This window comes from Serratia sp. KH_031 (genome assembly GCF_057839655.1).
The window spans coordinates 2,363,948-2,421,618 of the sequence record NZ_CM174496.1; the positions used below are offsets into that span (position 1 = coordinate 2,363,948).

A 57,671-nucleotide genomic window follows, 5' to 3' on the forward strand; every position below is an offset into this window, starting at 1 on the left:
AGAAAGCTGACGAAAACTAAAGGCGCATTCCCTAACGAAAACAGTCTGTTGAAGCTGCTTTATCTGGGGTTAATGAATGCGCAGGAAAAATGGACAATGCCGATCCAGAGCTGGAATTTGACATTGTCCCAGTTGGCGATTTATTTTGAAGGTCGCCTCGATAAAGTGATTACGTTGTAATGATCTTTTAACGTGACACAGAATTCTGAACGCTCTCTTTCATCAGCGTAGCCACTGAGATCTGCAATAGTTTCACCGATGACGTCAACGGAAACACTCGATAACTCGGTTGTCATCAGTCGGTGATTTTCGCCGTTGATGAGGACCAGAGGAAACAACGTTTTATTCACTTTCTCTGACAAATGGTGTGATGCTATGAACGGGATGACCATGCGCCGGCCTGTTGTCTCTACAATGTCACTTTGCACATCTACCAACATTTTGTAATGGCTAGCTCGCTTGTATTGATAAACGATGAATTGCATGATCACCAGTTCCTGTTTTCATCAGCGAAAGAACCATTTTGTGCGATAAATTGAGCAACTTCCTCCATCCCTTCACGGTTATTTTTCTTCCATTCATCAGCCTTGATACGGCGGGCTTCTTTGCCTATGGCCTCATTAACAAGACCAGAAATATTGATCCCGGCACTACTCAGAACCTGATAATTGTCTTTGTCCACGGTAACGCTGACGCGGTGTTTCATGATTAGGCTCCTTTTTTGTGTGTGTTGTAAGTATATACTTCGAGTAATTACTCAGCAATCAACTATTTGTCGGTAGTAACTGCTTGATGTAGAACATGTCATTAAAACGTAAAGATGTTTTTAAGCAGCACACATTGATTTCATGTGCTGCCTTACTTCCTTCAAATTTCCTGTCGCACAGAGCTGACCTAAATCGCTACTGACAAACAACAGTGCCGGTTTTCCCTTCGATCCCTTCTTTGGCTTTATTCAATACGGTAATCAATGTTTCACGTCCCGCACGGCTGGCGGAGAAAGAGACGGCAGCTTCAACTTTAGGCAGCATTGAGCCCGGTGCAAAGTGCCCTTCAGCGATAAAGCGCTCGGCATCTCTAAGGCTCAAACGCTCTAACCATTGCTCGCCCGGTTTGCCGTAGTTGATGGCAACTTTCTCCACCGCCGTGAGAATAATCAGCATATCGGCGTCGATCATTTCTGCCAGTTTGGCGCTTGCCCAATCTTTGTCGATCACCGCGCTGGCTCCACGCAGATGATTGCCTTCGCGGATCACCGGGATGCCACCACCACCGACGGTAATCACCAATTGTCCGGCGTCCAACAGTGCTTTTACTGTGTCTTTCTCGATGATGTCGATAGGTTTTGGTGAGGCCACTACACGTCGCCAGCCGCGACCCGCATCTTCGATCATATTGTGACCGTTGGCGATCAGCGTTTGTGCTTCTTCTTTACTGAAGAAAGAGCCGATAGGCTTGGTTGGGTTGAGGAACGCCGGATCTTTGGCATCCACTTCGACTTGGGTAATCAGCGTGGCGACCGGTACTGACAGGCCACGGTTAACCAATTCTTCGCGCAGTGCGTTTTGCAAATCATAGCCGATGTAGCCCTGACTGAGCGCCACGCATACCGACATCGGTAACATCGGGGTATGGGCTTCGGTTTTGGCGGCGGCTTCAAATGCTCGATTGATCATGCCCACTTGTGGGCCGTTACCGTGCGTCAACACCACTTTATGCCCTTGTTCGATCAAATCGACGATGGCTTTCGCGGTAGTTTTTACCGCGACCATTTGCTCGGCTAGCCCATCGCCTAACGCATTGCCCCCTAGAGCCAGTACGATTTTCTTTTTCATCCTTACCTCACTCACAGATTATTGATATTACGGCGAAATGTGCCATCTTGATGTCAAAGTTAGAGCTGTTGAAAGGGTTGACGCTTCAGGAAGCGTCCACGACCAGCGGTGCCGGTAAATTGCCCTTGGCTAAAAATCAGCTCGCCGCGCGATAGGGTGTGACGTATTTCACCCTGACAGGTCATCCCCTCATAGGGGCTGTAATCCACGTTGTCGTGGAGTTGGCTGTGGCGAATGGTGCTGGTGACGTTCGGATCGATAATGACGATATCGGCATCGGAACCGGGGGCAATGCAGCCTTTTTGTGGCCAGATACCAAATAGCTGCGCTGGCATGGCGCTGGTCAAAGAAACGAAACGCTCTGGCGAAATACGTTTGCTGATCACACCGGCAGAAAATAGCAGCAACATGCGGTTTTCTACCCCCGGCAGCCCGTTCGGGCAGTGGCTGAAATCACCGTGCGAGAGCTCAACGCGCTGTTGATAAGGGAAGGTACAATGGTCGGTCGCAACAACATCAATGGAACCGTCGCTGATGCCACACCATAATGCGTCTTGGTCACGAATATCCCGTAGCGGTGGGCTAAGAATGAATTTCAGCGCGTCGGGGCGCAGGTAAAGACGCTCGTCCAGCATTAAATATTGCGGACAAGTTTCCACCCATACCGGTTGATTGCGTACTTTTGCCAGCCGCAGATAGTCTAGGCCAAGGCCATTGGAAAGATGCACGATGTACAGTGGCGCATTGCCGGAAAGCCTAGCTAGATTGATCATGCGAGCGATGGCTTCGGCTTCACATTCTGGCGGGCGGCTACGGGCATGGTACAGCGGGGCGGTTAACCCGGCGGCCAAGAAATCGGTGCGTCGCTGGGCGATCACTGCGTCGTTCTCTGGGTGCACGGTGGTTAATGCACCAGCCTCATTCAGCCGCTGTAGTGCCCGTAACACATCGCTATCGTTCAGCTTATACAGATAGGTCAGGTAGAGTTTAAAACTGCTGATACCTTCATCGACCATCAAGGGAATTTCATCGATGATCGCGTCATCAATATGTTGGATCACGCCGTGGAAACTGTAGTCGATAACCGCTTTTCCTTGGGCATAACCATGATAAACCTCTAACTGGTGGTGCAGGCTGCATCCGGCTGGGCCGAATCCCATATGGTCAATGATGGTTGTTGTACCGCCACAGGCTGCTGCACGGGTACCGGTAAAAAAATCATCACAACTACGAGCAAGACCGACATCAATATTAAAGTGAGTATGAACGTCCACTCCGCCGGGCATGACGTAACAACCTTCGGCGTCAATCACTTCGCAATCTTCTGGCGGGATGATTTCGGCGGCGATTCGTTGGATAACACCGTTTTCGATCAACACATCGCTTTGTGACTGACTATCAGCATTGACGACGCAGCCTCGGGTAATCAGCACTTTCATGGAGAACTCCATAGCGGCTCCGCTGGGTACCCAACGAAGCCGTATTGGTGGTCGGTTATTTCTTCAGTTCTGATAAATAAGCCAGCGGGATCGCCGCATACATTGCCGCGCAAGTCACCAGATGTTCCTTCCAGGTTTTCTCATTAGGCGCGTGGGCTTCTGGCTCCTTACCTGGGCCAAAACCAATCACTGGAATACCGTGACGCCCCATGATCGAAACGCCGTTGGTAGAGAACGTCCATTTATCGACGACCGGATCGGTGCGGAACAGCCCTTGGTAGGCTTTGCTGAGGGTTTTGACCGTGATGTGATCTTCTTCCACTTTCCAGGTAGGGAAGTAGCATTCGGTCGGATAAACCAGTCCGGTCCATGATGGGCGGTCATATTCGTACATCGAAACAGTGGCTTTGGCGTTTTTCACCGCAGGCAGGGCGCGGATCTCTTCCAGTGCACCTTCCCACGATTCGCCCCAAGTTAAGCGGCGGTCAATGGACACCGCGCAGCTATCGGCGACCGCACAACGGCTTGGCGAGGTGAAGAAGATTTCTGAAACTGTCAGCGTGCCTTTGCCGAGGAATTCGTCATTACCGAGACGAGTGGCCAACTGCTGTAGCTCACCGAGGATCGGCCCCATTTTGAAAATAGCGTTATCACCACGCTCTGGCGCAGAACCGTGGCAACTCACCCCTTGAACGTCAATGCGGATTTCCATCCGACCCCGTTGCCCACGGTAGATTTGGCAATCGGTCGGTTCGGTACTGACCACAAACTCAGGGCGAATGCCGGATTGCTCAATAATGTACTGCCAGCACAGGCCGTCGCAGTCTTCTTCTTGCACGGTACCGGTGACTAACAGGGTGTATTGATCTTCCAGCCCGAGATCTTTAATGATCTTACCGGCGTAGACCATCGAGGCCATGCCGCCTTCTTGATCCGACGCACCACGGCCGCCGATCAGTTCTTCGGTTTCCATGCCTTCATAAGGATCAAAGGTCCAGTTTTTCATGTTGCCGATACCAACGGTGTCGATATGGGCATCCATTGCGATCAGGTGCGGGCCGTGGCCGATATAGCCGAGAACGTTGCCCATCGGGTCGATTTCTACTTTATCGAAACCGACTTTTTCCATCTCTTCTTTAATACGATGCACCACGCGCTTTTCGTCGCAGCTTTCGCTTGGAATGGCGATCATATCGCGTAGGAAACGGGTCATGTCTTGTTTGTAGTGTTGGGCTTTTTCCACCACTTTTTCGAATGGAATGGGTTTACTCATGGTTCATTACTCCTTTTATGAAGCCTCTATTTGGCAGAGGCTACAAAATCAATTTATTACGCTTGTGTCGGGTGTTTACCTTCCCAGACCACTTCGCGATAGTGCTTAACGTCGGTGTCGCCTTCGGTGTTAATCACCAGCACCACGGAATCGCGGTTAAGCCCCAATTTTTCCATTAGCGCTTTACGTTGTGGGTGGTAATGCACTGCGGCGAGAACGCCTAGACCGACGGCACCGGATTCACCGGAAATAATGCGTGGGTCTTTACCCAGTGGATTGCCGAGCACCCGCATACCCAATGCGGCGACGCTGTCTTGGCAGGAAATGAATTGTGTTGCGCAGTTGCGCAGGACCTCCCAACCCAGCGGGTTCGGCTCACCACAGGCCAAACCGGCCATGATGGTTGGCATGTCGCCGCCAACGTTGACGATGTCACCTTTGACGCCAGAACGATAAATACAGTCGGCGAGTTCAGGCTCAACCACCATTGAGTGCAGGCGTTTAGCCCCATACACGTCGGCCAGATAACCCAACACGCCGCCAGCCATAGCACCGACTCCGGCTTGCAACAGAACGTGAGTAGGGCGCTCGACGCCCATCTGCTTCATTTGTTCGACGGATTCGTCCGCTAGCGTGGCGTAGCCTTGCATAATCCAGGTTGGGATTTTGGTGTAGCCTTCCCAAGCCGTGTCCTGTACCACTTCCCAGCCGCGTGCTTTTGCCGTCTGCATGGTCATGCGTACGGTGTCGTCATAGTTCATCTCGGTAACGATGCATTCAGCGCCAAGGTTTAGAATGTGATCAACACGTTCTTGCGCCGAGCCTTTCGGCATGTAAACCACCGCATGTTGACCCAGTTGGCGAGCCGCCCAAGCGACGCCACGGCCGTGGTTGCCGTCGGTAGTGGTGGCGAAGGTCATTTTTTCTGTAATGGTTTTTTTGATTTTTTCGAATGAAAACTCATTGATATCAATATGATATTTTTTGCAAAGTAGTTGAGCGATAGCGTAAGTGCCGCCCAACATTTTGAAAGCATTAAGACCAAAGCGCTGTGATTCATCTTTGACTAGGATCTTGCCGACGCCAAACAGGGCTGATAATTCATCAAGGGCGTACAGCGGGGTCGGTTGATAACCGGTGATTTTTTTATGGAAAGCGCGAGCTTTACGCGTCTGTTCACCGGAAAACAGCGGAGAAATTTCACCGTTAAAGAAGCGGTTTTGTTCAATATCTAACTTCAATGAGAACACTGACATAGCCAACCTCATCTTGCAGAATTAAAGGTTCCGACCCCAAGGGCCGGAGACCAGCTTACTTGACACGTTTTGCAGCGTTTTTAAGCAGTTGTTCTAAGATCTGACCCGGTTTGGCATATTTGCGCGACAGGATCATGGCGGCGATGATGTAAGGCTTCCAGCTGGCTTCTTTGTAGGTTTCGATACGGAATTTTTCGAACACCCCCTCAGTGACTTCGCCTTCTTTACAGGACACACCGGTGATGTCGGCTGGCAAGCAGTGCATGTACAGTGCTTCGCCAGCGCGAGTCAACTTCATCATCTCTTCGGTACAGTGCCAGTTCTTGTGGTTGGCGTTTTGTGCCAGACATTGTTGTTCCAGCGTTTTCAAGCCTTCATGGTCATTGGCTCGCAGCAGGGTGGTACGCTGTTCCATGACTTTGTACGGCGCCCAAGATTTTGGATAAACGATATCCGCATCTTTAAAGGCTTCTTCCATTGAGTTGACTTGGCGGAAGCTACCGCCGGAGGATTTGGCGTTATTTTTCGCAACTTCCACCACATCAGGAATTAACTCGTAACCGTCTGGATGCGCCAAAGTGACGTCCATCCCAAAGCGGGTCATCAATCCAATAATGCCTTGTGGTACTGACAGCGGTTTGCCGTAGCTCGGTGAATAAGCCCACGTCATGGCAATTTTTTTGCCTTTGAGGTTTTCCAGCGAACCGAAATGCTCACGCAACCAAGCGAGGTCTGCCATTGATTGGGTTGGGTGGTCGATGTCGCACTGGAGGTTTACCAGCGCCGGGCGCTGTGGCAGAACGCCTTGTTCGTAACCTTCATCTAATGCGGCACCGACTTCGCGCATATAGGCGTTACCTGCACCGAGGAACATATCGTCACGAATACCAATGGCATCGGCGCAGAAGGAGATCATGTTGGCGGTTTCACGCACGGTTTCACCGTGGGCAATTTGTGACTTACCTTCGTCCAGATCCTGCTGTGCCAAACCCAACATATTCAGCGCAGAAGCATAAGAAAAACGCGTGCGAGTCGAGTTATCGCGGAAGACAGAGACGCCTATCCCGTTGGTAAATACGTTGGTCGCAATGTTGTCTGCACGCATAGATTTCAGCGCAGCAGCAACGTCCAGCACTTGCTTCAATTCATCTGGGCTTTGTTCCCAAGTAAGCAGAAAGTCCTTTTGATGGAGGTTGGCGTTAAGCTTGCTGAGGTCCTTGATCAAGTCGTTAATTGTTTTCATCGTCACACCCTAATTTTGTAATGGCTGAGCATATAACCGCTGCATTGCGCAGAAATAACCCATCAATCTGAATGAGCTACATACTGATTAACAATAACCATGCCAGAACGGGTAAATAGGCCGATGAAATACCTCTATGCAGCTTAATATGGGATGTGGTTCACAAAAAATCGATTATTTAAGAGGTGGTAAACGTTTGCGTTCTAATGAGGTTAAACGGTGTTGGAAGGGATATTTAAAAATAATTAATGAGTCTGGGGGATTATCAAAAATCACTTGTCGATATTGATAACCCCCTGAGGGTAATTATCAATTTGATAATCAAGTGTGATGTCTTTTGCATATTTTATTTTCAACTGATGAAAATGCATTAATAGCTCATTAATATTCTTGTTTACTGGGTTAGAATCATGACTTCTGAAGGTGCCTCGAAGAAATATTGCCATGCCGTCAGTCATTACCATGAGTAAAAGGGAAGCCGATTATGATTACCATAAATACTCAGTCTATTTTGATGCAAATACAGCCGACGGTCATGCGCTTCGCCAAGATGCTGTCCAGTGTGTTACAGCTGGAAGTGGAGATCGTTGACGACGCCATGACCCGCGTGGCCGGAACGGGGCCCTACGGCAAACTTCTTGGTCAAAAACTTGACCATAACTCAAGAATTTTAAACCACATACTGGAAACCAGGCAAGAAAAGATAGTGACGCGGTCACGTTTTGATCCGCTCTGTGATGGCTGTACGGACAAACAACAGTGCAAAGAAAAAGCCTTTCTTGGCACACCGATCATGTTTCAGAATGCTTGTGTCGGTGTGATCAGTTTGGTGGCATTTACCCAAGAACAACAAGAACGGATTAGCCATAATTTGCGCGAGTTTTCTGATTATGTGCAACATATTTCTAGCATATTTATCACCAAGCTTTTAGACGATCAAAATAGTGAAGACAGTACCCGTGGGATATTGATGAACCTGATCGACAATATGGATCAAGGGGTGTTGATCTTGGATAAGAATAATCAGTTAAAATTTGCCAACCCGACGGCGTTAAAATTATTGAATGTATCGCACGAAAAAATTAACGGGAAGATTTTCTCTGTACGTGCATTAACCTTCCAAAAAAGTTTTTCCAGTGGGCACTTACAACATATTATTTCTTTTGATGAACGCAGCGAGATAATTATTGGTCAACTGCATGACGTGCAGGAACATCAAGTTTTTTTGATGGCTTTTCATCAGTCGCATACGCCAATTAATAGTGAACCCTATGCTGACGATCCGCAGATTGAGCATCTTATTGGCGAATGCCAACCGATGCGGGTACTCAAACGGTTAATCGGTCGCATTGCTCCTGGCCCATCAAGTGTGATGATTGCGGGAGAGAGTGGAACCGGTAAAGAAGTGGTGGCATGGGCAATCCACAAACTCAGTCACCGTAACGATAAGGCCTTCATTGCCATTAACTGCGCCGCTATTCCTGAGCAATTGCTGGAGAGCGAGCTGTTCGGTTATGTTAAAGGGGCTTTCACTGGCGCATCAACCAATGGCAAACAGGGGCTGATGCAGGCGGCTCATCAAGGAACGCTGTTTTTAGATGAAATCGGTGACATGCCACTGATTATTCAGGCTAAGCTGTTGCGCGCCATTGAAGCGCGTGAGGTTCAGCCGATTGGCTCCAGCAGGCCGATCCCGGTTGATATTCGCATTATCTGTGCGACTAACCAGAATCTTGAAAAGTTTGTTACCGAAGGCAAATTCCGCGAAGATCTCTATTACCGTTTAAACGTTATTCCCGTCACTTTACCGCCGTTGCGTGAGCGACACGGCGATTTGGAACTGCTGATCCACTATTTCCTCAACCTCCATACCAAACGGATTGGTTTGGTCTATCCCGGTATTGCGCCAGAAGTGATGACGCTGCTCAAAACATACCACTGGCCCGGTAATTTGCGCGAACTGAGTAACCTTATGGAGTACTTAGTGAACGTGGTGCCGAGCGGTGAGATCATTAATAGTTCGCTATTACCGCCTAACTTGGTTAATCAACATCGGCTGATAGTTCCGTTTACTAGCCCCGCGGAGGTCGTGCCTGATATTGAAAATGAGATGAACGATCAAAGCGATGGCGCTAATGCTTTGGAAGAGATGGAAAAACAACTGATTGGCGAAGCTCTGGCGCGTTACGGTAATAAGAAACAGGCGGCGAAAGAACTCGGGATCGGTATTGCGACGCTGTATCGGAAAATAAAGAAGTATGAACTGGCCTCGGTATGAGGCCAACCCATTATTTTGAGGATATATCAGCGTGTTGAACTGCGTTAACGATGGATTGATAGCCGGTACAGCGGCATAGATTACCGGCCAACCCTTGGCGGATCTGATAGACGGTCAAGGGTTGGTTACGTGGTTTCGCCAGTAATGCGGTGGTGGTCATGATCAAACCCGGCGTACAGAAGCCGCATTGTACGGCACCTTGCTCTGCATAGGCTTGTTGAACCGGTGTGAGTTTGCCATTGACGCTTTCCCCCTCCAAGGTACGCAACATTTTACCCTGCGCCCAAACAGCCAAATAAAGGCAACTGTCGATGGCAACGCCGTCAACCAATACGGTGCAAGCGCCACATTCACCCACGCAACACCCTTGTTTCACACTGAGAAAACCCTGTTCACGCAGCGCATCGGATAAGGGCATTGCGGGGGAAATATTGAGTTGGTAAGCCATTCCGTTGATATGGCAATTGATGCTGATACAGTTTTTATGACTCATGCGATTTTTCCTCCCGCGTTGTTCACCGCCTGTTCGATCACTCGCTTCGCTAAAGTGCGGATCAGGTGTAAACGAAACGCCTTTTCCGCCCGCCATGAGGTTCTGGGTGACACATCGCTAGCAACGGCTTCGGCAACGGCGGCTAGCGTTCGCTGGGTTAGCGGTTGTCCTTCTGCGGCTTGTTCTGCGTGTGGGCAGCGAATTGGCGTCGGTGCCGCGACGCCAAAGGCCAGTTTGAGTTCTTTGAATCGACCGTCTGCAATCTCACAAAGAGCCGAACAACCAATGGTGGAAATATCCATCGCGTCACGCATGGCATATTTGAAACTGGCTGAGCCTTTGCCGCGATAATTTTCCGCTTTGAAATGGAAAGCGACTAACAGTTCGCCTGCCGCTAATGACACTTTGCCCGGTCCGGTGTGAAAACCGTTGATCGAGGTAAAACGCAGCCCTTGTGGTGTCGCAATCTCCAATTCGGCTTCGTAAATCAGGGAAGGGCACGCGGAATCGGCGCTGGTGGCTCCGTTGCAAATATTGCCGCCGTAGGTGGCGACATTACGGATTTGCGGCCCGGCGATCACGGAGGCAGAAGCAGCCAGCGCGGGAAGGTGCGTTTGTATCAGTGGATGCTCAATCAGTTCGGTGAAGGTGGTTCCTGAGCCGATGCGAATATGGCCTTCTTTATCGCAAGTGATACCGCGTAATCCCGGTAAATCATGAATATCGACAATGTGACGGAAACGTGGGTTGAGATGATGAAGCTGAATCAACACATCGGTTCCCCCTGCAAGCAGGCGGGATTGCGGATGGTCGGCGAGTAACTCTACCGCGTGCGCCACGCTGTCGGCGCGATGATAACTTTCAATATCGTACATAGCGCTATCCTTCGATCAAACCAGCCTGGACAAACTCCCGAAACAACCGCTTCGGCGTGAGAGGGAGCGTATTGATGGCAATACCGGTCGCCATGCGTACCGCATTACGAATAGCCACTGCCGGTGAAATAATCGGCGGCTCACCCAGCGCCTTGTGACCATAGGCAGACTGTGGTTCATAAGTTTCGACAAAGGCGCAATCCAGTGCGGGGAGATCCAACATGGTGGGCATTTTGTAATCCAGCAGATTAGGGTTGCGCACAACGCCGCTAACCTCATCGACTATCAGTTCTTCGAATAGCGCCCAACCAATCGCCATGCCCATTCCGCCATGAACTTGGCCTTCAGCTAGCTGCGGGTTTAGGATGCGACCGGAGTCATGCAAATTCAGGATGTGATTGATGGTGACTTTGCACAGCGGAATATCGACCGTGACATCGACAAAGGTGCAGCCGAACGTCGGCGGGTTGGTCGTGGTTTTGAACGATGACTCTGCTGAAAGCTGCCCGCCTTCGGTCGGGTGGTAGAAGCTGTCCATCGCGACGTCTGCTACGTTGAGTAGAATTCTATCCGGGCGTGATGCTAAGGCGATATTACCGTTGTGAATGGTGAGGTTCATCTCTGGCAGTTGCAACATCAAAGCGGCGTGATGCAGGATCTTCTGCCGCAATACCAACGCGGCTTCACGCAGAGCGGGGGCGGTAACGTAGCTTTGGCGTGAAGCGAAAGCGCCGGGATCGAAAGGTGTGACGTCGGTATCTTGGGTGGAAATGATGTGGATCATGTTGATCGGCATACCCAGCGTTTCTGCCACCATTTGAGCAAAGACGGTATCGGAGCCTTGCCCTAATTCAGTAGCGCCGGTTTGCACGTTAACCACGCCATCCTGATTCAATACCAAGCGCGCGCCAGCAATTTCGACACCCACTGGCCAAGTATTGGAGGCATAGCTAAAACAGGCCACGCCGACACCACGGCGAACATCGCCCTGAGTTTGCTGGCAGGTGGCTTTTCGCTCGTCCCAGTTGAAGAGTTTACGGCCTTTTTGCAGGCATTCGGTTAATCCTGCGCTGTAGATCTCTTTGTTGTTGACGGCATTAATATCTCCTTCACGAGCGGCATTAAGTAAGCGTATATCAACCGGATCGATCCCCAGAGCGGCGGCCGCATCATCCAGCAACGATTCGAGAGCAAACACCACCTGCGGCGCGCCGTAACCGCGCATAGCGCCAGCAGAAGGTAAATTGGTATAAGCGGTGGTGGCGCGATAACCAAATGCACTACGCGGATAAAGCCAAGAGATCTTGCTGCCTCCAGCAGAGGCGATGGAGTGTCCATGAGAAGCGTAAGCGCCGGTGTTGGAAAGGACATCCAGCTGATAGCCTTTCAGCTCACCTTGTGCGGTGATACCTAGTTGGGCATCAATATGGAAAGCGTGTCGTGTGCGGGAAGCAAAGAAACACTCCTCACGGCTGATGAGCACTTTTACCGGTATGCCGCCCAGTTTTAGCGTCAGGAACGCCGCCATCGGTTCTTCGAGCACGTCTTGCTTATTACCGAATCCACCACCGATGTAGGGCTTGATCACGCGAACTTTCGACCAGGATAAATCCAACGCTTGAGCCACGATACGCCGCACAATATGGGGGATTTGGGTGCTGGAAATGATCGTGATGCGATCGGGTTGTTCCATCCAAGCGAAACAAGTCACGCCTTCCATATGGCAATGTTGCACAATCGGCGTTTCGAAGTAGCCGGAAAATTGGTGTTCAGCGCCTTCGATGGCGGCCTGTGGATCGTTAATACTGACTTCGCTGCGTTTTATCACATTGCCAGTTTCGTGGATGGCGACAGCGTCTGGTGCGATTGCCGCTTCAGGCGTAGTGATCACTGGTAGCTCTTGATAAGTGACCTTGACTGACTCAGCCGCTTTTTCCGCGGTGAGTTCGTCACGTGCGACAACAATCGCCACCGCATCGCCGAAATGACGGACGTGACGTGTTAACAACAGGCGATCGGCAACGTCACGTTTTGTTGGCTCCAACGTCCAAGCGTGACCAGCGGTGGCGAAGGGAATTTCTGGCACATCTTTCCAGGTGAAAATCGCCACTACACCGGGTAATAGCAGTGCTTCGCGGGTGTCGATACTGTCGACATAACCATGCGCGATAGGGCTACGAACGTATTTGGCAAAGTGCATGCCCGCCATCGGTATATCGTCGGTATACCGCGCCTGTCCTGTCACTTTGGCCTGGGCATCCAGCCGCAAACAGGATAAGCCTAATGGCGTATCTTCCATCCCTTTTGACATAGTAATTTCTCCGGAATAAGGAAAAGATAACGCTTCAGTAGAAACACAGAAACCAAGCAAGATGCGCGCCAGTGCGGGTGATGCGGGATTTAGATGGTTAAATCTGTGATGGTGATGGCAATAACTGGGGGATTAAACAGGGGAAAGGAATAATGAGCGGTGTTTGATTTTCTCACAATGAGAAGAAAAGGCTCATTTTGATAGCATTAGGAAAGTGGGATTTGCGTTTCTTCATGTGGTTCTAAATTTTTATGTCATTTTTTATTCCTATAAACTGGATTTAAACACCATCATAACCTAAGTTTTTTTAATGCTTATCCTCGAAGAAAGTTGGGTTACACCATGAAATCATCTGAATTCAAGGCGGTTGGTAAAGATTTACGTTGTTGTAATCAGAAGGAAAGCATAACAAATTCTTATTTATATGATGTATTACCACTCAAAGCGGTTTATACCCATGATGATATAAATGGGATAAAACACATGTACACATTACCAGGTATGCCGCCGTATGTTCGGGGGCCAAATGCCACAATGTACAGTGTCAAACCCTGGACTATTCGCCAATATGCCGGTTTTTCTACTTGCCAGGAATCCAATATATTTTACCGCAAGGCGATAGCTGGGGGTGTCCAGGGAATTTCAGTGGCCTTTGATCTCGCTACCCATAGGGGATATGACTCGGATCACCCGGGCGTCATAGGGGATGTAGGCAACGCTGGTGTAGCGATAGACTCTGTCGAAGATATGAAAGTGCTGTTCGACCAGATCCCACTCGGCAATATGTCGGTGTCAATGACCATGAACGGTGCAGTGTTACCTATTTTGGCCGCTTATATTGTAGCGGCACAAGAGCAGGGCGTGTCTCCTGAACAACTTAAGGGCACTATTCAAAATGATATTTTGAAAGAGTTTATGGTGCGTAATACCTATATTTATCCACCAGCTCCTTCAATGCGTATTGTCGCCGATATTATTGCTTATACCTCCAAAATTATGCCGAAGTTTAATTCAGTTTCAATTTCCGGCTATCACATGAAAGAAGCGGGAGCTAGTGATGTGCTGGAGCTGGCGCTAACGTTGGCCAATGGCAAAGAGTATGTACAGGCAGCGGTGGAGCAGGGACTGAACGTTGATGATTTTGCTGGTCGCTTGAGTTTTTTCTTTGGCATTGGAATGGAGTTTTATCAAGGGATTGCTAAGCTACGGGCTGCCCGCCTGCTTTGGTATAAAACCATGCAAACCTTTCACCCACAACGTTCAGCTTCATTGATTTTACGTACTCACTGTCAGACGTCGGGTTGGTCGTTAGCCGTGCAAGATCCCTATAACAATATGGCGCGAACAACGATTGAAGCGATGGCGGCAATATTTGGTGGCACACAATCTCTACATACCAATGCTTTTGACGAGGCTATCGGTTTGCCAACGGATAACTCTGCCCGTTTGGCACGCAATATTCAGTTGATCCTTCAGGAAGAAACCGAGATTTGTGCGGTCGTTGATCCATGGGCCGGTTCATACATGATGGAGAAACTCACCGATGAAATGGCGGTTGGCGCGTGCAAGTTATTGGAAGAAATCGAGGCGATGGGTGGGATGTTAAAAGCCCTAGAATCTGGCTGGGTAAGGCAACAAATTGACGCTTGCGCGGTGCGGACTCAAGCCAAGATAGATACGGGAACACGGGTGGTGGTTGGAGTGAATAAATACCCATTACCAGGAGAAAGAGTGGTCGATTATCGTGAGGTAGATAATTGTGCAGTGCGTAATGCACAAATTATCCGTCTGAAAGCATTGCGTGAGGCGCGTAACACACCTGCGGTTGATCAGGCTCTGGCAGCTTTAAGGTGTTGTGCCGAGTCTGGAGTGGGAAACCTGCTGGAGCTGAGTGTGCAAGCGATGCGCGCTAGGGCTACAGTGGGTGAGGTTTCTGCTGCATTGGCGGATGTTTGGGGGCGTTACCAAGTGAAACCACAGGTAGTGCAGAGTCTCTACGGCGAATCGTTAGAAAGTCATGCCCAGTGGCAGGACTTACGGCAAAAGATAACGGCTTTTCTTCACCGGCAGGGCAGAAAACCTAAAATTATGATCGTCAAATTGGGACAGGACGGACATGATCGTGGGGCTAAAGTGGTGGCATCAGGCTTTGGTGATCTGGGTTTTGATGTCGAATTGGGCGAATTGTTCATGACGCCGGAAGAAGTGGTGATGCGGGCGCTGGATTCTGGTTGTGATGCCATTGGCGTGTCATCATTAGCTGCTGGGCATAAAACACTGGTGCCTGAATTAATTAAACAGCTAAATACAAAAAATATGAGTAATACTCTTGTTTTTGTTGGGGGAGTGATTCCTCAACAAGATCACGAATTTCTTTATCAGTGTGGTGTGGCCGATATATTTGGACCCGGTACGCCATTGCTGGTTTCTGCTGGTCGAGTGTTTGAACACATTGAACGCCTCGAACCTATTGAACCTATTGAAACAAGTTCCGAACACTCGGTTTATACTAAATGAAAGTTAAAGTAAAACATTTAATATCTTAGTGGTTATTTTCCCTAATAATTATCCCTGGCGGCGAATGAATTTTCGTCTGTATATAGTCGTTATGATTCAAACGGCATATTAACTTAACTTGAATGGGTAAACTATGAGTGTAAAACAGCAAGGTTGTCATTTTCATTACAAAATAGCGGGATTGTCTACGGTCATTGGTAATGTATTAAGCATGGATGAATGGGCCGATGATTTTAAAATTCCCAATCGTAAAAAACCAGGAAAATTTTTATCAGGTAAAGATATTCAAAATATTATTGGGCCAGTAGCATCTAAAAGTTGGGATCCTGATTTCTTTCGCAATTTTAACCGTATTGTTGAGGTTGCTCGTGCGGCCATGGATAGCGCTAGTCTGACGGCACAAGAGATTGATATCGTGATGATCGCCACCAGTACGCCATATGAGGTGCAACTGGATTACGACTCCTTTAACTTGTTACGTGCGTTGGAAATTCCTGACCATATTCCCCCGTTACAGCTCGCGGCTGGCTGTGCGGGTATGGCACGAGCATTGTCATTGGCAGCCAAGTTGAACGCAAAAAATATTTTGATCGTCACTTATGAAGTGTCCAGTTTATATATGGTTTCGCCGATTTATCGCTACAACACACACCATCCATTGAACAGCGTTCTGTGGGCGTCACCTGCACTATTTTCAGATGGTGCAGCGGCCATTGTTCTGCGACATAACCCTTCGGCTAATGGGTATAGTCTATATAGCCGTGACTCACTGAGTTTTGGTGATGAGGCGGGATTTGACGATCCACTGATCCATTATCCCGGTGGTGGTGCGTTGAATCCGCCGGGTATAGAACAGAATGAGCAACTGTCCTGCTATGCCATGGCGGGAGATAAAACTAAACGTTATTACTCACAAGGAATGCAACTCAATCACCGGGGGTTGGAAGCTCATCGGCAAAACTATTTTCATGAGGTTGAGCGGATCTACACTCATCAGGCTAGCCCCAATATGGTGGATGGATTTATCAAAATGTACAGCGAAGAGACAGGGGTTGAACAGGCTAAGTTCAGTACCAACGTGCGAAAGTACGGCAATTTAGTTATTCCCAGTACACTTAAAATGATCCATGACGATATCGAGTCTAAAAAACTCAAGCGTGGTGATGAAGTCGCAGTCATGGTGGTGGGGGCAGGTCCTGAACGTGGTGCATTTTTAATTGAATTGGAATAAAGGAATAAAGGGTGCCGAAGCACCCTCATTATCGATATTACCCGCGCACTTTATCGCGTAAATTCTGTTTTTCCTTATCACTAAGGAACGCCATTTTCAGGCCGTTTTCCTGAGCGGTGTGGATCTCTTCCGGCGTTAATCCAGCTTGTGGCGCGGCAACGAGGTATTCGTTTTTAATTTCGATGCCTTGAACCGCGGGATCGTCGGTGTTGATCGAAGCCATTACGCCGTGACGCAGGAACGTTGCCAGCGGGTGCTGCGCCAGAGATGCCACGGTGCTGGTCTGAATATTGGAGGTCAGGCAAGATTCGATACCAATACCGTGCTTGGCGAGATAATCCATTAATTTGGTATCTTCGACGGCTTTCACCCCGTGACCGATGCGCTCGGCACCCAGTTCACGAATGGCCTGCCAGATGCTTTCTGGCCCAGCCGCTTCACCTGCGTGAACGGTAATATGCCAACCTGCGTCACGGCCACGGTTGAAGTGAGTGAGGAAACGATCCCCCGGGAAGCCCAATTCATCACCCGCTAGATCCAGCGCGGTAATTTTACTGCGATGTGCCAATAGACCTTCTAACTCTTCCATACAGGCTTGTTCGCCAAAGGTGCGGCTCAGAATACCAATCAGGCGGATATCAATATCATGATCGCGACAGCCAGAACGAATCCCGCCGATCACCGCTTCCACCACGCCAGCGACTGGCAGGTTATGTTTCATCGCCATGTAATACGGGGAGAAACGCAGCTCGGCATAGTGCAGGCCAGCATTCACTGCGTCCTCGACGTTTTCATAGGCTACGCGATAACAAGAATCCAGATCGCCCAGTACCGCGACGCCCCAGTCCAGTTTCTGCAAGAAGCTGACCAAATCAGGCTCGGCATGGGTGATTTGCACGTGTGGACGCAGCGCTTCCAATTCGTCGGCAGGTAAGGCGAGGTTAAATTTGCGACCCAAGTCAAGGATGGTTTGAGCGCGGATATTACCGTCGAGATGACGGTGAATGTCAGTCAGAGGTAGGCGAGAATCGATCATGATTTGCACTCGTTGTTGTTAATGTCGTTGTTGATCAAGTGCGGATCAGTATAAAAACAAATGACTGCAAATAGCTATCGAGTTGCAATATAAAGTGACGATACTCACATTAAATGCGGCATGCGTCGCAATTTTGTACAAAAGCGGAAGAAAGACTCCCGCTTTACTTTATTCGATCAGCCATATGTGTGCTGTTCAACTGGATAGCCGTACCTTGCCAACCAATCCGTCAGGGCGTCCATCTTCAATGGTTGTGGCTGTTCCACCTTGAACACCGGGCCGAGTGCCATTGGTTTGGCATCGGTTGCCAAGGTACGTAATTCCACCAGATATTCAGCACCAGGGTGACCGGGAAGCCGATCATCAAGGCGTTTGGCGTAGCGCTCTGCTGCCAGCTCGCCGGAGATCTGGTTCCATACCTCGAACACCTGAACCACCCCGGAATGATGTAGATATTGGCTCAATGCTTCTTTAGATTGAAAACCAAACCAAGCATCGACGACATAAGTACAACCCGCTGGCGCCATCCCGACAATCGACCAGATAGCTTGGTAAGCCGCACAACCCAGCAAACGGTTTAATCCACGATCCACATTGTTCATGTTGAGCATAAAAGGTTCTTTGATGCTGTCCAACGCCAGATAAGGCAGTGTGAGACGCTGCGCCAGGCTATGTGCGACGGTGCTTTTACCCGAGGCCGGTACTCCGTTTACTAATATCACCGTTTTACCTATTGGTGCTGTCATATAATAACCATAGCCTCCATTAATTGAACCTGATGGTTTTGCGGATAATATTACGCAACTCATCCATCTTGGTGAAAATAATATCGATATGTTGGTGGTAGTGTTTATTTTTGGCGAAAATCTTTATTGCGCGGTTATATTCAAGCATTAATTGCTTGTGAATTTCACTCGCACTTGAGTTCTGTGCCAGTTGGTTTTCCAACTGTTCTATTTTTTTTAATATTTTATCTGCTTGTGGATCATTGGCTTCTTCCTCTGGCCTTTCTTTTGCTGACTTTTTCAAGAAATTGAACATAAGTGTCTCCAGCCACGACGAATGCTGTGGCAGTTAATTAAAAGGGCGACCTATTGAAATATACCCGTCATACTTGAAGCTGCATCTTTGTTGGCTACGTTCGCGCACCCGAATCACTTACTGGCGTAAGCTCATCGGGATTTACTCACTTGCCGCGTTACTCGGCTACGCCTCGCCCTGTTAGGGCCAGCGCAAGCGCTGTTCAAAAAGGCTGGAGCCTTTTTGTGATGCAACTCCAATTATTTTGGGTATAGACGTTACTTAAATAGATTAATTTTTTCGATTAATACATTGGTAACCGCATTATTGGCCGGAATAAGGAATTTACGCACGCTGTCGTTCACTTTGCCTTTTTCAAATGTCTGTTTGCAGTGACCCACCCATTGCACATTCATTTCTGTGCCGACATTCACCTTTTCAATACCACTGGCCACCGCGCGGTGCATATCTTCGTCGCTGACGCCGGTACCACCATGCAACACCAAGGGGATATGAGTGGCGGCGGTAATTTCTGCCAGGCGCTGGTGCTGAATATGCGCTTTGCCGGTGTAAAGACCATGTACGGTGCCGATGGATATCGCCAGCATGTCAACACCAGTGGCGGCAACAAACTGTTTAGCGTCTTCCACGCTGGTGAAACAGATCTCTGCTTCTGCGACCATTTTACCATCTTCAGAACCGCCAATGGCACCTAGCTCGGCCTCTACCGTGACGTTATGAGGCCGCGCTAGTTCGATTGCTTTACACGTATTGGCGATGTTTTCTTCTATGTTCAGGTGTGAACCGTCGTACATTACCGAACTAAAACCGGCATCAATCGCGGTTTTTATCGCCGTTAGGTCTGAACAGTGATCAAGATGCAGACAGGTTGGTACATTTTGGCTGGCGGCCAGTGAACGCACGGCATCAACGAGTAGCGCGTAACCCAGATATTCTGCGGTGCCGGTTGAGATCTGGATCATCAGCGGGCTATTAGTTTCTTTTGCGGCACCAAAGTAGGCCGGTAGCATCTCCAGACAATGCAAATTGAATGAGCCGATAGCCTTGAAACCACGCTGTTTCGCAATGGTTTGTAACTGATTGAAGTTATACAGTTTCATGAGTTTTTTCTCCTTGGTGTTTGGTCGATTTACCGTTGACGAACCATGCGATGAGCGCCACGAAGACAACGAAAGCGAGGACGAACAGCCAATCACCTTGGAAGGCATGGCCGAGTACCAATCCGCTGCTGATGACGTCGGAATCACTGAATGTCAGGCCGACAAAACCGTAACTCTCCAGCATAGGCACCAGAATGGCCGGTAGGAAAGTGATGAACAGCCCATGTACGACGCCGCCAATCATCGCTCCGCGGCGACCACCAAGCGCATTGCCGAAAATGCCTGCGGTGCCACCGGCAAAGAAGTTGGTGAGTAGGCCAGGCAAGATCATCGCCAGGCCGAACATTGGGAACACCAACATGCCGATTACTGATCCCAGCGTAGTGGCCAGAAAACCGACGATGACCGCGTTGGGGGCATAAGGGAACAGTACCGGGCAATCCAAGGCTGGTTTGGCGTCAGGCACAATACGCATCGCAATGCCACGAAATGCAGGCACCAATTCGTTAAGTAGCAGGCGCACGCCGCTGTAAAGAATGAACACCCCGGCAACAAACTGAATGGCCTGCATGAGCGAATACATCAGGTAGTTCATACCACCAGAAAATTGCGCAATGTAGGTAGGGCCGGCGGCGAAGGCGGGGATCAAATACATCGGGATCATCACCACCGCCATGGAAAGATAGGTATCTTGCAGAAACTTGAAATTATCTGGCAGCTCAAGATCTTCCGTTGAACGCGAACCTTTGCCTACCACCTTAGCGACGGCAGCCTGTACCAGATAACCAATGGTGCAAAAATGCCCTAGAGCGACATCGTCAGACTGAGTAATTCTGCGCACTATCGGTTGTGCCAGAGCTGGCATCACTACCGCCATGATCCCGCCGAAAACGCCCCCAGTGAGGATTAACGGCAATCCGGTCAAACCGGCCTTATAACCAATCACCGCGCCAATAGTCGCCATCCACAGCAACGCTTGACCGGTGAGAAAAATATATTTGAATGGGGTTAAGCGGGCGATCAGAATATTGACGGCAAAAATCACCAATAGCGTCAATGCCACCTCAGAACCCAGTTCACGGTTAGCCACACCTGCAATGGCGGCAACATCGGTAATATAGCCGTGCATCCCGAAACCGTGGGTAAAGATACTGTTCAGATAGGTGAGGGTGGCGACGATGATATTGATACCTGCCATCATTATCAAAAAACCAAGCAGCGTTTTAAACGTGCCTTCCGCGACTTTGCCCGTCGATTTTTTTTGCAGCAATAAACCCAGCATAGCAATCAAGGCAATTAATATCGATGCCTGCCCGAGTAGATCCTTTACAATAAAGTTAATCACACTATTCATGATTGACTTCCTTTAAGTTACGTTCATTCAAAAAGGCCATGATCTTCTGTTCGATTTCTGTTTTGTCTGTCAGTCGATGTAAAATAATAACGCGTTTTTTTTCTTCCTCACTGGCATCGGCATTTAATATATCGGCAAAGGTTTTTTGCGTAAGAATAATATCGAACTTAAATGCACTGGCTTCTGAAATCGTGGTGTGGTCGATCTCAGCTTCTATTCCAAGTTTTTTCAGCACCGCGTTTGCGCTCATTTCAATAGCAAAACTGGAGCCGAGGCCACAGCCACATACGCACAAAATTTTAAGCATGGGACATCTCCTCAGATTATATTTAACTGCTTGGCGAGTTTGTAATGTGGTCCTTCTGTATCAACCAGTCGTTTTTGCATACTGATTAAATCAATGGGAATGGCTTGATTACTGCCGTTAATAATGATGGCTTTATTACGCATTCCTGCATCAATGCAGCGCACCACTTCATTGGCAATTATTGTGCCTTGGTAGATCTCTTCACCGGTAGGATCGCCGCTACGCAAACCATAGCCAATAATGGTTTTACGAATACGCACGCCAATCTGCGGTTCCAGTTGTTTGATCAGGGTGTCGATCGCTCCTTGAAATCCGGGGGAATATTCTTTGGTGTAGCCCTCAGAACACAACAGAATGACGCTATTTTGCTGCAACAGCCGAGCTGTGATCTTTGTTGCCAGCAAGGGTAACGGCTGCTGACACTCTGGGATCAAGGCAAAATCGGCATTGGATTTAAGCGCTGATTGCAGCGTCAACTCGCCACAATAACCGCCCAGCAGTTCAACCATAAACACGCGGCCTGGTAGTGCGCGCCCGGTATTGCGCAATTTGGCGACTTCTTTGACCACCTGTTCACAGGCGGTCGAAAAACCAATGGTGTAGTGACTCCCATAAACATCGTTATCGATGGTCATGCCTACACCGAAGCAATTAATACCGAACTCACTTAACCTATGTAAAAATTGCAGTGAGCCATCACCCCCGGCCATAATTAATACGTGAATATGTAATGCTTTAAGCTGCTTGCTGATGGTTTCATATTCATGACGCAGCAAGCGTTTTTCAGTACGGCCAGAAGTTATCATCGGCATGGCCGAAATAGAGAAATCAGCTAGCTCACGCATAGTTATTTCTGCATGACAATTGGATAATATCCCCGAAATACCACCATGGAATAAAATAATATCTGCCCGAGCTTGTTTGGCGATGTGATAAATAAAATTATTGATTCCTGCACCATCGCCACCACTGATTACCACTCCGATTCGCATAACAACCTCCATTTCGAATGCTATGGCAGCATTGTTAATATTAATCCGATGTAAATTTGCAACGAATGTCACAAAATGGCGAAGGAATATTTTGTCTATGGTATTGACATGATCTTTGATGAACTAGTGTTTGAGATAAAGGTCACAACTATTTTGTTAAATGACAAAGTTTTGCTTTTTATAAATTAATTTAAATCAAAAGCTTGTGATTGTTATATTTAAACGTGTTAGCTGAACGAATTACGTGGAATTTATCGAGGAAGGGGAATAATGGATTTGTGATGTTTCTCGCATTACTTAGATAGAGAAAATAACCGAATGAGCCGATTGCGGAGAAAAGACGTTATTGAAATAATTAATAAGAAAAGCCATCTAATAATCAAATGGCTTTGATGTCGTGGTGATGTATTCAGGCTGAAGCCAAAAGGAACTCCAGCCCGCGAATCAGTTTATCGACACCCGCTTCCACTTTGCTACGTGGACAACCGACGTTTAGACGCAAGAAACCGCGACCTTCTTCACCGTAGGTAAAGCCGGGCATAATCGCGACTTTTTCACGTTCGATCAGCACCTGTTGCAGTTCTTGATCGTCAATGCCTAACGGACGTAGATCGATCCAGGCTAAATACGTCGCCTGCGGAGGTTGCCAATTTAACGCTGGAAATGCTTGGTTCAACCGCTGTGCCACGTATTTCAGGTTGTCTTGCAGATAAGCGCGCAATTCGTCTAGCCAAGCCTCGCCGTGACGATAGGCGGCGATGTGCGCCACAATCGCCAATACCGCCGGGGAAGAGAGGCCGTCGCGACTTTTCAATTGCAACATATAGGCCTCGCGTGCGGCGGGCTCGCTGATAAAACCATAAGCGCCGGTCAGAGCAGGGATGTTAAAGCTCTTGGTGCCGGAGGTCAGCAGCGCCCAAGGGCTGGTTGCTACTTGGCTCCATGGGGTATGACGTTGCTCGCCCCAGACCATATCCATATGGATCTCATCGCTGATCACCTTGACCCCGTGACGCTCACACAATTCGGCCATCTGGGCCAATTCCTGTTGGCTCCACACTTTACCGGTCGGGTTATGTGGGCTGCACAGCAGCAGGATCTTGGTCTGTGGGCGCGCTAATAATGCTTCCAGATGCGCCATATCACAGTGCCAATCGTTCTCGACCTTATTCAATGGACAAGCTAATACCTGACGTTGATTACCGAGGATCGTCTTGTAGAACGCGTCGTAAGCCGGGGTGTGAGTCACGACATAATCGCCCGGCGCAGACCAGATGCGGATCAACTGCGCCACCATATAGATCACCGAAGGGCCATACACCGCCATATCGGTATCCATTGGCGCATTAAAGCGTTGTTGATACCAATGGCGTACCGCACCGAGAAAATCCTCATGTTGCCAGCGGCTATAACCCAAGACGCCGTGTTGCAAGCGCTGCTGGAGCGCCTCCAGAATGCAAGGCGCAGTAGCAAAATCCATATCAGAAATGGTGAACGGCAGCAGATCGGCAGTACCAAAACGATCGGCGATGTAATCCCATTGGGTACACCAAGTACCGTGCCGATCGACTGGGGTAGAGAAATCAAACATTAGCGGCTCCGTTCAGCGCGACATCAGGTTGTGCATCAGCTATTAGTGAGTCTAATTCATCTTTCACCGATTGCACCTGCGGACCAATCACCACTTGTAGGTTGTGCTCGTTGAGATGCACCACACCAATGGCGCGGTTGGCTTTCAGCACCGCATCGTCAACTTTGCTCATATCGTTAACCGATAGACGCAGACGGGTGATGCAGTTATCCAGCGAGATGATGTTATCGCGGCCACCCAACGCGGCCAGAATAGCGGGCACGTTGTAACCGGATTTACCGACAGCACCCACTGGCGCACTTTGGCTGCTGGTGGTTTCAGTTTCACGACCCGGTGTTTTGATGTTAAAACGCTGGATAGAGAAGCGGAAAATAGCGTAGTAGGCAGCAAACCAGATCGCCGCAACCAGCGGTACCAGATACCACTTAGTAGCAGTGCCATGCAGGATACCGAACACCACAAAATCGATGATATTGCCGTCGGTGTTACCGATAGTGACACCCAGCAGCGCCATCACGGTGAAGCCCAAACCGGTCAGGATGGCGTGAATTAGATACAAGAATGGTGCCACGAACAAGAACAGGAATTCGATCGGTTCAGTCGTTCCACCCACCACGCAAGCGACGACACCTGAAATCAACAGCCCTTTGATCTTATGACGGTTCTCTGGTTTAGCGCAGTGATACATCGCTAAAGCTGCCCCTGGCAGACCGCCGAGGAAGGCAGGCATCTTACCTTGTGACAGGAAACGCGTTGCGCTTTCGGCAAAACCGGTGGTGGTTGGGCAGGAGAGTTGCGCTTGGAAGATGGTTAATGCGCCGCTAACGCTATGGCCGCAAACGTCCAGCGTACCGCCCGCTTCGGTAAAGCGGATCAGCGCGACCAGAATGTGGTGCAAACCGAATGGTAGTAACAGACGCTCACCGGTACCGAAAATCATCGGACCGAAAGCGCCCGCTTCGTCGATCACTTTACCCAGACCATTAATACCGGCAGCAAACCATGGCCAGATCAAGGGGATCACTAAACCACACAGACCGAGTACCACGGTGGTGACGATAGGGACAAAACGAGTACCGCCGAAGAAGGCCAAAGCATCTGGCAGGCGAATGGTGTTGAAGCGCTCATGCAGCAGATAAACGATGATCCCGACGATCACCGCACCGAGAATACCGGTATCAATCGACTGAATACCCAAGATATTTTGGATATTATTGGCTTTCAGTACCAGCGGGTCGGTAGTTGGCAACACACCGTTGGTGGTGAGATAGAAGTTGGTCGCCAAGTTTAATACAGCAAAACCGACAAAGCCGGAGAACGCCGCGACGCCTTTGTTCTCACGCGCCATGCCCAGCGGGATGGCAATCGCGAACATCACTGGCAGGAAACTGAAAGCAAAGGAACCTACCTTACTCATCCAAGTGAAGATCAATTGGAAGATCGGATGGCCGATGAACGGCAACAGGGTGATGACATCTCGGCTACTCAGCGAACTGCCGATCCCCAGCATGATGCCGCAGAAAGAAAGGAGCGCCACCGGCAACATAAAGGTTTTACCGAGGCTTTGGAAAAACTCCCAAAGAGTGATTTTTTGTCTTTTAGACGCTGACATACCGATGGCTCCTGGTGAAAAAGCGTGCAAATGTTGTTTGTATTCTGTTTAGATAAAATAAGATAAAACGTTTTACCTAACAAAAATGCGCCATTAATCACAATTACGTTGCTGCGTTTGCGGCGACAATACATCCGTAGGTAAAACGTTTTACTGTTCAAAGCTTTTCGGTATACCCTTGACGACAAAGATTCAGGACGTTAGCGACGTTATGACGATAAAAAAGATCACCATCACCGAAGTTGCCCAACAGGCTGGCGTTTCCGTCACGACCGTTTCGTTAGTGTTGAGCGGGAAGGGGCGTATTTCACCCACCACTGCGGCGCGGGTAAATCAGGCGATCGAACAACTGGGTTATGTGCGCAATCGACAAGCGGCGACATTGCGTGGTGGCGAATCGGGGGTGATCGGCCTGATCCTGCGTGATATTTGTGAACCCTTTTATGCTGAAATGACCGCCGGTCTGAGTGAGGTTTTGGATGCTCACGATAAAGTCCTGTTCCTGACGCAAAGCGGGAATGAGGGTAAAGGCCTAGCGCGTTGCTTCGATACCTTATTGGCACATGGTGTGGATGGCATGGTGTTGGCGGGGGGATTACGTTCGATCGGTGACTTGCAGCAAAAAGCCGCCGAACATGGCGTACCCTTGGTTTGTGCTGCGCGCTCGAACGAGCTAGAAGGCATCGATGTGGTTCGCCCTGATAACATGCAAGCGGCGAAAATGGCGGTGGAGTTGCTGATCAAACGCGGTCATAGTCAGATTGCTTATCTTGGTGGCTTGAGTGATTCCCTGACCCGAGCTGAACGGCTGGGCGGATTCTGCGCCACGCTAGTGCAAAACGGTTTACCATTCCGCTCCGATTGGATTGTTGAATGTGATTACCGCCAACATGCGGCGGCGGATGCCACCGAAGCGTTATTGCGTAAGAATCCTAATATCACAGCATTAGTCTGCCACAAGGCCTCGATCGCCATGGGCGCCTATTTCGGTATCATTCGCAGCGGACGTGGCATTGGTTCAGAAGGGATGGACAGTTTTTATGGTCAACAAGTGGCGTTAGTCGGTTTTGGCGATGTGCCAGAGGCTGAACTGACCGAGCCGCCACTGACTATTATCTCCAGCGCCGCGCGTGAAGTCGGCCGCAGCGCCGCCGCTCGTTTGCTGCAACGCATCGGTGATGCAGATTTACCCACGCAAGACGTGATCTTGCCACCGGTCATGATTAAGCGTGGTTCGACCTAATAAAAAAGGGTCACCGTAGTGACCCTTGTGCAGTAATTTGCATAAATTATTGCTGTGGCGCAGGAGCCGGAACAGGCGCTTCTTCTTCCGGTTGCGGCGCACCAAACAACCCAAACATGCCGACGAACTCTTGCAGTGACATTTTGTTGCCGTTCAGCGTCACTTGGTTATCGGCATAGTTGAAGCTGGTGCCAATAACATCGTCTTTCAGCGTGGTGAGTTTGAACATTTGTCCCATTGCCGCCAGACTTTGCACCTGCTGCTGCGCGGCTTTTTGTGCATCTTCGGCGCTATAACCTTGCAACTGGGCGGCTTGAGTGGTGACTTCAGTCGCCATTGGCACTGGAATGCTCAGGTTGGCATCCAGCTTTTTCACTGTACGGGCGATCATCTGATCAAGAGATTCCGCAGGGGAACCGGTTTGATTCGGATCGGTCAGATCCAAATTCAGCGTGAAGGTACTTTCGCCTTTGCTGTTTTTCCAACTCAGTGGGGCGATGCTGAGGGTCGGATTACCTTTCAACAACAGCGGTAGATTTTGCAGCGCAATATCCGTGGTCTGTTGTTGATAATCTTCAGGGTTCAGTGAAGTCCCTTGTTGAACCATCGCCATCACTTGTTGGTTGTAACGATCGGCAAACTCTTTCAGTGCTTTAGCATCTAATTTATCGAGCTTTAACGCTAACTTAGCTGAACCGAAGTCTTTACCTTCAACTTTCAGTGCATCCATGCGGTAATCGATTTGGCCGTTCAGGTTGCTGTCTTTCTCACCAAATTGACTGGCCAGATTGAAACCGTCCAGCGTCATGGCTTCTTTGCCATCAACCACAATTTTCAACTGCTTCACAGCCATTGTTTGATTACCCAAGCTCAGATCAAACTGACCGGCGTGGGTATTGGTGTTCAACGACATTCCTTGCAGGGAGACTTGCTCGGTCTGACCGTATTGGTTTGGACCGTTGATCACCAAATTATCGCTAGTCGCATCCAGCTTGATGGCTTTCATATCGCGTGCGATATCGGCGTCAATTTTAGCGCCACTGAATTTCAGTGAGTTTTTATCTTTCTGATAATCAACCGGAATGATGTCAATTGCCGAAGAGGTATCACCGGTATAGGAGATACGTGAATCGGCGGTAAATAACGATTTACCTTTGGTGATATCAAACAGGGCTTTCACCGCTGGCGTGTTTTCCATTTCGGTATGTACCGACGCCATGCTCGGGATCAGGTTGAATTTCTTTAACTGAGCGAACGGGAATGGACCGTGATCGATAGTTTCCATAAAGGCAACTTCATCACCTGCTTTCAACGCGGCGTCATCGGTAGTGATGGTTCCGTCGGAACGCAATACGTAACGCACTTTACTGCTGAATAGGCCACGCTGGTATTGCTCATAGCTCAGTTTGACACCGGCTTTCGGCAAATAGGTTTTGATCTGGCTGTTGGCGTTATCAACCACTTCACCCATCCGTTGTTCGATGAGCTTGCCGGTATACCAGGAAGCCCCAGTCCATGCTGCGCCAAGAACCACAATGACGCTGACAGCGACTAACGATTTTTTCATAGCTCTGTTCATCCTTTTATACGGATAGAAAAATTGGGCAAAATGGGATCATAAAAAACGCCCGCAGGCGTTTAATTGTGGGGCTAAGCCAGTGTTTAATCAACAATATTACGACAACAGATTATAAACACGTGCAATACGTCCGTGACCGCTGACGTTAACCGGCGATTCATAAGCCGCAATAAAGCAGGATTCACCCGGTTTCAACGTGACTTTCTGACCGGATTTTTCCAACACCGTTTCACCCGCCACGCAGAACACGATGGCCGCGCTTTGTTGCGAGAGTGCTTGTGGCGCCGCGGAAAGATTGTGCAATGAGAAAGCAAAATCATCGACTGGGATCGGGAAGAACAGCTCATCGCCACGCTTTTCTGGCTGAGTCAGTAGGCCAGATGCGGGTTGTGGACGAAATTGCAGATTGGCCAACAATTCTGGAATATCAATGAACTTCGGTGTTAAACCGGCACGCAAGACGTTATCTGAGTTGGCCATCACCTCCAGCGCTACACCATTCAAATAGGCGTGAGGCGTTTCGGCATACAGAAACATCGCTTCGCCAGGTTTCAGTTTCACCACGTTCAGCAGTAACGGAGAGAACAAACCGCTATCTTCAGGATAGAAGTTGGCGATAAAGCGGATGGTGTCCCAAGGTTCGCCTTGTTGATGGTTTAGGGCTGATTTCAGTACGCCGAGAGCCAAGGCTTTCTGCTCGCCACTCATCGCTAACAGACTGGCAAATAGGGTAGATAGATGTGTGATGTCTGGCTGTTGCAGGAAAGCGGCGATATCGTGGTGCGCAGCAGACAACGGTTTCAGCAGCGTTTCGATGTCCGACAATTCACGAAAACCATTCATCGCCAAGAAATCGGTCAAAGCAAACACCAGCTCTGGCTTATGGTTCGGATCTTTATAATTGCGTTCAGCCGCGTCCAGTGGAATACCTGCGGCATTTTCTTTGGAAAAACCGACTTCGGCAGCGCTTTTACTTGGGTGAACTTGAATCGACAGCGGTTGATCGGCGCACAGCACTTTGAATAAGAACGGCAACTCGCCAAAGCGTTTAGCCACTTCGGCACCTAACTGTTTCGGTTGATCGTCATCGATCACCGCACGTAGGGAACGCAATGAGCCATCGGCGACAGCAATCTGAGAAGGGCTTTTCGGATGCGCCCCCATCCACAGTTCCGCCATTGGTTTGTTTTCAGGGTTAGCGATGCCATACAGCTCGGTGAGCGCGTTATGGCTGCCCCATGCGTAGTTTTGTACCGCATTGGTCATTTTTTGCATCATTACTACCTGTGCTTAATAGAAAAATTACCGCTAAGTAAACTATGCACCCACAGTGCTTGCAAGGAAATACAGCGAAAAATGCGCTTGTGACAGTATGTTAATGCGAATAATTATTATCTATCTATACTCAAAGTGACCATTTAATAAGGAGACCATGATGGCAGCCGTACGTATAGAAAAAGACTCTATGGGGCCGATTGAAGTCCCAGCCGATAAGCTATGGGGCGCTCAAACCCAACGCTCTCTCGAACATTTCCGTATATCCTGCGAAAAAATGCCCCCGGCGCTGATAGACGCGTTGGCGCTGACCAAACGCGCCGCCGCCAAAGTGAATATGGATCTGGGGCTGTTACCTACCGATCGCGGTAATGCCATTATTCAGGCTGCGGATGAAGTGCTGGCCGGTCAGCATCCTAACGAGTTCCCACTGGCGATTTGGCAAACCGGCTCTGGCACTCAAACCAACATGAATATGAACGAGGTGCTGGCCAACCGCGCCAGTGAACTGTTGGGCGGAGAGCGGGGCGAAGGACGAAAGGTTCACCCTAATGACGACGTCAATAAAAGCCAAAGCTCCAACGATGTTTTCCCTACTGCGATGCATGTGGCGGCAGTGATTGCGCTACGCGAGCATTTGATCCCTGAACTGAAAGTGCTGCAAAAGACGTTGAATGCCAAAGCCGAAGCCTTCAAAGACATCGTGAAAATTGGCCGCACGCACTTGCAAGACGCCACACCGCTGACGTTGGGGCAAGAGATTTCCGGTTGGGCGGCGATGCTGGCCTACAACCTCAAACATATCGAAAACAGTATTCCGCACATTGGTGAGCTGGCGCTGGGGGGGACGGCGGTGGGAACGGGGCTGAATACCCATCCAGAATATGCGGTGCGCGTTGCCAAAGAACTGGCGGAATTGACCAAACAACCGTTCATTACTGCGCCGAATAAATTCGAAGCCTTGGCGACTTGCGATGCCTTAGTGCATGGGCATGGCGCATTGAAAGGGCTCGCGGCCTCGTTGATGAAGATCGCTAACGACGTACGCTGGCTGGCTTCGGGGCCGCGTTGCGGTATTGGCGAAATTGCGATCCCGGAAAATGAACCGGGTAGCTCGATCATGCCGGGTAAGGTCAACCCGACCCAATGTGAATCCATGACCATGTTATGTGCTCAGGTGATGGGTAACGATGTGGCGGTGAATATTGGTGGTGCCTCCGGCAACTTCGAACTGAATGTGTTCCGCCCGATGGTGATCCATAATTATCTGCAATCGATTCGTCTACTGGCTGATGGTATGAATAGTTTCAACGAACATTGTGCCGTAGGTATCGAACCGAATCGTGAGCGAATCAGTCAGTTACTGAATGAATCGCTGATGCTGGTGACGGCGTTAAACACCCATATTGGTTACGACAAAGCGGCTGAAATCGCCAAGAAAGCGCATAAAGAAGGGCTGACGCTGAAAGGCGCGGCGCTGAAACTGGGTTATCTCACCGAGGCTCAGTTTGATGAATGGGTACGTCCGGAAGATATGGTTGGGAGTATGAAGCACTAATCCATTGATTTATCTTCTTCTCTAGGGCTTATTGGATAAGCCCTTTTTTATGGAGAAAACCCATGTCACGCAGCCAACGCTTACTCGATCTGATGCAAATTCTACGTTGCCACCGTTACCCGGTTGCGGGGCACGTGTTAGCGCAGGAGTTAGGGATCAGTATGCGCACGTTATATCGTGACATTGTCACCTTACAGCAACAAGGAGCGGATATTACGGGAGAAGCCGGGGTGGGTTATGTGCTGAAACCTGGCTTTATGTTACCTCCACTCATGTTTTCTCAACCAGAGATTGAAGCATTGGTATTGGGAATGCGTTGGGTGAAGCGACACGGTGACAGTCAATTAGCCTCGGCGGCCAATAATGCGTTGGCAAAAATTGCCGATATATTGCCAAGCGAACTACGTGATGAGTTGGAAGCTAACACACTATTGATTGGCCCGGTCGATACGGTGCAGGTAGCCGATGAGATACTAGTGCGATTGCGTGAAGCGATCCGACATGAGCGTAAACTCAGTCTGAACTATCGTGATTATAAGGGGAAAACCAGTTCGCGCATGCTGTGGCCATTTGCTATCGGTTATTTTGAACAGGTCAAAGTGTTAATTGCGTGGTGCGAACTGCGCCAAGACTTCCGGCATTTTCGCTTGGATCGCATCGCGGATTTGATGCCGTTGGATCAACGCTATCCGCGCGGGCGGCGAGTGTTACTCAAGGAATGGCGGGAAAAAGAAAACATCGTCGACACTACTGCCATAAACTGACAGTTGCTTTGGTTAAACTCTTTTCATTAGGAACACATGGGTTCCTAACTTAACGAGGATTTAGCAATGGCAACTCCCAGCATGATCATTATTTACGTTGATAACCCAGAGAAAAGCGCAGAATTTTACCAGCGATTGCTGGGCGAGAAACCGGTCGAGCTTGCACCTACTTTTGCTTTATTTGTGTTGAATAACGGTTTCAAATTAGGGATGTGGTCAAAACATACCGTGGAGCCTGCGGCTCGTGTCATTGGCGGCGGTAGTGAGATTTGTTTCTTGTGCGAGCAGCCTGAACAAGTCGATAAACTCAAGCAGCAATGGCAGGCACAGGGCGTTAACATCATCCAGTCACCACAGCAAATGGACTTTGGCTATACCTTTACCGCCGAAGATCCTGACGGTCACCGTCTACGCGTTTATACCCTTAGCGAATAGGTTCATCGGTATACAAATGTAGCCGCTTCACCAACAGGCGTAGCGGCTTGGCATCGGGTTTGTATTTATGCTTAACGGCGTTGACGTCATAATTCAGCAACTCGCCAATCTTGGGCACTGTCACGCCGTTCTCCACCTGACATAGTGCCAACAATGGCTGTGGGCAGGGATGCTGCACCTGTTTTTGCTGCTGTTGATACCATACTCGTGCAATCGGCTGTACTTTCACCGGGCGCTTAATTTTCAGCACCGCATGTTGCGGTAGACGAGCAACATCGTCGATCTCACGGCTAACCAATTCTGCCCATTGTTCGCGATTATAAGGTGGCACCGCGCGCCCGGCTTTTTGGCTTTTCTCTAACTGCTTGAGAATATCGTCGCGTTTCACGTTTTTAATGATGTGTTTGTTCGCCCAACCGAAACGCACGGAGTCTGGATTGGTGAGTAGGGTGATGGTGCGGTAAGCACTGAGGGTAATCAGCCCATGTAAATGGGTATGCACAAAGTCAAAGCGTTGCTCCGGCGCTAGCCCGGACTCGACGGTGATGATGTGTTCTAGCTCTGCTTTCAGGCGATTAATCTCGCTCACCAGAGAGGTTAATAACAGATATTCTGGTTGCTCTACCGCCAGACAAACCACACCGGGCAGGCGCACCGCAGCCTTGCTGCTAACATGTTGTTTATTGTGATGGATAAACAGTCGTTGATAGTGTTCTAACGCTAGATCGCGTGCTTCTCTACCAACATGCTGAGTGACTTCGATTTGCTCAATCGCGTTATGCTCTTGGCCTTTCTCTATCTCTGGCAAACTGAAAACTCGCGCGGCTAATAAACGCAATGGCAAGATCTGCTGGTGGAGTGTCGCCAGAGCCTGCTCCAACTCGCTAAAACGAGCATTCATCCTGCTGATTAAATCGTAGCTAGTCATCATATTTACCCAATTTAGTTACAACATACATTGTAAGGTATCCAGACTACGGGGGCAACTTCAGTAATCGGGAAAAAACCTGGGCTCCATACTACCCAGGTTTAATAGTAGAAAAAGGAGGGGCAGTTAAAATGATTGGAGGTAATCAATATATCCTTCAGCGTTGCGTTCTAATTCTTCTGGCGAAATTTCAAATTCAGCCCCGTAAAAAGAATAGAATGGCAGATAATTCGCACCGACATACTTTGCTGTCATTTCGAAAGGTAAAAGTATTTCTTGTAATGAATGTTGATAACGACCATTGTGGGTAAAGTCCTCTTCCTTAATACCCGCACTAACGGCTAATGCAAACTTGCGGCCTTTAAGTTTATGTTCGCTAGTTGAGCCGTATGCCCATCCGTAGGTAAATACCTCATCCAACCATTTCTTCAGCAATGGCGGAGAGTTAAACCAATACAGAGGAAATTGTAAAATAATGCTGTCATGCTGTTCAATTAATTTTTGTTCTTTCTCTACATCAATAATTCCGTCTGGATAGGTTTGGTAAAGATTGTTAACGGTATATAAATCCGGATATTTAGCTATCTCGTTCACCCAGCGTTTATTCACAACTGAGTCATTTAAATTTGGATGAATAACGACAATGAGCGTTTTCAAATCATACTCTCCATTTATTTGATTGAGAAATTTTGCGCTTATTCAATGTTTGCATCATAAGTAGCTTTGAATTAAAGTACAATACTGTCATTTTTGATATGTACTATACAAAAGGATAGTGTAGATGGGTCAGGAAACGATTGAAAACCCCTGCGAGCTTTTGGGGGATACGGGGTTTGCCTATACGCTTTCGCTAATTAACGGAAAGTATAAAATGATTATTCTCTATTCTTTGGCCGGAATCAGCCCGATTCTGAGGTTCAATGAGCTCAAACGCCGTATCGAGACAATTTCGTACAGAACGCTAAGCCTAACGCTGAAAGAGCTGGAAAGTGACGGCTTAATTATCAGAAACGAGTACCCGCAAATTCCGCCGAAGGTAGAGTACAGCCTCTCGGAGAGAGGGCAGTCGCTCATCCCTGTTTTAGATATGCTGTGTGAGTGGGGAAACGTCCATCGTGATGATGAGACGGACAAATCAAGCTGATGGAAAGGACGCCCATAAATTACGGGTGATTTCCGTTTTAACTCACGCCAGCATAGCGCAGTAGTGCGGTGACCGCCGCCGCAATCAGGATAACCAAAATTAACGGCACTTTGCGCCATGCCAAGAATACCCCAACGGCAACCCCCATCACGCGAGCCATACCGGCGAAATGGTCACTTTCATAAAACGTTGTGGCGAGTGCAACGGCGAATAACAAGGTGGTGGCTGCATCCGACAATAACGCCTGCGAGCGTTCAGACAGTGCTAATCGATTGCCCAACTTGGCCCCAGCTAAGCGCATCAGGTAGGTTCCTGCGGACAATATAATGATCCCGACAATAATACTGTATGTATTCGTCATTATTTTTTCCTCGCCAGTAAGCCCAGCATCGACAGTAGAACCGGCAGCCCCACCGGAGCGAAGGGGACGCAAGCGAGTGAAATGACTGCGCCACTGCACGAGCGGATCACCGTGGTGCGGTTTTTAAATGCCGGGATCACCAATGCCAACAAAATCGTAGGAAAAACCGCATCTAAGCCGATGGTTTCTGGCGGTGGTAACAATCCACCGACCACGCTACCAAAGAGCGCACCGACTGGCCAAAAGATGGCAATGCCACATAACCAGTAAGCGGCTTTACGCTTTTCCGGCGTGGGTTGCGACATGCCGAACACCACGCTTTCATCGTTCATGATGTGGCAGCCAAAAAAACTGGCTCCACGGGTGCCGACCAAGTTGCGTACCGCAATACCAAACGGAAAGTGCCGGGCATTCACCAACAGCCCGGCCAAAGCCGCCGCCAGTGGATTACCACCGCTGGCAACAATGCCAATAAACATAAACTCGGATGCACCCGCCAATACGGTTAAGGATAAAACCAATGGCACCCACAGAGGGAAACCATAAGCGGTTGCCAGAGAACCGTAGGAGACGCCGACCACGCCAACAGCCAAACAAACCAGAAATATGGCTTTTTTGGTGTCTCCGTTTAAATGCTTAAATGACATAAATAAGCCCATATCGAACATAATGTAGTTTATAATGAACGAAGCTTGGTCATTCATCAAGAGATCGTTCAGCAAGACGAACGATTTGCTATTTTATATCGAACAATAGGTATTAAAACCGTAGGCATCGAATATGACACAACCGATCGACGTTATCGCCAAAAGTCTGCACCGGGAACGTACTCGCACCGGGTTGTCTTTGGCGGAAGTCGCCAGACGAGCCAATATCGCGAAATCAACGCTGTCGCAGTTGGAAGCGGGGAACGGCAATCCTAGTTTGGAAACACTGTGGGCGCTGTGTGTGGCGTTAAATATTCCCTTCGCGCAGTTGTTAGAGCCGCAGGATAGCCGGACGCAGGTTATCCGCTTGGGCGAGGGCACCAAGATTATGGCTGAGCAGGCAAATTATCAGGCTTGCTTACTGGCGACTTGCCCGCCGGGAGCGCGGCGGGATATTTATCTGTTAACCATCCAACCGGGAGCTGACCGTATTTCTCAGCCACATCCTCCAGGTTCGGTAGAACATATCATTATTACTCAAGGGAAAGCGCTCCTAGGACTCACTGAAGCACCGGAAGAGCTTAACGTCGGCGATTACATCTGTTACCCAGCCGATCAGGAGCATATATTCCGCGCTTTGGAACCCGATACCATGGCGATTTTGGTGTCTGAACAGAACTAAACCCGAGCAGCTTCTGTAATGCTAGTCAGTTAGCGTATTTTTGCTGATGCTGTGTAAGTTTCGGTCGCTAAACGTGGGTTGTTTCATGTAATGCAGGCAACTGCGACCGAGCAGGGGAAGCCAAGAGCTGCTTCCCCTGCACCCCGAGCCCTTGCCACATCAGACGGTTGCTGGCGCAACTGCCCGAACTTCGGCACTACGCATAACGGCCGGCTGCGATATACATCCATGTATAACTCGCCTAAAACCGCCGTCCTGGCGGTTTTGCCTATGCTCCGTTTCTCCGTTCGGCGTCTTCAATGGCGTCAACACCGGAGCTCCACTCAGCAGTTGTTTTGCTTTTAATAAGATGAGGTTGCCCGGTGGTTGAAGATTCGGGTGTTAACCTTTAGCGCATCATGGCCAGCCGAACAAGGTGCCGTTGTCAGGGGCAGCCTCCCATGGAGGGGCGGCTGAGGCGATGTGAACAGGGATGTTCATTGAGCCGACCCGTCAGACAACGGCAGTGCCGTGAGGGCGCCCGCGTAGCGGGCTGGTGATGGTAAGCGCAGGCGCGGGTGAAGGGGCAACGCCTTTTTGCCCCTTCAATTGCCGTTCATTATTGTTACAGAGATAACCGCACGTTTGCGGCAATTCCAATTACACCTAATTGGCAAAATAGCTAAAAGACCCAAGCTTAACTGACAAGCATTAAGCAGCTTCTGGCAACTTTTTAAGGTAATGGGCGACCAGCAATGATAACAACAGCATCAAGCTGATAAACGCCACTACGCCGTTCCAACCGAAACTATGCCAGAACACGCCGCCAAGAGTACCGGCAATGCTTGAACCGACGTAATAACAAAACAGGTATAACGACGAAGCTTGTCCTTTGGCGCGGCGTGCGCGGCGGCCAATCCAGCTACTGGCGACCGAATGGGCGGCGAAGAAGCCAGCAGTAAACAACATCATACCGATAAATATCAGCGTTACTGGTGCTAGGGCGGTAATCAGTACCCCGATCAACATAATCAAGATTGAGACCATCAACACCGGGCCTCGACCAAAACGGGTGGTCAGTTCGCCAGCTTTGGGTGAGCTATAGGTTCCGGTGAGATAAACCACGGATAGCAACCCAACAATCGCTTGACTGAGATGGTAGGGGCTCGCCAACAAACGGTAACCTATATAGTTGAATAGCGTAACGAAACTGCCCATCAACAGAAAACCTTCGGCAAACAACAAGGGTAAACCTTTATCGTGCCAATGCAGTCTAAAGTTAATCAGTAAGGTTTTTGGCCGTAGTGATGTCGCCCGAAAATGCTTCGAAGCTGGCAGGATACGCCAAAACATGCAGGCCGCCGCTAGCGCGAACAGACCAATTACCGCTAAAGAAACCCGCCAAGAGAAGAAATCGGTCAGCACGCCGGTGACCAAGCGCCCACTCATGCCGCCGATCGAGTTACCGCTGATATACAGCCCCATCGAAAACGCCACGAAGCTAGGGTGGATCTCTTCGCTCAAATAGGTCATGCCGACTGCGGCAACCCCGCTTAACGAAAGGCCAATCAGCGCACGCATCAGCAAAATCCCTTGCCAACTGGTCATAAATACGCAAATGAGCGTACAGATTGCCGCTAATAGCAGGGCAACCACCATCACCATTTTGCGCCCGATTGCATCTGACAGTGGGCCGGTAAACATCAGACCGACGGCTAATAACCCCGTCGAGAAAGAAAGTGACAGACTGCTTTCTGCTGGCGAAATACCAAAATCTTGCGACAGCATCGGCAAGATCGGTTGTACGCAATACAACAGCGCAAAGGTCGCTAGCCCGGCGGAAAACAACGCCAGCGTAACGCGCATAAATTGCGGTGTACCACGTTCAATGTAAGGGAGTTTATTGAGGGCGGATCTGCGTGTTTTTGGCGCTGTAGCATCATCATTCGCTGCTGGCGTCGGCGGTACATCGACCACAGAACGCAAAGGGGTTGTCACGGTGTTTCCTTACCAAAATCAAATCAAAAGCGATTATCAAAAATCATAGGGAGCGACTAATATTTTGTCTAATATATTAATCATTATGATTGAGACTTTTAAAGTATGAATGTCGAGCTAAGACACTTGCGCTATTTCATCGCTGTGGCCGAGGAACTTCACTTTGGTCGTGCCGCTGAGCGGTTACGGATCTCTCAACCGCCGTTAAGCCAGCAGATTCAGGCGTTGGAAGAGATGGTCGGCGCACGATTATTGGCGCGTAACAACCGTAACGTCAGCCTGACCCAAGCAGGAGAAATGTTTCTGAAAGAGGCCTATCAAGTGCTTGATCAGGTCAATCGGGCGGCGGAAAAAGCAGGGCGTTTTGATCGCGGCGAATTGGGCGAATTAACCATTGGCTTTACCTCGTCAGCGCCGTTTATCAGTGTGGTTTCGCGCAGTTTGCGGGCATATCGTCAGCAACATTCAGAAGTGCATATTAAAATGCGTGAGATCAACACCAAACAACAGATCGAACCGCTACTAAATGGTGAGTTGGATTTGGGCGTAATGCGTAATACCCGTCTGCCGGATGTGCTACATCACCAACTGTTACTGCGCGAGGCTTTGGTGGTTTTGGTGCCAGAAGGGCACCAGCTCAATCAGATTGCGCCCGGTAGTTTGCGTTTCCATCATTTAACCGATGAACCGATGGTATTTTTCTCACGCGAAGTGGGAACGGCGCTGTATGACGAAACGTTATCGTTGCTGGCTAACGCTGGGGTCACGCCAGTTATCACACAAGAAGTGGGTGAGGCGATGACGATTGTCGGTTTAGTTTCGGCGGGGTTAGGTATATCCATTCTTCCAGCTTCTTTTAGCCGTTTAAAAATAGATGGGGTGAATTACTTACCGTTGGCAGAGCCGGAAGCCACCACTGAAGTTTGGTTGGTACATCATCGACAACGTCCTTTGACCGCGGCCGCCAATGCATTGATGGCACTGATGTTAGAATCGTCAACGAGCAAATAAACTGCAAAATACGACGAAAAACCGCGGAATTTGTGCATCAAATCACATAACGAATCAAATAGTTGACGCTGTTTGACAAAAGCCCCACCATAGCCTTCAGTCTTTATTTAGAAGCGCGAAAAATAGTAGGAGCAGGTTTGTGATTTCGGATGGGCAGCCTGGGCATATTGATCAAATCAAGCAAACAAATGCAGGGGCAGTTTATCGGTTGATCGATCAACTGGGCCCGATTTCGCGCATCGAACTGTCCAAACGCGCTCAGTTAGCTCCTGCCAGTATCACCAAAATCGTGCGGGAGCTGCTAGAAGCCCATCTAGTTAAAGAAACCGAGTATCAAGAAGTCGGCAGCCGTGGCCGCCCAGCGGTGGGTTTAGTACTGGATACCGAAGCTTGGCATTACCTTTCCGCCCGCATCAGCCGTGGCACTATCACCTTAGCGCTACGCGATCTCAGCAGCAAATTAGTGGTGGAAGAATTACTCCCACTGGATGCCGAACATCCAGAACCGCTGCTAAAACGCATCATCAATGAAATCGATCAGTTCTTTATCCGCCATCAAAGCAAGTTAGAACGGCTCACCGCTATCGCCATCACGCTGCCAGGGATGATTAACGTTGCCTCTGGCGTGGTGCAACGAATGCCATTCTACGACGTCGAAGATATGGCGCTCGGTGCCGAACTGGAAAACCATACTGGCTTGCCGGTGTATCTGCAAAACGACATCAGCGCTTGGACAATGGCGGAAGCGCTCTACGGCGCGTCACGCGGTTGTAAGAACGTGATTCAGGTAGTGATTGATCACAACGTTGGCGCTGGAGTGATCACTGGTGGGCGCGTATTACATGCGGGTAACGGCAGCGTGGTGGAGATTGGTCATACGCAGGTTGATCCTTACGGTAAGCGTTGTTATTGCGGTAATCATGGTTGTTTGGAAACGGTCGCCAGCATTGAAAATATGCTGGAAATTGCCCAGCAGCGGCTCAGTAGTTCGATGAGTTCCAGCTTGCATCATGCACCGTTGACGCTAGATTCTTTGTGCGATGCGGCGCTAAATGGCGATCAACTGGCCAAGGACATCATTCTTGGCGTAGGGCATAGCGTGGGGCGGATTTTGGCGATCATGGTCAACTTGTTCAACCCAGAAAAAATCCTAGTCGGCTCACCGCTTAACCGCGCCGCCAGTATTCTCCATCCAGCGATTGTTTCCTGCATTCAGCAGCAATCATTGCCCGCTTATAGCGAACAATTACAAGTTGAATCGACCCAGTTCTTTAACCAAGGCACCATGCCGGGTGCGGCGTTGGTGAAAGAAGCGTTGTATAACGGTTCTTTGCTCGTGAAGTTGTTACAAGGTTAATGTTGAAACTAATTACTATTTAGCGACAAAAGATTGAGCTACCTCAAGCCCCAAAACCCACGCATCCCCTAGACTTTTCTCGGTTCCACCTCTCATCGTCACTGGTTCGACGATACCTCTAGTATTTCAGGGCATTTAATTCATGTTAAAGCGTTTATTTGTTACAGGAACGGATACCGATGTTGGTAAGACCGTAGTTTCTCGCGCATTGTTGCAGGCTTTTGCTGCACAAGGTCGTTCTGCGGTGGGCTACAAGCCGGTCGCGGTTCGCTGCCAAGAAACCAACGACGGCCTGCGCAATAAAGACGCTCTGGTGTTACAAGCTTCGTCCACCTTGCCGTTGTCTTATGATGAAGTGAACCCGATCACCTGCATGAACGAAGTCTTTCACGCCGACACAACACAAGACATCAATTACAGCCGGATGAGCAGCGGTTTGCAGCACTTGAGCGACAAGGCTGAAACCGTAGTGGTCGAGGGTAGTGGTGGCTGGCGAGTACTGATGAGCGATCTACGCCCTTATGCGGAATGGGTGGTGCAGGAGCAGTTGCCGGTGGTGTTGGTGGTGGGGATCAAACTGGGTTGCGTCAGCCACGCGCTGTTAACCGCCCAAGCGGTGATTAACGACGGTTTGCCATTGCTGGGCTGGGTCGCTAACCGTATCAACCCCGGATTGGCTCATTACGCTGAAACCATTGAAGCCTTACAGCAGCGTATCCCAGCGCCGATGCTGGGTGAGCTCCCTTATTTGCCGCGTCCTGAACAGCGAGAGTTGGCGCGCTATTTGGACATTTCCACGTTACTCGAGCGCAGCTAGGCATTGTGATAAACCGAAACTGAGCGTAATCCGCGTGAAACGGTCGTGGCGATCACACAGGCTAACAAGATACCGGGCAGCAAGGTGTATTCACCGGTCATTTCAAACACCATTAATGCTGCCATGATGGGGGCATGAGTGGTGGCAGCGAGTAATGTCGCCATACCGGTCAGCGCCATCAGTATGGGAATGGCGCTACCCAATTCTGGCCAGTATCCACAAATTTGTCCCACCAGTGAACCCAGCGCAGCGCCGACGAACAGCGTCGGCGTGAATACCCCGCCGGGAGCGCCGGAGCCACTACTGGCCAATACTGCCAGCAATTTGCAGATCAAAATCGCGGCTACTAACAACACGCCCGGCGGCGCAGTAAGCAGTGATTGCACCACGCTGTAACCGTTACCCCAAACCTCTGGGAACAACAGCGACAGCAAACCCACGATCAAACCGCCGAGTGCCAGTTGCAGCGGCGGTGGGAGTCGCAAAGAACGAAACGCATTGCCCGTCGCCGTCATCCCCCACAAGAACAATGGCCCACAAACGCCGGCCAAAACACCGAGTATTGCCATCAACAAATACTGTACTGGCCAGGGGGCCGGTAAAGGTTCAACGATATACAGCGGTGCTTGGCCGCCGTTGAGCAGGTTGGTGACGAGTAACGCGCTGACGGCGGCGATCACCACTGGCCCTAAAGACGCCAACATCAAAGTCCCGAACAGGATTTCGGCAATAAACAAGCTGCCTGCCAATGGGGCATGGTAAGCGCTAGCCATACCGGCCGCAGCACCGCAAGCGACCCACAACTTCCACTCTTTTTCACGGGTAAAGCGTTGGGCGAATACTGAGGCTACCAACGCTGCTAACAGGATCATCGCACCTTCACGCCCAATGGCGCTACCGCTGGAAACTACCACCAAAGAAGCCAGACATTTCACCAAGCTCGCGCTGACGTCCAAGCGCCCATCCCCAGTTTCTATCGCCTCCATATAATCGGTGGGCGCGGCAGGGCGTTGATGTTGGTAACGTTGATACATCCACAGTAAAAAACCGGCGATCAATCCGCCTAATGCCGGCGTTAACGCGCGTCGCCATCCCGGTAACGCGGCGGCGGCAGCAACCAGACTGCCGCTGGAGTGATCAAGCAGCAGCCATTCCAACCCCAGCATCGCACGATGAAACAGCCAAACCACCATTGCCGCGGCAATGCCAAGAAAAATGGCAATAAACAAGCGGCGTAGCAGGGCGCGATAGTGGCGCAGGTGAACCAGTCGTTTCATACGTTGCTCTGCTGATGTGGAGTTTGTGGGGTATTTTGCGATGGTAATCCAATGAAAACCAGCGGATCTTTATCGATCCACCGGTTTGTGTGGTGCGGAGATTAATTTATCATGGATTCTGGCTGATATTTACCGCTCATGCTTTCCAGCAATGCGACCAAATCATCCACATCGCTGTCTGACAATCTCACACCGACCTGATATTTCAGCATATTGACCGTGGCTTTCCGCAGGGTGTCGACCTTGCCATCGTGGAAATACGGCCCGGTTTCCGCCACGTTGCGTAAGGTTGGCGTCTTGAAACGATAGCGGTCGGCTTCATTTTTTGTGACGTTGTAACGGCCAAGATCGACCTCGGTTGGATTACCACGATCGGCAAAGTAGTCAGCTTTCAGTCCCATCACTTCATAAGATTGTCCGCCTAGGTTAGTACCAGCGTGACAAGTCCCGCATTTGTTCTGTTGGAACAGTTTATAACCGTGTTGCTGCTGTGCGGTTAGGGCAGTTTTATCGCCTTTCAGATAACGGTCGAATGGGCTATCCGGTGTGAGTAGCGTTTTTTCAAATTCGGCGATGGCATCGGTAATATTGTCACCACTGAATCCATCGGCATAAACCTTACGGAAATCGGCTTTCAAACTGGCATCTTTATCGAGTTTACCGATGATTTCGTCCCATGAAGTGGAAGCCATCTCGATCGGGTTCATCGGTGGGCCACCGGCCTGTGCTTGCAAATCTGCAGCTCGTCCATCCCAAAATTGAGACATATTGAGCGCGGCGTTAAACACTGTTGGGGCGTTGATCGGCCCGACTTGACCACCGACACCCAGTGACGTTGGACGACCATCGACACCGCCAGCGCCTAATTGGTGGCAGTTAGCGCAGGAGATGCTGTTATCGCTCGATAGGCGCGGATCGTGGTACAGCCGGAAACCGAGAGCCACTTTTTGTCGATCGGTTGGTAATGAGGCAGGCAGCGGTTGCAACGCCTGACCATCGGTGTAGGAGTAATATTGCTCACGTTGCTGACGAATCCAATCCAGCAGCGTTTGCCGATCAGTGGTGCTGATGTTGCCTGCCCAATGTAGCGCTTTGTAACGCAGTGGCGGCATTTCACCGCTTTGCAGTGTGGCTTCCATTTTTGCTAGATCTACTTCCGGTACCGCCTTTTGTTGTTGCAAGGCTTGCTTTGTGGCGTCTAGGTTGAAATGCTTTAGGCCAGTCTGGATATCAGAATCCATCAGTTGCTTAGCAATCGGGAGTTTGGCATAGAACGGTAATGGGGTTGAGGGGGTATGGCAGTAATCACAGCCATATTTATCTAACAGCGGGCTGATAGAATTATTAGTGCTAGTTGTTATTCTTTGCTGATCATAATAGTGCGCGTAACCGACAAAACCCAGATAACCTGCGATAGCAACTATCGCACAGCCTAATATTATTTTTTTAATCATGGTCTCGCTCCAGTGAGTTTGGTTTCCAATAACGTTGTTCCTGATATTTCCAGATGAAAAACAAACGAATTCTCCAGGTAAACAACGGTAAACCACTTGATAGGAATCAATAATTTTCATTGAGTAATCCTATCGTTTAGATAGGTTATAACGATGTGGGGGAATATCGTGCTTCATCGATGGGTTTTCAGAAAATGCGTAGGTGTTCTGTTGTCATAATGTTCAAAAGGTGCTGTTTTTGTGAGTAAAAGTGTCTTCCTCGGTTTTCGGAACATCGTACTTCAACTCGGCTGATATACTTTGCGGGGAATAAAAAGCGGACAATTAGACGATATTATGAATACTGAAACATTATCTCCACCAATAGCTCATCGCCCATTGATTCTGATCGCCTGTATGTTGGCGATGTTTATGTCAGCGATTGAAGCCACCATAGTTGCCACGGCGATGCCAACCATTATTGGTGATCTCGGCGGTTTTCCTCTGTTGGGTTGGGTATTTGCGGTTTATTTATTGTCGCAAGCGATCACCATTCCTATTTATGGTCGTTTGGCCGATTTATTTGGCCGTAAACGCATTTTCTTCTTTGGTGCCTCGCTATTTTTGCTGGGTTCTGTTCTGTGCGGTTTCTCGCCCAATATGTACTGGTTAATTGGTTTTCGATTATTACAGGGGCTAGGTGCAGGGGCGATTATGCCGATTGCCACCACCATTATTGGAGATATTTACAGCACCACCGAACGCCCAAAAGTGATGGGCTATCTCTCTAGTGTTTGGGGTGTTTCGGCGATTATCGGCCCACTGTTAGGGGCGTTTATCGTTCAGCACCTACCGTGGGCACTGGTGTTTTGGGTTAATTTACCGATCGGACTGTTGGCGATGTGGTTCTTGTGGCGTTACTTGCCAGCCCAACAACAGGTGCGTAAACACGCGCTAGATCTGGCGGGGACGCTGTGGTTAACGCTGTTTGTCACCGCGTTATTGTTGTCGCTGTTACAAGCGGAAAATTTCGGATGGTGGGTGCTGCCGTTATTGCTGGTTGCGCTTTTCTCGCTATGTTTGCTGATTCGGCAGGAACGCCGCACACCGGAACCGTTATTCCCACTGGCGCTTTGGCAAAGCCGGGTGATTGTCGCCGGTAATATCGGCGGCATCGTCATTGGTGCGGCGATGATGGGGATTAGCGCTTTCTTACCGACCTTTATTCAGGGCGTGATGGGCGGAACGCCGCTGGAAGCGGGCACGACTTTGGCGTTGATGTCGCTGGGCTGGCCATTGGCGAGTACCTTGAGCGGCCGTTTGATGTTCATGACGTCATACCGCACTACGGCGCTGTTGGGCTCGCTGCTGCTGATTGTTGGCAGCCTGATTCTACTGTTATTGCAGCCGGTAGGCGGTTTGCTGTGGGGACGTGTGGCGGCCTTTATGATCGGCGCAGGGATGGGGCTATGTAACACCACGTTCCTCGTTTCGGTACAAAATGCGGCGCATTACAGCATTCGTGGCATTGCTACAGCTTCGACGGTATTTACCCGCATGATGGGGTCGGCTATTGGTACCGCAATTTTGGGCGCCACGTTGAATTTGAACCTGCAACTGCGTTTACCGCAAACTGACGATCCGGTGCAGCAATTAATGACCTCTTCGGCACGTGAAAGCATGTCGGCCGATGCATTAGCTTATCTGACACACAACGTTGCCGCTTCTTTGCATTGGGTATTTATGGTTTCTGCGTTGCTCTCGCTATTTGCTTTGGCCGCAGCGATGTTGATTCCTGCCAAACACAGCCCGCGGACAGAAGAGGCAGAACGGGTTTAAAGGCCGAACAGGTTTTAAATAATAGTGGGGCGTCGGCAATGGCGCCCCGAAAAAGGTTTACTGTGGGGATGTCGTGTCTTGGCTAGTACCAGTTTGTGCTGAGTCAGCACGGTCATCGCCATTATTCAGACGGGTATACACGATTTTCTGGGTATCGTTTTCACAGTGCCCAACCACTTGACCACCGGCTTGATCGGCCTGATCATTAGGTACGATATCCAGCTTGAAACCCGACTCAGGTACGCCGTTGTTGATGATTTTTTGCGAAATTTCCGCTTTGACGCTCTCGCACGAAGCCAGCGCCGCCAAAGGTGCACCAGTCAACAAAATTGTCGCGAAAATAAGTATCTTTTTCATCACATCGTCCTTCTTTCACTAATAAACTTCTTCTATAAGAATAGTCGTCACCGCCCAATGGCGTGGGGATTAGGGATTAATCCGACGACCTGTCTGGCGATCTAAACACTTGCGTGTCGTAGGCTCCCAGTAAGCGTTGACGTTTTGGCTGTCGTTGCATCGGTCTTCGTCATCAATGCCTTTATCAACTTTATCGAACTCTTTCTCTACGCGGGTATTCACTTTACTGCGCAAGGCGTTGGTTTCGTTCCATTGTTCTTTGCTTTGGCGAGCCGCCTCAGTGCTCATCGCGCCGCTATTGCTACCGTCAACGGTGACGCAGGTGCTGCCCTGTGTGCAGCTAGCCGCCATTGCTGGAGCTTGCCAAGCCGCCAGTAATACGAGGGTAGCGACTGGCAGCATCCGGCGAAGCAGTCGAGTGAGGGAAAGGGATTTCATCGTTTCGTCCTTATGTTAATGTTGCGAACCTGTTGGCAACGTTGACAATACTGCGGCTCAATATACCATCGCGCTTTCCTGATGTGCCAGTAAACCGAGGCGTTCGTTTAATTGACTGAGAGAAAAGACCCATGCTAAAGACCACTTTACTCTTTTTCGCCACGGCTTTGGCGGAGATTATCGGGTGTTTCCTGCCTTATCTGTGGTTGAAAAAAGGGGGCAGCGTTTGGTTGTTGTTACCGGCAGTCGCGAGTTTAATGATGTTTGTCTGGTTGTTGACGCTGCATCCAGCGGCCAGTGGACGTGTGTACGCCGCTTACGGTGGCGTTTATGTCGCGACGGCGTTGTTGTGGTTGCGGGTGGTCGATGGGGTAAAACTGTCGATGTTCGATTGGCTAGGTGCCGCAGTGGCTCTGGCAGGAATGTTGATCATCGTGTCAGGATGGCGCGCAGCTTAATTTAGGGTATAGAAGCCACGCGCCAGAAACCATTAAGACTCGCGGTGAATATTCAACCCCGCGAATGACTGGCTGACAGGCATTATTTCCAACGTATTGATGTTGACGTGGGCTGGTAGTGTTGCCACCCAGAATACCGACTCGGCGATATCTTCTGGCGTTAATGCATTGGCGCCCTGATAGGTTTTATCGACCTTGTTATCATCACCTTTGAAACGCACGTTGGAGAACTCGGTGCCACCGACCAGACCGGGTTCAATATCGGTCACACGAAGGCGAGTGCCGTGCAAATCGGCACGTAACCCCAAGCTGAACTGACGCACAAAGGCTTTCGTTGCGCCATAGACGTTACCACCAGCATAAGGCCAGTTAGCCGCGCAGGAGCCAATGTTGATCACATGCCCAATGTTGCGTTCAACCATTGCTGGCAGCAGGGCGCGAGTCATGTTCACCAGACCTTTGGTATTGGTGTCGATCATGGTTTCCCAATCGTCAGCATTGGCTCTATGCGCAGGTTCCAATCCCAAGGCAAGACCGGCGTTGTTAACTAACACGTCGATCTGGCGCAGATCAGCGGGCAACTCATCAACCACTTGCTGAATGGCCGCACGGTTACGCACATCCAAACGTACAATGTGCAATGCATCGCCCAATTCACTTTTCAATTCTTCTAGGCGTTCAACACGACGTCCACTGGCGATCACCTGATGACCCGCCTGAATAAATTTACGTGTAATGGCCTCACCAAACCCGGAGGTGGCACCGGTGACAAAAATAATCATCTATTGTTCCTCGTCTATTAACCCACGAATTAAGGTTATTCTACTGCGATGATTGGTACGTGGTATACCACACAATCATATTTTGGATGTTCCCGTTGCCCGCTGACGATACCGCCGAGCGACTCAGCAATATGGCGGCTGGCGGTATTTTGTTTGGCGACCGGGTAAATAAAGTGTTGCGGGTGATAACGCTCACTGGCCCACTCCGCCATAGTGCGGACGAATTCGCTGCCATATCCTTGGCCGTGTAAGGATTCGGCGATCCAAATGCCCAGCTCTGGTGTGTGACTACGCAAATCATGCACGCCGCCCAAACCAACAAATTGCTTTGTATCGCGCAAACGTGCGACAAAAACCACTTCTTCTCCCTCACGGATCAGTGGCAACCAAGCTTGCCACACTTCGGCAAAAGCTTCTGCTGACACCGATGGTTCAAAATTCATAAACCGTGTCAATGTAGGGGTGATCGCTTGATAAGCGTCGTTGGCATCTGCTGCGGTAAAAGTGGCGATCGACAACCGTTTGCTACTCAAGCGGCACTGAGAAAGGTCACTGTGAATCATTATTATTACCTCGCTTTTCAGGCCTATAACGTCAAAAATCCGCCAGACAAAAAACAGGGCGGATCATCGATATTACGTTGATTAGCGATAGAAGCGATTTATTTTTAGTATTTTGCTGTATTCGCTAACTAGATCTAAGCTCTCTGTGGTCACAGAGAACGCTCTGTCCCACTTTAAACATGGAGGAGTTTCAAATTGATGCGTTTATCTACACTCGTTCTGGCAATCGGCATGGCGCTGAGTGCCCAGGCGGAAGAAAGCAAGACCACGCTGAGCGTGGCAGGTCAGATCAAGGAGGCCGATGTGAGCGCCGATTCCAACAATAAAAAGAGCGAAAATCCGTTCTTTGTCGTGAGCCCACTGCCGTTCCAAGCTCCGCAGTTTAATTCTTTCAAAGAAAGTGACTACGCCCCGGCGATCGCCGCAGGTATCCAGCAGAAATTGACTGAAGTTGAAAAAATCGCCGATAACCCGGCCAAGCCGACCTTCGATAATACGGTGGTGGCATTGGAAAGAACGGGCGCATTGCTGACGCGTGTTATCAATGTGTTCGGTGCCATGACTTCTGCCAATACCAGCGATGCGTTGCAAAAACTGGATGAGGAAACTTCACCAAAACTGGCGGCGATGAATGATTCCATCATGCTGAACAGTGAACTGTTTGCGCGGATTAAAACCCTTTATCAGCAACGTGAACAGCTCAAACTGGATTCTGAATCGCAACGTTTGTTAGAAGTGACTTATCAGAACTTCGAGTTGGCCGGTGCCAATCTGTCCGATGCCGATAAAGACAAACTGAAAGCGCTGAATCAAGAAGCAGCAACGCTGAGCACTCAGTTCACCAACAAACTGTTGGCAGCGGGTAAAGACGGCGCATTGGCGATTACCGACTCAAGCAAACTGGATGGTTTGTCTGAAGGGGAATTGGCCGCTGCCGCGCAGGCTGCCAGTGAACGTAAGCTGGATAAACAGTGGTTGTTAGTGCTGCAAAACACCACTCAGCAACCGAGTTTGCAAAGTTTGAAAGACCGGGCAACTCGTCAAGCATTGTTCGAAGCGTCGATTAATCGGGCCGAAAAAAGCGATGCCAACGATACTCGTCAGACGATTGCGCGTTTAGCCAAAATCCGTGCGGAACAAGCTAAACTGTTGGGCTTCCCAACTTACGCCGCTTGGAAACTGCAAAACCAGATGGCGAAAAAGCCAGACGACGCACTGAAGTTTATGCGTGATATCGTGCCTGCGGCAACGGATCGTGCCAAACGTGAAGCGGCGGATATCCAAGCGGTAATCGATCAACAGCAGGGCGGTTTTAAAGTAGAAGCTTGGGATTGGCAGTTCTACGCCGAGCAGGTGCGTAAAGCGAAATACTCGCTGGATGAGTCGCAGATCAAACCTTACTTCGAACTGAATAACGTCCTGAATAACGGCGTATTTTATGCCGCTAATCTGCTGTACGGTATCAGTTTTAAAGAACGTAAGGACATCCCGGTTTATCAACCTGATGTACGTGTTTACGAGGTGTTCGATAAAGACGGTAAATCACTGGCATTGTTCTATACCGACTTCTTTAAGCGGGATAACAAAGGTGGTGGCGCATGGATGAGCAACTTCGTCGAGCAATCGAAGCTTAACGGCACCAAACCGGTAATTTATAACGTATCCAATTTCACTAAACCAGCGGCAGGGCAACCGGCATTGCTGTCGTATGACGATGTGATCACTATGTTCCATGAGTTCGGTCATGCGTTGCACGGTATGTTTGCCGATCAACAGTACCCAAGTTTGTCTGGCACCAATACTGCCCGTGACTTTGTCGAATTCCCATCTCAATTTAACGAACATTGGGCCAGCGATCCTAAAGTGTTTGCCCATTTCGCCAAGCACTATCAAACCGGTGCCGCCATGCCGCAAGCATTGGTGGATAAAATCAAGCAGGCTGATAAGTTCAACAAAGGTTATGACATGACCGAACTGTTGGCTGCGGCGTTGCTGGATATGCGTTGGCACATGCTAACGGCCGATCAACCCCAGCAGGATGTGGATAAATTTGAAGCCGAGTCGCTGCAAAAAGACAAGGTGGATCTCAGCTACGTGCCACCGCGTTACCGTTCTAGCTATTTCCAGCATATTTGGGGGAATGGTTACGCGGCAGGTTATTACGCCTATTTGTGGACGCAAATGTTGGCGGATGATGCCTTCCAGTGGTTTGTTGATCACGGTGGTCTGACGGCAGAAAACGGCCAGATATTCCGCGACAAAGTGTTGTCACGCGGAAACAGTGAAGATCTGGAAAAACTGTATGTGGATTGGCGCGGGAAGGAGCCTAGCATCGAACCGATGTTGATCAATCGTGGTTTGAAAGACGACGCTAAATAAGTCTGTAGGGCGCGATAGTTTTCGCGCCCTGATAATTTATGCCAACAAAATTTATACCAACAAACCCCGGTGACGCAGCGTCTGCTGAGTCGCTTCATTGATATCGTAAAGATGAAAATCGGCCGGTTTCACCCATGCAAAACTCTCGAATTCATCATTGATCATGACGTCGCGGTTGGCGGCATGGCAATCATAAATCAGGTAGATCATATACAGCTGTTCTTTGCTGCCGTCGGCATAGGTTTTCACTCGGATATCATCACTGAATGTCCAAGGTGTGATGCGATCCAATACCAGTTGGCTCCCCAATTCTTCACTGACTTCGCGACGTAAAGCCTGCTCAATGGTTTCGCCCGGTTCAACACCACCGCCGGAAAGAGCCCATTGCCCTGGAAATACGCCTTTATGTGCCGACATCTTGCACAGTAAATAGGCTCCATCATTTTCGATCAACGGACAGACAATCACTCGTTGGCGCATTTGAACTCCTTTTAGCCGGATAAATAAGGTCGGATTCCCCTAATATACTGCTTGGAATCGGGAAGGTCATGGCGAAATTGAGTTTTTACCGCTTGGAATATTCTGCCGCGTGTTTCTCGTGCAAGATATAGCTATAGAGGTTTCTAACATGCGAAACCCCCAGTTTGGCGGCGATGCTGCGTTGATGGGTGTAGACGGTTTTACGGTTCATTGTCAAACAGTTAGATATTTGCGCCACGGTCTTTTTTTGCCACATTTGTAAATAAACCTGCTGCTCGCGTAAGGTCAACACCAATTTTTTCTGTTGTCTTTCCACCAGCATTTTCGCTCTATTGAGACAAATCTGTTCAGGCGAAGGGGAATCTAAACGACTAACCCATTCATCCAATGCTTGGTTAGGATCAAAGCATGTTGTTTTAGGAAGTCCGGCGTTTTTAGCAAACTCTTCTGTACCCACCAAAATAAGCGGTTGGCGCTGATAATTGTAAGGTAAATATCTGAGTGTATGCGCCAAATCTTTTATGGTTCTCATTTGTCGCGTATCGATAAATATATGTGCTGGGTTGTTTGGTGTAGGTGAATAAATGGTTTCTATTGCTGAGGAAAGGTATTGGCAATGACTAATGATAACGTTTTTTTTCATGGTATTTATCTAATGAGACCGGTTTGTTTGCCGATTTTGGACAAAATAGCAGATAAAAAAAGAAGGTTGCCCCATAGTGGCGACAACAAAAAAACTACATGACTCATCAGTGAGTCATAACCACAATATAACGTTGGCGATTCGCCGGGTCAGTCAGGTGAGTCTGAAGTCGGGGTGGGAAACGTCTGATAGGAATACCCCTTTGAGCTTTCTATCTCAAAGGGGTATACAACGGCCATTATTTTAATCTGGCCTGATAATCTGTTTGCAACTGACTGAGCGTGGCCCAGAATGGCTGTGGTTGCTGTTCACCCAAACGAGCAAGCAACAGATCCAAATGAATATGCCAACCCCCAGCAACGCTGAGCATCATTTCGCGATCGGCCAAACGGCAATGAGTGACGGTCAGTAATACTTGCTGACCTTGTTCTTTCAGTTCAAAGGTCACGATAGAAGGGCGATCCTGGCCTTTGTCTGACCAAGTAAAACTCAGTGTATGGGGTGGAAAAACGCTGACGATTTTCCCCGGTAGAGTCACTTCACAGGCGCAGTCTTGAAACTGAGGTGGCGGTACGTTGTCTTTGCCCGCCAGCTCAGCATTATGAAAGTGCAATTCTACCGCGCCACTCTCTTTTAACTGCATCTCGCCGGCGGCCAGCCAAGTCGCACGTTTATCCGATTCTGTCAGATAGGCCCAAACGCGTTCGAGAGGCCCCGGTAACAGGCGCTGGATGCGTAATGTTCCAGATTCAATTTTTATACCGTAATCGTTCATGTTTCATTCCTCGTAGGGAGATCGGGCTGTTGCAACACTTGCTCCAGCGCATCCAGCCGTTGATTCCAGAAATGTTCATAGGCTTGCAGCCATTGCATGGCCTGCGCCATCGGCTCAGGTTCGAGTCGGCAGATATGGTTTCTTCCTTGCACAGTGCGCTGCACCAGTCCAGCTTGCTCCAGTGCTTTGATGTGCTTGGATGCTCCGGCAAACGACATCTGAAACGGCGCTGCCAATTGACCAATGCTGTGTTCGCCTTCGGCCAAGGTACGCAAAATAGCGCGCCGGGTGGGGTCGGCTAATGCGTGGAAGATGGCGTCTAGCTCTGAGGAAGATAATTTAACCATATGGTTGAATATAGAACAGGATGGCGAATATTCAACCAAATAGTTGAATATTTTTTAGAGGTGCTAAAAATCATCAACTTGACTATGCTATTTGCACCAGAGATGAACTCATTGTCACCCGCATTGCCCCGTTACACTTCCCACATCCATCTGATTGGAGCTAGTTGATGTTTATTGGTGTTATTTTTGCTCTCGCTGCCGGGCTGATGTGGGGACTGATTTTTATCGGGCCGGTATTGATACCGGAATATCCTGCCGCGTTGCAATCGACCGGACGTTATCTGGCGTTTGGTCTGATAGTGTTACCACTGGTTTGGTTTGAACGTCATCGTTTGAAGCAGTTATCTCGTCCTAATTGGATAATGGCGTTGAAGCTGGTCGCCATCGGTAATTTTTTGTATTACTTGTGCTTAGCCAGTGCTATCCAACGTACTGGCGCACCCGTTTCTACCATGATTATCGGCACATTGCCGGTGGTAATAGCGGTGACGGCAAACCTGTTATATGGACAACATGATGGCCGTTTATCATGGCGAAAATTAGCACCCGCACTGCTATTGATCGCCATTGGCTTGGTTTGCGTCAATATTGCCGAATTGCACAGCAATCATGCACCATTAGATTGGTGGCGCTACGTTGGTGGTCTAGGACTGGCAGTATTGGCAGTAGGTTGTTGGACTTGGTATCCATTACGTAACGCCCGTTGGCTACGGGAAAACCCAAACCTACGTCCTAGTACTTGGGCAGCGGCGCAGGGAGTAGCGACCCTACCGTTGGCGTTACTGGGTTATTTGGTAGTGTGTGGTCAATTAGCATTAACTCAACCCACCTTCGCTTTACCCTTTGGCCCACGGCCTGAAGTCTTTATTCCTTTGATGCTCGCCATCGGTATTTTGTGTTCATGGGTAGGAACCCTATGCTGGAATGAAGCCAGCCAGCGTTTGCCGACGGTGTTACTGGGGCCATTGATTGTATTCGAAACGCTTTCAGGCTTGGCTTATACCTTTATGCTGCGCCAAGCGTGGCCACCATTACTAACTTCACTGGGGATTATCTGTCTGGTAGTAGGGGTAATTACTGCGGTGCGTATCAAACCACAACCGGTGGTGGTGGCATTAACTGCGGAGAAATAATCCCCGCTACACAAGGTGGCGGGGAAGTGTGGATTATTGCTTGCGGTGACTGATAATCTCTTCAGCCACATTACGTGGTGCTTCTGCGTAGTGGCTGAATTCCATGGTGTAAGTGGCTCGCCCTTGAGTCATCGAACGCAACGTTGTCGAGTACCCGAACATCTCGGATAGCGGCACCTTCGCGTGGATCTCTTTACCGCCGCCGCCGGGAATATCTTCCATACCTTCTAACTGACCCCGACGGGATGACAAATCGCCCATCACGCTACCGGCATAGTCTTCTGGCGTTTCCACTTCCACTTTCATAATCGGCTCAAGAATCACCGGTTCTGCCTGTTTACAGGCGTCTTTGAAGCCGAAAATAGCCGCCATACGGAACGCCTGCTCGGAAGAGTCAACGTCGTGGTAGGAGCCGAAGGTCAGATGAACTTTCACATCCACCACCGGATAACCCGCCAATACGCCGCTATTCAGCGCTTCTAACACACCTTTTCTCACCGCTGGTATGAACTCGCCCGGGATCACGCCGCCTTTGATTTCATCGAAGAACTCAAAACCCTTGCCGGATTCATTCGGTTCTACGGTGAAAACCACGTGACCATATTGACCTTTACCGCCGGACTGGCGCACAAATTTGCCTTCCACCTCTTTAACCTGTTTGCGGATCGTCTCGCGGTACGACACCTGGGGCTTGCCAGTGTTGGTTTCAACGCCAAACTCACGTTTCATGCGATCGACAATAATCTCCAGATGCAGCTCGCCCATACCGTAAATGATGGTCTGGCCGGATTCCTCATCGGTGCGCACACGGAATGAAGGATCTTCCGACGACAGACGTTGCAGGGCGATACCCATTTTCTCCTGATCGGCCTTGGTTTTTGGCTCGATGGCCTGTGCGATCACTGGCTCTGGGAATACCATGCGTTCCAAGGTAATAATCGCACTTGGGTCGCACAAAGTATCACCGGTCGTGACTTCCTTCAGCCCCACACAGGCGGCGATATCACCGGCGTGTAGTTCTTCCACATCCAACCGGTGGTTAGCGTGCATTTGTACGATACGGCCAATACGCTCCTTTTTGCCTTTCACCGGGTTATACACACTGCTGCCTTTGGTCAGCACACCGGAGTAAACACGAATAAAGGTCAGTTGGCCGACAAAAGGGTCGGTCATCAGTTTGAACGCTAATGCAGAGAATTTCTCATCGTCATCGGCTTTACGAATAATTACTTCATCGTGTTCGCCATGGCCTTCCATCGGCGGTACATCGAGCGGTGAGGGCATCAGTTCGATTACCGCATCCAACATGCGCTGTACACCTTTGTTGCGAAACGCCGAGCCACACAGCATCGGTTGAATTTCCCCAGCCACGGTACGCGCACGTAAACCGGCGGTAATTTCCGCTTCGCTCAAGATTTCACCGCTGAGGTATTTGTCCATCAACGCTTCCGTGGCTTCCGCTGCGGCTTCAATCATCTTGTTACGCCATTCGTTGGCGCTGTCCAGCAAATCGGCAGGGATCTCTTCAAAGCTGAACTTTGTGCCTTGTGAGGCTTCGTCCCATAAAATGGCCTTCATGCGGATCAAATCCACCACGCCGCTAAAATGGTCTTCAGCCCCAATCGGAATCACGATGGGCACCGGATTGGCTTTCAAACGCTCGATCATCATGTCGCGCACGCGGAAAAAATCGGCACCGACGCGGTCCATCTTATTGACGAACGCCAAGCGCGGCACTTTGTACTTATTGGCTTGCCGCCAAACGGTTTCCGATTGCGGCTGCACGCCACCCACTGAGTCATAAACCATCACTGCACCGTCCAAAACTCGCATCGAACGTTCCACCTCGATGGTGAAATCGACGTGCCCTGGGGTGTCGATGATATTGATACGGTGCTGTGGGTAATTATGCTCCATACCATTCCAGAAACAGGTGGTTGCCGCCGAGGTAATGGTTATCCCACGTTCTTGTTCCTGAGCCATCCAGTCCATGGTCGCAGCGCCGTCATGCACTTCGCCCAACTTGTGGCTGACCCCGGTATAAAACAGAATCCGCTCGGTGGTGGTTGTCTTGCCGGCATCAATATGCGCGGAGATGCCGATGTTGCGGTAACGTTCAATGGGGGTGGTGCGTGCCATAAGTACCTTACTTAGCCATTCACTGGCTTGTTAGTAAATAATGATAATCCTCAAATGGTTATCGACCGTGCCAGGAAACCGTTTCCTAAGCATCAGATTAATCGTAGTCGATGCGGTTGATTTTATTAAGCTATGGCTGTGATAGGTGATATGAGGGCAATGGTCGTGTCTTACGTACCGCAGGCCATATGACTACGACCTGCGATGTTATTTATTGCGGGGAGTTTTCAGAGCGTAATGTTAATCCCGCCAAACCATGTCATTTGCGGTTGATAATCACCAGAGTGATTAACCGTCCATTGTGGTTCGATAAAGAAATTATAAATGTTGTTACCCATCTTGCTGGCTCGACCAAAACCAAAGCCAAGCGGTATGTAATGGCGACTATTCTCGAGATCAAAATTCCAGATCGCGGTAGAACGCAAGTACCACCCTTCAGGCAAGTTAACCATAACGAATGGCTGGAAGGTGGCAGTTTCAACATTGCTACGCTCACTCCCACCCGCAAAAGAGTGCTGATATTGCACTAAGGCACCGAATAAACCGTGCGGTGAGGGATCGATAACAACAGCGGACAAACCGGCCTGCCATCTACCGGTTCCTAGCTCATCGTGCGATGCGGTCGGCGCGGTTATTTGTGGCCCAATACCAATTTGTACACCTTCAGTTTTGACCAGGAAAATGTCGAAAACATTCAGATCCCCCAGCCCAGAGCGGTAGTTATTTTGAGTGTCTGGCGCGGTACTCACCGGAAGAGTGGCACGAAATAATTGTGGTACACCGATCCATTCGGTTGGTGCTAGCGGTAATGTTCCACGTAATAACACACTATTAGTATATGAATCAGAGCCATAGATGGATGACGTATAGTAATCTTGTAGATTAAGACCGGGTGCTAAGTGAAGTGGGTTATTACTTTGATTCGATATTGAATCTTCCGCCGCTAAAAGGTATTGGCTAGAAAACAGTGAACACAGACCCATGACCGTCGCGAGTATTTCTTTAGATTGCATAATGAGCTATTCCTTAAGCTATCCTATTTATTTAGGACATGTATCCAAAAGTT

The 57,671-nt window shown here is 49.5% G+C and carries 55 protein-coding genes (1 of these 55 cut by a window edge); 17 read left to right on the top strand and 38 right to left on the bottom strand.

Annotated elements, in window-relative coordinates:
- Positions 1–180: the final stretch of an IS256 family transposase gene (locus tag AC3ISQ_RS10610; RefSeq protein ID WP_489347145.1), read on the top strand. 1,023 nt of this gene lie to the left of the window's left edge; only the last 180 of its 1,203 coding nucleotides appear in the window; its start codon lies off the left edge, out of view; its stop codon occupies positions 178–180.
- On the opposite strand, the gene AC3ISQ_RS10615 is transcribed toward AC3ISQ_RS10610, so the two are convergent.
- The 7 genes from AC3ISQ_RS10615 to ygeW all read right to left on the bottom strand — a co-directional run bounded on the left by AC3ISQ_RS10615 (position 141) and on the right by ygeW (position 7,046).
- The gene (locus AC3ISQ_RS10615; RefSeq protein WP_489352996.1) at positions 141–485 is read right to left on the bottom strand and encodes a CcdB family protein; all 345 of its coding nucleotides are present in this window, start codon (positions 483–485) and stop codon (positions 141–143) included. The genes AC3ISQ_RS10610 and AC3ISQ_RS10615 overlap by 40 nt on opposite strands.
- A gap of 2 nt (positions 486–487) precedes the next feature.
- On the bottom strand, positions 488–706 hold the full coding sequence (gene ccdA, locus AC3ISQ_RS10620; protein ID WP_489352998.1) for a type II toxin-antitoxin system antitoxin CcdA: 219 nt from the start codon (positions 704–706) through the stop codon (positions 488–490).
- Between the two features lie 196 nt (positions 707–902).
- A complete protein-coding gene (arcC, locus tag AC3ISQ_RS10625) occupies positions 903–1,835 on the bottom strand; it encodes a carbamate kinase (RefSeq protein ID WP_489353000.1) in 933 nt (310 codons plus the stop codon).
- Between the two features lie 59 nt (positions 1,836–1,894).
- Positions 1,895–3,274, bottom strand: a complete 1,380-nt coding sequence (gene hydA, locus AC3ISQ_RS10630) for a dihydropyrimidinase (RefSeq protein WP_489353002.1) — start codon at positions 3,272–3,274, stop codon at positions 1,895–1,897.
- 55 nt (positions 3,275–3,329) lie between these two features.
- Positions 3,330–4,547, bottom strand: coding sequence for a YgeY family selenium metabolism-linked hydrolase (locus AC3ISQ_RS10635; protein ID WP_489353004.1), 1,218 nt, complete (start codon positions 4,545–4,547; stop codon positions 3,330–3,332).
- Between the two features lie 56 nt (positions 4,548–4,603).
- Positions 4,604–5,803 (bottom strand): diaminopropionate ammonia-lyase, encoded by a 1,200-nt coding sequence (gene dpaL, locus AC3ISQ_RS10640; protein WP_489353006.1) that lies wholly within the window; start codon positions 5,801–5,803, stop codon positions 4,604–4,606.
- A 55-nt stretch (positions 5,804–5,858) separates the two neighbouring features.
- The gene (gene ygeW / locus AC3ISQ_RS10645) at positions 5,859–7,046 is read right to left on the bottom strand and encodes a knotted carbamoyltransferase YgeW (protein WP_489353008.1); all 1,188 of its coding nucleotides are present in this window, start codon (positions 7,044–7,046) and stop codon (positions 5,859–5,861) included.
- Positions 7,047–7,530: 484 nt separating this feature from the next.
- On the opposite strand from ygeW, the gene AC3ISQ_RS10650 reads away from it, so the two are divergent.
- Positions 7,531–9,324: a sigma 54-interacting transcriptional regulator gene (locus tag AC3ISQ_RS10650; RefSeq protein ID WP_489353010.1), complete on the top strand. Its 1,794-nt coding sequence runs from the start codon at positions 7,531–7,533 to the stop codon at positions 9,322–9,324.
- A 10-nt stretch (positions 9,325–9,334) separates the two neighbouring features.
- On the opposite strand, the gene xdhC is transcribed toward AC3ISQ_RS10650, so the two are convergent.
- The 3 genes from xdhC to xdhA are packed head-to-tail and all read right to left on the bottom strand — an operon-like array spanning position 9,335 to position 13,003.
- Positions 9,335–9,817 carry a xanthine dehydrogenase iron sulfur-binding subunit XdhC gene (xdhC, locus tag AC3ISQ_RS10655; protein WP_489353012.1) on the bottom strand — a complete coding sequence of 161 codons (483 nt, stop codon included), beginning with the start codon at positions 9,815–9,817 and terminating at the stop codon, positions 9,335–9,337.
- The gene (gene xdhB / locus AC3ISQ_RS10660; protein WP_489353013.1) at positions 9,814–10,692 is read right to left on the bottom strand and encodes a xanthine dehydrogenase FAD-binding subunit XdhB; all 879 of its coding nucleotides are present in this window, start codon (positions 10,690–10,692) and stop codon (positions 9,814–9,816) included. The genes xdhC and xdhB overlap by 4 nt, the downstream gene beginning before the upstream one ends.
- 4 nt (positions 10,693–10,696) lie before the next feature.
- Positions 10,697–13,003, bottom strand: a complete 2,307-nt coding sequence (gene xdhA, locus AC3ISQ_RS10665) for a xanthine dehydrogenase molybdenum-binding subunit XdhA (protein ID WP_489353015.1) — start codon at positions 13,001–13,003, stop codon at positions 10,697–10,699.
- Positions 13,004–13,345: 342 nt separating this feature from the next.
- Here xdhA and scpA point away from each other — a divergent pair, with 342 nt between their 5' ends.
- Together scpA and AC3ISQ_RS10675 are read left to right on the top strand one after the other, a co-directional pair.
- Positions 13,346–15,520, top strand: coding sequence for a methylmalonyl-CoA mutase (gene scpA, locus AC3ISQ_RS10670; protein ID WP_489353017.1), 2,175 nt, complete (start codon positions 13,346–13,348; stop codon positions 15,518–15,520).
- Between the two features lie 133 nt (positions 15,521–15,653).
- On the top strand, positions 15,654–16,751 hold the full coding sequence (locus AC3ISQ_RS10675) for a 3-oxoacyl-[acyl-carrier-protein] synthase III C-terminal domain-containing protein (protein ID WP_489353018.1): 1,098 nt from the start codon (positions 15,654–15,656) through the stop codon (positions 16,749–16,751).
- A gap of 37 nt (positions 16,752–16,788) precedes the next feature.
- On the opposite strand, the gene add is transcribed toward AC3ISQ_RS10675, so the two are convergent.
- The 9 genes from add to malX all read right to left on the bottom strand — a co-directional run bounded on the left by add (position 16,789) and on the right by malX (position 25,784).
- Positions 16,789–17,787 carry an adenosine deaminase gene (gene add / locus AC3ISQ_RS10680; RefSeq protein ID WP_489353020.1) on the bottom strand — a complete coding sequence of 333 codons (999 nt, stop codon included), beginning with the start codon at positions 17,785–17,787 and terminating at the stop codon, positions 16,789–16,791.
- A gap of 176 nt (positions 17,788–17,963) precedes the next feature.
- Positions 17,964–18,533, bottom strand: a complete 570-nt coding sequence (locus tag AC3ISQ_RS10685; protein ID WP_489353022.1) for a phosphotransferase-like protein — start codon at positions 18,531–18,533, stop codon at positions 17,964–17,966.
- A gap of 19 nt (positions 18,534–18,552) precedes the next feature.
- Positions 18,553–18,828, bottom strand: coding sequence for a hypothetical protein (locus AC3ISQ_RS10690; protein ID WP_489353024.1), 276 nt, complete (start codon positions 18,826–18,828; stop codon positions 18,553–18,555).
- Between the two features lie 257 nt (positions 18,829–19,085).
- Positions 19,086–19,928, bottom strand: coding sequence for a class II fructose-bisphosphate aldolase (locus AC3ISQ_RS10695; RefSeq protein ID WP_489353026.1), 843 nt, complete (start codon positions 19,926–19,928; stop codon positions 19,086–19,088).
- Positions 19,915–21,282, bottom strand: coding sequence for a PTS sugar transporter subunit IIC (locus AC3ISQ_RS10700; RefSeq protein ID WP_489353028.1), 1,368 nt, complete (start codon positions 21,280–21,282; stop codon positions 19,915–19,917). Before AC3ISQ_RS10700 ends, AC3ISQ_RS10695 begins: the two co-directional genes overlap by 14 nt.
- The gene (locus tag AC3ISQ_RS10705) at positions 21,275–21,589 is read right to left on the bottom strand and encodes a PTS sugar transporter subunit IIB (protein WP_489353030.1); all 315 of its coding nucleotides are present in this window, start codon (positions 21,587–21,589) and stop codon (positions 21,275–21,277) included. Before AC3ISQ_RS10705 ends, AC3ISQ_RS10700 begins: the two co-directional genes overlap by 8 nt.
- Positions 21,590–21,600: 11 nt before the next feature.
- Positions 21,601–22,581, bottom strand: coding sequence for a 6-phosphofructokinase (locus AC3ISQ_RS10710; protein ID WP_489353032.1), 981 nt, complete (start codon positions 22,579–22,581; stop codon positions 21,601–21,603).
- Positions 22,582–22,990: 409 nt separating this feature from the next.
- Positions 22,991–24,172 carry a MalY/PatB family protein gene (locus tag AC3ISQ_RS10715; RefSeq protein WP_489353034.1) on the bottom strand — a complete coding sequence of 394 codons (1,182 nt, stop codon included), beginning with the start codon at positions 24,170–24,172 and terminating at the stop codon, positions 22,991–22,993.
- A complete protein-coding gene (gene malX, locus AC3ISQ_RS10720; RefSeq protein ID WP_489353036.1) occupies positions 24,165–25,784 on the bottom strand; it encodes a maltose/glucose-specific PTS transporter subunit IIBC in 1,620 nt (539 codons plus the stop codon). The genes AC3ISQ_RS10715 and malX overlap by 8 nt, the downstream gene beginning before the upstream one ends.
- 211 nt (positions 25,785–25,995) lie before the next feature.
- Between malX and malI the strand changes: the two genes are divergently transcribed.
- Positions 25,996–27,027, top strand: a complete 1,032-nt coding sequence (malI, locus tag AC3ISQ_RS10725; RefSeq protein ID WP_489353038.1) for a Mal regulon transcriptional regulator MalI — start codon at positions 25,996–25,998, stop codon at positions 27,025–27,027.
- 46 nt (positions 27,028–27,073) lie between these two features.
- Here malI and AC3ISQ_RS10730 read toward each other — a convergent pair whose 3' ends face one another.
- Positions 27,074–28,594, bottom strand: a complete 1,521-nt coding sequence (locus tag AC3ISQ_RS10730; protein WP_489353040.1) for a YdgA family protein — start codon at positions 28,592–28,594, stop codon at positions 27,074–27,076.
- A 108-nt stretch (positions 28,595–28,702) separates the two neighbouring features.
- Entirely contained in the window at positions 28,703–29,881 is a 1,179-nt protein-coding gene (gene manA / locus AC3ISQ_RS10735; protein ID WP_489353227.1) for a mannose-6-phosphate isomerase, read from the bottom strand.
- Between the two features lie 160 nt (positions 29,882–30,041).
- Between manA and fumC the strand changes: the two genes are divergently transcribed.
- The 3 genes from fumC to AC3ISQ_RS10750 all read left to right on the top strand — a co-directional run bounded on the left by fumC (position 30,042) and on the right by AC3ISQ_RS10750 (position 32,638).
- Positions 30,042–31,439 carry a class II fumarate hydratase gene (gene fumC, locus AC3ISQ_RS10740; RefSeq protein ID WP_489353229.1) on the top strand — a complete coding sequence of 466 codons (1,398 nt, stop codon included), beginning with the start codon at positions 30,042–30,044 and terminating at the stop codon, positions 31,437–31,439.
- Positions 31,440–31,501: 62 nt separating this feature from the next.
- A complete protein-coding gene (locus tag AC3ISQ_RS10745) occupies positions 31,502–32,203 on the top strand; it encodes a helix-turn-helix transcriptional regulator (RefSeq protein WP_489353042.1) in 702 nt (233 codons plus the stop codon).
- A 66-nt stretch (positions 32,204–32,269) separates the two neighbouring features.
- Positions 32,270–32,638 carry a VOC family protein gene (locus AC3ISQ_RS10750; protein ID WP_489353043.1) on the top strand — a complete coding sequence of 123 codons (369 nt, stop codon included), beginning with the start codon at positions 32,270–32,272 and terminating at the stop codon, positions 32,636–32,638.
- Here AC3ISQ_RS10750 and tus read toward each other — a convergent pair.
- Together tus and AC3ISQ_RS10760 are read right to left on the bottom strand one after the other, a co-directional pair.
- Positions 32,628–33,566, bottom strand: a complete 939-nt coding sequence (gene tus / locus AC3ISQ_RS10755; RefSeq protein WP_489353231.1) for a DNA replication terminus site-binding protein — start codon at positions 33,564–33,566, stop codon at positions 32,628–32,630. The two genes, AC3ISQ_RS10750 and tus, sit on opposite strands and share 11 nt — an antisense overlap.
- 126 nt (positions 33,567–33,692) lie before the next feature.
- Positions 33,693–34,223, bottom strand: coding sequence for an NAD(P)H-dependent oxidoreductase (locus AC3ISQ_RS10760; protein WP_489353045.1), 531 nt, complete (start codon positions 34,221–34,223; stop codon positions 33,693–33,695).
- 124 nt (positions 34,224–34,347) lie between these two features.
- Here AC3ISQ_RS10760 and AC3ISQ_RS10765 point away from each other — a divergent pair, with 124 nt between their 5' ends.
- Positions 34,348–34,710, top strand: a complete 363-nt coding sequence (locus AC3ISQ_RS10765) for a winged helix-turn-helix transcriptional regulator (protein ID WP_489353047.1) — start codon at positions 34,348–34,350, stop codon at positions 34,708–34,710.
- A gap of 37 nt (positions 34,711–34,747) precedes the next feature.
- Here the strand turns inward: AC3ISQ_RS10765 and AC3ISQ_RS10770 are convergent, their stop codons facing one another.
- Entirely contained in the window at positions 34,748–35,071 is a 324-nt protein-coding gene (locus tag AC3ISQ_RS10770) for an AzlD domain-containing protein (RefSeq protein ID WP_489353049.1), read from the bottom strand.
- Positions 35,071–35,718, bottom strand: coding sequence for an AzlC family ABC transporter permease (locus AC3ISQ_RS10775; protein ID WP_489353051.1), 648 nt, complete (start codon positions 35,716–35,718; stop codon positions 35,071–35,073). Before AC3ISQ_RS10775 ends, AC3ISQ_RS10770 begins: the two co-directional genes overlap by 1 nt.
- 133 nt (positions 35,719–35,851) lie before the next feature.
- Here AC3ISQ_RS10775 and AC3ISQ_RS10780 point away from each other — a divergent pair, with 133 nt between their 5' ends.
- Positions 35,852–36,400 (top strand): helix-turn-helix domain-containing protein, encoded by a 549-nt coding sequence (locus AC3ISQ_RS10780; RefSeq protein WP_489353053.1) that lies wholly within the window; start codon positions 35,852–35,854, stop codon positions 36,398–36,400.
- Between the two features lie 690 nt (positions 36,401–37,090).
- On the opposite strand, the gene AC3ISQ_RS10785 is transcribed toward AC3ISQ_RS10780, so the two are convergent.
- Complete coding sequence (locus AC3ISQ_RS10785; protein WP_489353055.1) at positions 37,091–38,377, bottom strand: MFS transporter; 1,287 nt, start codon at positions 38,375–38,377, stop codon at positions 37,091–37,093.
- Between the two features lie 105 nt (positions 38,378–38,482).
- Here AC3ISQ_RS10785 and AC3ISQ_RS10790 point away from each other — a divergent pair, with 105 nt between their 5' ends.
- From AC3ISQ_RS10790 to bioD, 3 genes are all read left to right on the top strand, one after another.
- Positions 38,483–39,388, top strand: a complete 906-nt coding sequence (locus tag AC3ISQ_RS10790) for a LysR family transcriptional regulator (RefSeq protein ID WP_489353057.1) — start codon at positions 38,483–38,485, stop codon at positions 39,386–39,388.
- A gap of 139 nt (positions 39,389–39,527) precedes the next feature.
- Positions 39,528–40,745 (top strand): sugar metabolism global transcriptional regulator Mlc, encoded by a 1,218-nt coding sequence (mlc, locus tag AC3ISQ_RS10795; protein WP_489353058.1) that lies wholly within the window; start codon positions 39,528–39,530, stop codon positions 40,743–40,745.
- Between the two features lie 142 nt (positions 40,746–40,887).
- The gene (gene bioD / locus AC3ISQ_RS10800; RefSeq protein WP_489353060.1) at positions 40,888–41,562 is read left to right on the top strand and encodes a dethiobiotin synthase; all 675 of its coding nucleotides are present in this window, start codon (positions 40,888–40,890) and stop codon (positions 41,560–41,562) included.
- Here the strand turns inward: bioD and clcB are convergent.
- Positions 41,559–42,839: a voltage-gated ClC-type chloride channel ClcB gene (clcB, locus tag AC3ISQ_RS10805; protein ID WP_489353062.1), complete on the bottom strand. Its 1,281-nt coding sequence runs from the start codon at positions 42,837–42,839 to the stop codon at positions 41,559–41,561. The genes bioD and clcB overlap by 4 nt on opposite strands.
- A 101-nt stretch (positions 42,840–42,940) precedes the next feature.
- Positions 42,941–44,293: a cytochrome c peroxidase gene (locus tag AC3ISQ_RS10810; protein ID WP_489353064.1), complete on the bottom strand. Its 1,353-nt coding sequence runs from the start codon at positions 44,291–44,293 to the stop codon at positions 42,941–42,943.
- Between the two features lie 336 nt (positions 44,294–44,629).
- Between AC3ISQ_RS10810 and AC3ISQ_RS10815 the strand changes: the two genes are divergently transcribed.
- Positions 44,630–46,111: an MDR family MFS transporter gene (locus AC3ISQ_RS10815; RefSeq protein ID WP_489353065.1), complete on the top strand. Its 1,482-nt coding sequence runs from the start codon at positions 44,630–44,632 to the stop codon at positions 46,109–46,111.
- Positions 46,112–46,168: 57 nt separating this feature from the next.
- Here the strand turns inward: AC3ISQ_RS10815 and AC3ISQ_RS10820 are convergent, their stop codons facing one another.
- Positions 46,169–46,468: a DUF1161 domain-containing protein gene (locus tag AC3ISQ_RS10820; protein WP_489353067.1), complete on the bottom strand. Its 300-nt coding sequence runs from the start codon at positions 46,466–46,468 to the stop codon at positions 46,169–46,171.
- A 69-nt stretch (positions 46,469–46,537) separates the two neighbouring features.
- Positions 46,538–46,906, bottom strand: a complete 369-nt coding sequence (locus AC3ISQ_RS10825; RefSeq protein ID WP_489353068.1) for a DUF1283 family protein — start codon at positions 46,904–46,906, stop codon at positions 46,538–46,540.
- A gap of 131 nt (positions 46,907–47,037) precedes the next feature.
- Here AC3ISQ_RS10825 and AC3ISQ_RS10830 point away from each other — a divergent pair, with 131 nt between their 5' ends.
- The gene (locus AC3ISQ_RS10830; protein WP_489353070.1) at positions 47,038–47,364 is read left to right on the top strand and encodes a YnfA family protein; all 327 of its coding nucleotides are present in this window, start codon (positions 47,038–47,040) and stop codon (positions 47,362–47,364) included.
- Positions 47,365–47,396: 32 nt separating this feature from the next.
- Here AC3ISQ_RS10830 and ydfG read toward each other — a convergent pair whose 3' ends face one another.
- Positions 47,397–48,146 (bottom strand): bifunctional NADP-dependent 3-hydroxy acid dehydrogenase/3-hydroxypropionate dehydrogenase YdfG, encoded by a 750-nt coding sequence (gene ydfG, locus AC3ISQ_RS10835; protein ID WP_489353071.1) that lies wholly within the window; start codon positions 48,144–48,146, stop codon positions 47,397–47,399.
- Positions 48,147–48,181: 35 nt separating this feature from the next.
- Positions 48,182–48,709, bottom strand: a complete 528-nt coding sequence (locus AC3ISQ_RS10840; RefSeq protein ID WP_489353073.1) for a GNAT family N-acetyltransferase — start codon at positions 48,707–48,709, stop codon at positions 48,182–48,184.
- A gap of 198 nt (positions 48,710–48,907) precedes the next feature.
- Here AC3ISQ_RS10840 and dcp point away from each other — a divergent pair, with 198 nt between their 5' ends.
- Positions 48,908–51,088, top strand: coding sequence for a peptidyl-dipeptidase Dcp (gene dcp / locus AC3ISQ_RS10845; protein ID WP_489353075.1), 2,181 nt, complete (start codon positions 48,908–48,910; stop codon positions 51,086–51,088).
- Positions 51,089–51,139: 51 nt separating this feature from the next.
- Here the strand turns inward: dcp and nudI are convergent, their stop codons facing one another.
- From nudI to AC3ISQ_RS10865, 4 genes are all read right to left on the bottom strand, one after another.
- Positions 51,140–51,568 carry a nucleoside triphosphatase NudI gene (nudI, locus tag AC3ISQ_RS10850; protein WP_489346357.1) on the bottom strand — a complete coding sequence of 143 codons (429 nt, stop codon included), beginning with the start codon at positions 51,566–51,568 and terminating at the stop codon, positions 51,140–51,142.
- Positions 51,569–51,653: 85 nt separating this feature from the next.
- The gene (locus AC3ISQ_RS10855) at positions 51,654–52,211 is read right to left on the bottom strand and encodes a helix-turn-helix transcriptional regulator (RefSeq protein WP_489346359.1); all 558 of its coding nucleotides are present in this window, start codon (positions 52,209–52,211) and stop codon (positions 51,654–51,656) included.
- Positions 52,212–52,449: 238 nt separating this feature from the next.
- The gene (locus tag AC3ISQ_RS10860; RefSeq protein ID WP_489346361.1) at positions 52,450–52,986 is read right to left on the bottom strand and encodes an SRPBCC family protein; all 537 of its coding nucleotides are present in this window, start codon (positions 52,984–52,986) and stop codon (positions 52,450–52,452) included.
- On the bottom strand, positions 52,983–53,333 hold the full coding sequence (locus tag AC3ISQ_RS10865; RefSeq protein ID WP_489346363.1) for an ArsR/SmtB family transcription factor: 351 nt from the start codon (positions 53,331–53,333) through the stop codon (positions 52,983–52,985). The genes AC3ISQ_RS10860 and AC3ISQ_RS10865 overlap by 4 nt, the downstream gene beginning before the upstream one ends.
- 167 nt (positions 53,334–53,500) lie before the next feature.
- On the opposite strand from AC3ISQ_RS10865, the gene AC3ISQ_RS10870 reads away from it, so the two are divergent.
- Positions 53,501–54,466, top strand: a complete 966-nt coding sequence (locus AC3ISQ_RS10870; RefSeq protein ID WP_489346365.1) for a DMT family transporter — start codon at positions 53,501–53,503, stop codon at positions 54,464–54,466.
- 33 nt (positions 54,467–54,499) lie between these two features.
- On the opposite strand, the gene fusA is transcribed toward AC3ISQ_RS10870, so the two are convergent.
- Together fusA and AC3ISQ_RS10880 are read right to left on the bottom strand one after the other, a co-directional pair.
- Complete coding sequence (gene fusA, locus AC3ISQ_RS10875; RefSeq protein ID WP_489346367.1) at positions 54,500–56,605, bottom strand: elongation factor G; 2,106 nt, start codon at positions 56,603–56,605, stop codon at positions 54,500–54,502.
- A 227-nt stretch (positions 56,606–56,832) separates the two neighbouring features.
- Positions 56,833–57,618: a hypothetical protein gene (locus tag AC3ISQ_RS10880; protein ID WP_489346369.1), complete on the bottom strand. Its 786-nt coding sequence runs from the start codon at positions 57,616–57,618 to the stop codon at positions 56,833–56,835.
- Between the last annotated feature and the right edge of the window lie 53 nt (positions 57,619–57,671).

Coding starts and splice junctions, on each gene's coding strand:
- xdhB (WP_489353013.1), bottom strand. CDS start 10,692: ATGTACGATATTGAAAGTTATCATCGCGCCGACAGCGTGGCGCACGCG.
- dcp (WP_489353075.1), top strand. CDS start 48,908: ATGCGTTTATCTACACTCGTTCTGGCAATCGGCATGGCGCTGAGTGCC.
- AC3ISQ_RS10870 (WP_489346365.1), top strand. CDS start 53,501: ATGTTTATTGGTGTTATTTTTGCTCTCGCTGCCGGGCTGATGTGGGGA.
- ydfG (WP_489353071.1), bottom strand. CDS start 48,146: ATGATTATTTTTGTCACCGGTGCCACCTCCGGGTTTGGTGAGGCCATT.
- AC3ISQ_RS10745 (WP_489353042.1), top strand. CDS start 31,502: ATGTCACGCAGCCAACGCTTACTCGATCTGATGCAAATTCTACGTTGC.
- AC3ISQ_RS10695 (WP_489353026.1), bottom strand. CDS start 19,928: ATGAAACTGTATAACTTCAATCAGTTACAAACCATTGCGAAACAGCGT.
- nudI (WP_489346357.1), bottom strand. CDS start 51,568: ATGCGCCAACGAGTGATTGTCTGTCCGTTGATCGAAAATGATGGAGCC.
- scpA (WP_489353017.1), top strand. CDS start 13,346: ATGAAATCATCTGAATTCAAGGCGGTTGGTAAAGATTTACGTTGTTGT.
- AC3ISQ_RS10730 (WP_489353040.1), bottom strand. CDS start 28,594: ATGAAAAAATCGTTAGTCGCTGTCAGCGTCATTGTGGTTCTTGGCGCA.
- AC3ISQ_RS10690 (WP_489353024.1), bottom strand. CDS start 18,828: ATGTTCAATTTCTTGAAAAAGTCAGCAAAAGAAAGGCCAGAGGAAGAA.
- AC3ISQ_RS10675 (WP_489353018.1), top strand. CDS start 15,654: ATGAGTGTAAAACAGCAAGGTTGTCATTTTCATTACAAAATAGCGGGA.
- ygeW (WP_489353008.1), bottom strand. CDS start 7,046: ATGAAAACAATTAACGACTTGATCAAGGACCTCAGCAAGCTTAACGCC.
- arcC (WP_489353000.1), bottom strand. CDS start 1,835: ATGAAAAAGAAAATCGTACTGGCTCTAGGGGGCAATGCGTTAGGCGAT.
- AC3ISQ_RS10635 (WP_489353004.1), bottom strand. CDS start 4,547: ATGAGTAAACCCATTCCATTCGAAAAAGTGGTGGAAAAAGCCCAACAC.
- AC3ISQ_RS10705 (WP_489353030.1), bottom strand. CDS start 21,589: ATGCTTAAAATTTTGTGCGTATGTGGCTGTGGCCTCGGCTCCAGTTTT.
- fumC (WP_489353229.1), top strand. CDS start 30,042: ATGGCAGCCGTACGTATAGAAAAAGACTCTATGGGGCCGATTGAAGTC.
- tus (WP_489353231.1), bottom strand. CDS start 33,566: ATGACTAGCTACGATTTAATCAGCAGGATGAATGCTCGTTTTAGCGAG.
- AC3ISQ_RS10840 (WP_489353073.1), bottom strand. CDS start 48,709: ATGATTCACAGTGACCTTTCTCAGTGCCGCTTGAGTAGCAAACGGTTG.
- xdhC (WP_489353012.1), bottom strand. CDS start 9,817: ATGAGTCATAAAAACTGTATCAGCATCAATTGCCATATCAACGGAATG.
- AC3ISQ_RS10700 (WP_489353028.1), bottom strand. CDS start 21,282: ATGAATAGTGTGATTAACTTTATTGTAAAGGATCTACTCGGGCAGGCA.
- bioD (WP_489353060.1), top strand. CDS start 40,888: ATGTTAAAGCGTTTATTTGTTACAGGAACGGATACCGATGTTGGTAAG.
- AC3ISQ_RS10780 (WP_489353053.1), top strand. CDS start 35,852: ATGACACAACCGATCGACGTTATCGCCAAAAGTCTGCACCGGGAACGT.
- hydA (WP_489353002.1), bottom strand. CDS start 3,274: ATGAAAGTGCTGATTACCCGAGGCTGCGTCGTCAATGCTGATAGTCAG.
- AC3ISQ_RS10615 (WP_489352996.1), bottom strand. CDS start 485: ATGCAATTCATCGTTTATCAATACAAGCGAGCTAGCCATTACAAAATG.
- AC3ISQ_RS10750 (WP_489353043.1), top strand. CDS start 32,270: ATGGCAACTCCCAGCATGATCATTATTTACGTTGATAACCCAGAGAAA.
- AC3ISQ_RS10775 (WP_489353051.1), bottom strand. CDS start 35,718: ATGTCATTTAAGCATTTAAACGGAGACACCAAAAAAGCCATATTTCTG.
- ccdA (WP_489352998.1), bottom strand. CDS start 706: ATGAAACACCGCGTCAGCGTTACCGTGGACAAAGACAATTATCAGGTT.
- clcB (WP_489353062.1), bottom strand. CDS start 42,839: ATGAAACGACTGGTTCACCTGCGCCACTATCGCGCCCTGCTACGCCGC.
- manA (WP_489353227.1), bottom strand. CDS start 29,881: ATGCAAAAAATGACCAATGCGGTACAAAACTACGCATGGGGCAGCCAT.
- AC3ISQ_RS10790 (WP_489353057.1), top strand. CDS start 38,483: ATGAATGTCGAGCTAAGACACTTGCGCTATTTCATCGCTGTGGCCGAG.
- add (WP_489353020.1), bottom strand. CDS start 17,787: ATGATCGATTCTCGCCTACCTCTGACTGACATTCACCGTCATCTCGAC.
- AC3ISQ_RS10820 (WP_489353067.1), bottom strand. CDS start 46,468: ATGAAAAAGATACTTATTTTCGCGACAATTTTGTTGACTGGTGCACCT.
- AC3ISQ_RS10825 (WP_489353068.1), bottom strand. CDS start 46,906: ATGAAATCCCTTTCCCTCACTCGACTGCTTCGCCGGATGCTGCCAGTC.
- AC3ISQ_RS10685 (WP_489353022.1), bottom strand. CDS start 18,533: ATGACAGCACCAATAGGTAAAACGGTGATATTAGTAAACGGAGTACCG.
- malI (WP_489353038.1), top strand. CDS start 25,996: ATGACGATAAAAAAGATCACCATCACCGAAGTTGCCCAACAGGCTGGC.
- xdhA (WP_489353015.1), bottom strand. CDS start 13,003: ATGTCAAAAGGGATGGAAGATACGCCATTAGGCTTATCCTGTTTGCGG.
- malX (WP_489353036.1), bottom strand. CDS start 25,784: ATGTCAGCGTCTAAAAGACAAAAAATCACTCTTTGGGAGTTTTTCCAA.
- AC3ISQ_RS10855 (WP_489346359.1), bottom strand. CDS start 52,211: ATGAAAAAAAACGTTATCATTAGTCATTGCCAATACCTTTCCTCAGCA.
- AC3ISQ_RS10815 (WP_489353065.1), top strand. CDS start 44,630: ATGAATACTGAAACATTATCTCCACCAATAGCTCATCGCCCATTGATT.
- dpaL (WP_489353006.1), bottom strand. CDS start 5,803: ATGTCAGTGTTCTCATTGAAGTTAGATATTGAACAAAACCGCTTCTTT.
- AC3ISQ_RS10765 (WP_489353047.1), top strand. CDS start 34,348: ATGGGTCAGGAAACGATTGAAAACCCCTGCGAGCTTTTGGGGGATACG.
- AC3ISQ_RS10710 (WP_489353032.1), bottom strand. CDS start 22,581: ATGCGAATCGGAGTGGTAATCAGTGGTGGCGATGGTGCAGGAATCAAT.
- AC3ISQ_RS10865 (WP_489346363.1), bottom strand. CDS start 53,333: ATGGTTAAATTATCTTCCTCAGAGCTAGACGCCATCTTCCACGCATTA.
- AC3ISQ_RS10830 (WP_489353070.1), top strand. CDS start 47,038: ATGCTAAAGACCACTTTACTCTTTTTCGCCACGGCTTTGGCGGAGATT.
- AC3ISQ_RS10770 (WP_489353049.1), bottom strand. CDS start 35,071: ATGACGAATACATACAGTATTATTGTCGGGATCATTATATTGTCCGCA.
- AC3ISQ_RS10880 (WP_489346369.1), bottom strand. CDS start 57,618: ATGCAATCTAAAGAAATACTCGCGACGGTCATGGGTCTGTGTTCACTG.
- AC3ISQ_RS10715 (WP_489353034.1), bottom strand. CDS start 24,172: ATGTTTGATTTCTCTACCCCAGTCGATCGGCACGGTACTTGGTGTACC.
- AC3ISQ_RS10860 (WP_489346361.1), bottom strand. CDS start 52,986: ATGAACGATTACGGTATAAAAATTGAATCTGGAACATTACGCATCCAG.
- AC3ISQ_RS10810 (WP_489353064.1), bottom strand. CDS start 44,293: ATGATTAAAAAAATAATATTAGGCTGTGCGATAGTTGCTATCGCAGGT.
- AC3ISQ_RS10650 (WP_489353010.1), top strand. CDS start 7,531: ATGATTACCATAAATACTCAGTCTATTTTGATGCAAATACAGCCGACG.
- fusA (WP_489346367.1), bottom strand. CDS start 56,605: ATGGCACGCACCACCCCCATTGAACGTTACCGCAACATCGGCATCTCC.